This window comes from Candidatus Omnitrophota bacterium (assembly GCA_030695905.1).
GTDB lineage: Bacteria > Omnitrophota > Gorgyraeia > 2-01-FULL-45-10 > 2-01-FULL-45-10 > CAZHPY01.
In genome coordinates this window covers 1-40,527 of sequence record JAUYOL010000035.1, presented here as the reverse complement: position 1 = coordinate 40,527, position 40,527 = coordinate 1, and the positions used below count along the sequence as shown (strand labels likewise).

The 40,527-nt window shown below is 44.8% G+C and carries 43 protein-coding genes, 1 tRNA gene and 1 pseudogene; 8 read left to right on the top strand and 37 right to left on the bottom strand.

Annotation, left to right across the window (positions count from 1 at the left end; all coding sequences use genetic code 11):
* A partial coding sequence (locus tag Q8R38_05380) for a hypothetical protein (GenBank protein ID MDP3791452.1) occupies nt 1-252 on the top strand: 252 nt, incomplete at its 5' end.
* On the opposite strand, the gene Q8R38_05375 is transcribed toward Q8R38_05380, so the two are convergent.
* Both Q8R38_05375 and Q8R38_05370 read right to left on the bottom strand, forming a co-directional pair.
* Nucleotides 225-300: transfer RNA gene (locus tag Q8R38_05375), tRNA-Asn, on the bottom strand. The genes Q8R38_05380 and Q8R38_05375 overlap by 28 nt on opposite strands.
* Before the next feature lie 5 nt (nt 301-305).
* On the bottom strand, nt 306-545 hold the full coding sequence (locus tag Q8R38_05370) for a GIY-YIG nuclease family protein (GenBank protein ID MDP3791451.1): 240 nt from the start codon (nt 543-545) through the stop codon (nt 306-308).
* 319 nt (nt 546-864) lie between these two features.
* On the opposite strand from Q8R38_05370, the gene Q8R38_05365 reads away from it, so the two are divergent.
* The 6 genes from Q8R38_05365 to Q8R38_05340 all read left to right on the top strand — a co-directional run bounded on the left by Q8R38_05365 (nt 865) and on the right by Q8R38_05340 (nt 6,403).
* Nucleotides 865-1,338: a peptidylprolyl isomerase gene (locus tag Q8R38_05365; GenBank protein MDP3791450.1), complete on the top strand. Its 474-nt coding sequence runs from the start codon at nt 865-867 to the stop codon at nt 1,336-1,338.
* An 86-nt stretch (nt 1,339-1,424) separates the two neighbouring features.
* Nucleotides 1,425-3,194 (top strand): phosphoenolpyruvate carboxykinase (GTP), encoded by a 1,770-nt coding sequence (locus Q8R38_05360; GenBank protein MDP3791449.1) that lies wholly within the window; start codon nt 1,425-1,427, stop codon nt 3,192-3,194.
* A gap of 78 nt (nt 3,195-3,272) precedes the next feature.
* A complete protein-coding gene (locus Q8R38_05355) occupies nt 3,273-3,791 on the top strand; it encodes a peptidoglycan-binding domain-containing protein (protein ID MDP3791448.1) in 519 nt (172 codons plus the stop codon).
* 77 nt (nt 3,792-3,868) lie between these two features.
* Nucleotides 3,869-4,354, top strand: coding sequence for an Lrp/AsnC family transcriptional regulator (locus Q8R38_05350; GenBank protein ID MDP3791447.1), 486 nt, complete (start codon nt 3,869-3,871; stop codon nt 4,352-4,354).
* A complete protein-coding gene (locus Q8R38_05345) occupies nt 4,355-5,503 on the top strand; it encodes an aminotransferase class I/II-fold pyridoxal phosphate-dependent enzyme (protein MDP3791446.1) in 1,149 nt (382 codons plus the stop codon).
* Nucleotides 5,504-5,509: 6 nt separating this feature from the next.
* A complete protein-coding gene (locus tag Q8R38_05340) occupies nt 5,510-6,403 on the top strand; it encodes a vitamin B12 dependent-methionine synthase activation domain-containing protein (protein ID MDP3791445.1) in 894 nt (297 codons plus the stop codon).
* On the opposite strand, the gene Q8R38_05335 is transcribed toward Q8R38_05340, so the two are convergent.
* From Q8R38_05335 to Q8R38_05205, 27 genes are all read right to left on the bottom strand, one after another.
* Nucleotides 6,400-7,329 (bottom strand): thiamine pyrophosphate-dependent enzyme, encoded by a 930-nt coding sequence (locus tag Q8R38_05335; protein ID MDP3791444.1) that lies wholly within the window; start codon nt 7,327-7,329, stop codon nt 6,400-6,402. The genes Q8R38_05340 and Q8R38_05335 overlap by 4 nt on opposite strands.
* On the bottom strand, nt 7,326-8,504 hold the full coding sequence (locus Q8R38_05330) for a transketolase C-terminal domain-containing protein (protein MDP3791443.1): 1,179 nt from the start codon (nt 8,502-8,504) through the stop codon (nt 7,326-7,328). The genes Q8R38_05335 and Q8R38_05330 overlap by 4 nt, the downstream gene beginning before the upstream one ends.
* Nucleotides 8,492-8,818, bottom strand: coding sequence for a 4Fe-4S binding protein (locus Q8R38_05325; protein ID MDP3791442.1), 327 nt, complete (start codon nt 8,816-8,818; stop codon nt 8,492-8,494). The genes Q8R38_05330 and Q8R38_05325 overlap by 13 nt, the downstream gene beginning before the upstream one ends.
* Before the next feature lies 1 nt (nt 8,819).
* Nucleotides 8,820-9,398 carry a 2-oxoacid:acceptor oxidoreductase family protein gene (locus Q8R38_05320; protein MDP3791441.1) on the bottom strand — a complete coding sequence of 193 codons (579 nt, stop codon included), beginning with the start codon at nt 9,396-9,398 and terminating at the stop codon, nt 8,820-8,822.
* A gap of 26 nt (nt 9,399-9,424) precedes the next feature.
* The gene (locus Q8R38_05315; protein ID MDP3791440.1) at nt 9,425-10,246 is read right to left on the bottom strand and encodes a hypothetical protein; all 822 of its coding nucleotides are present in this window, start codon (nt 10,244-10,246) and stop codon (nt 9,425-9,427) included.
* Nucleotides 10,247-10,301: 55 nt separating this feature from the next.
* Entirely contained in the window at nt 10,302-10,910 is a 609-nt protein-coding gene (recR, locus tag Q8R38_05310; protein ID MDP3791439.1) for a recombination mediator RecR, read from the bottom strand.
* Nucleotides 10,910-12,580, bottom strand: a complete 1,671-nt coding sequence (dnaX, locus tag Q8R38_05305; GenBank protein ID MDP3791438.1) for a DNA polymerase III subunit gamma/tau — start codon at nt 12,578-12,580, stop codon at nt 10,910-10,912. Before dnaX ends, recR begins: the two co-directional genes overlap by 1 nt.
* A gap of 10 nt (nt 12,581-12,590) precedes the next feature.
* Nucleotides 12,591-12,998 (bottom strand): hypothetical protein, encoded by a 408-nt coding sequence (locus tag Q8R38_05300; protein ID MDP3791437.1) that lies wholly within the window; start codon nt 12,996-12,998, stop codon nt 12,591-12,593.
* A gap of 18 nt (nt 12,999-13,016) precedes the next feature.
* Nucleotides 13,017-13,568 carry a type 4a pilus biogenesis protein PilO gene (gene pilO / locus Q8R38_05295; protein MDP3791436.1) on the bottom strand — a complete coding sequence of 184 codons (552 nt, stop codon included), beginning with the start codon at nt 13,566-13,568 and terminating at the stop codon, nt 13,017-13,019.
* Complete coding sequence (gene pilM, locus Q8R38_05290; protein MDP3791435.1) at nt 13,558-15,159, bottom strand: type IV pilus assembly protein PilM; 1,602 nt, start codon at nt 15,157-15,159, stop codon at nt 13,558-13,560. Before pilM ends, pilO begins: the two co-directional genes overlap by 11 nt.
* 38 nt (nt 15,160-15,197) lie before the next feature.
* The gene (locus Q8R38_05285) at nt 15,198-16,667 is read right to left on the bottom strand and encodes a type II secretion system protein GspK (GenBank protein MDP3791434.1); all 1,470 of its coding nucleotides are present in this window, start codon (nt 16,665-16,667) and stop codon (nt 15,198-15,200) included.
* Complete coding sequence (locus Q8R38_05280; GenBank protein ID MDP3791433.1) at nt 16,664-17,173, bottom strand: prepilin-type N-terminal cleavage/methylation domain-containing protein; 510 nt, start codon at nt 17,171-17,173, stop codon at nt 16,664-16,666. The genes Q8R38_05285 and Q8R38_05280 overlap by 4 nt, the downstream gene beginning before the upstream one ends.
* Nucleotides 17,157-17,519 carry a prepilin-type N-terminal cleavage/methylation domain-containing protein gene (locus tag Q8R38_05275; GenBank protein ID MDP3791432.1) on the bottom strand — a complete coding sequence of 121 codons (363 nt, stop codon included), beginning with the start codon at nt 17,517-17,519 and terminating at the stop codon, nt 17,157-17,159. The genes Q8R38_05280 and Q8R38_05275 overlap by 17 nt, the downstream gene beginning before the upstream one ends.
* 16 nt (nt 17,520-17,535) lie before the next feature.
* Nucleotides 17,536-17,970: a type II secretion system protein gene (locus Q8R38_05270; GenBank protein MDP3791431.1), complete on the bottom strand. Its 435-nt coding sequence runs from the start codon at nt 17,968-17,970 to the stop codon at nt 17,536-17,538.
* A gap of 39 nt (nt 17,971-18,009) precedes the next feature.
* Entirely contained in the window at nt 18,010-19,224 is a 1,215-nt protein-coding gene (locus tag Q8R38_05265; GenBank protein ID MDP3791430.1) for a type II secretion system F family protein, read from the bottom strand.
* Nucleotides 19,225-19,228: 4 nt separating this feature from the next.
* Complete coding sequence (locus tag Q8R38_05260; GenBank protein MDP3791429.1) at nt 19,229-20,491, bottom strand: GAF domain-containing sensor histidine kinase; 1,263 nt, start codon at nt 20,489-20,491, stop codon at nt 19,229-19,231.
* Nucleotides 20,492-20,494: 3 nt separating this feature from the next.
* Nucleotides 20,495-22,186: a type II secretion system ATPase GspE gene (gspE, locus tag Q8R38_05255; GenBank protein ID MDP3791428.1), complete on the bottom strand. Its 1,692-nt coding sequence runs from the start codon at nt 22,184-22,186 to the stop codon at nt 20,495-20,497.
* A 32-nt stretch (nt 22,187-22,218) separates the two neighbouring features.
* A complete protein-coding gene (locus Q8R38_05250; protein ID MDP3791427.1) occupies nt 22,219-22,587 on the bottom strand; it encodes a response regulator in 369 nt (122 codons plus the stop codon).
* Between the two features lie 12 nt (nt 22,588-22,599).
* Entirely contained in the window at nt 22,600-22,989 is a 390-nt protein-coding gene (locus Q8R38_05245) for a response regulator (protein ID MDP3791426.1), read from the bottom strand.
* 9 nt (nt 22,990-22,998) lie between these two features.
* Nucleotides 22,999-25,464, bottom strand: coding sequence for an ATP-binding protein (locus Q8R38_05240; protein ID MDP3791425.1), 2,466 nt, complete (start codon nt 25,462-25,464; stop codon nt 22,999-23,001).
* A gap of 12 nt (nt 25,465-25,476) precedes the next feature.
* Nucleotides 25,477-26,010, bottom strand: a complete 534-nt coding sequence (locus tag Q8R38_05235; protein ID MDP3791424.1) for a PAS domain-containing protein — start codon at nt 26,008-26,010, stop codon at nt 25,477-25,479.
* Between the two features lie 54 nt (nt 26,011-26,064).
* Nucleotides 26,065-26,418 carry a DUF1667 domain-containing protein gene (locus tag Q8R38_05230; protein MDP3791423.1) on the bottom strand — a complete coding sequence of 118 codons (354 nt, stop codon included), beginning with the start codon at nt 26,416-26,418 and terminating at the stop codon, nt 26,065-26,067.
* Nucleotides 26,415-27,368: an FAD-dependent oxidoreductase gene (locus tag Q8R38_05225; protein ID MDP3791422.1), complete on the bottom strand. Its 954-nt coding sequence runs from the start codon at nt 27,366-27,368 to the stop codon at nt 26,415-26,417. Before Q8R38_05225 ends, Q8R38_05230 begins: the two co-directional genes overlap by 4 nt.
* The gene (locus Q8R38_05220; GenBank protein MDP3791421.1) at nt 27,361-28,797 is read right to left on the bottom strand and encodes an NAD(P)/FAD-dependent oxidoreductase; all 1,437 of its coding nucleotides are present in this window, start codon (nt 28,795-28,797) and stop codon (nt 27,361-27,363) included. Before Q8R38_05220 ends, Q8R38_05225 begins: the two co-directional genes overlap by 8 nt.
* 72 nt (nt 28,798-28,869) lie before the next feature.
* The gene (glpK, locus tag Q8R38_05215) at nt 28,870-30,348 is read right to left on the bottom strand and encodes a glycerol kinase GlpK (protein ID MDP3791420.1); all 1,479 of its coding nucleotides are present in this window, start codon (nt 30,346-30,348) and stop codon (nt 28,870-28,872) included.
* On the bottom strand, nt 30,349-31,116 hold the full coding sequence (locus Q8R38_05210; protein ID MDP3791419.1) for an alpha/beta fold hydrolase: 768 nt from the start codon (nt 31,114-31,116) through the stop codon (nt 30,349-30,351).
* Nucleotides 31,117-31,133: 17 nt separating this feature from the next.
* On the bottom strand, nt 31,134-31,610 hold the full coding sequence (locus Q8R38_05205; GenBank protein ID MDP3791418.1) for a ferritin family protein: 477 nt from the start codon (nt 31,608-31,610) through the stop codon (nt 31,134-31,136).
* A gap of 183 nt (nt 31,611-31,793) precedes the next feature.
* Here Q8R38_05205 and Q8R38_05200 point away from each other — a divergent pair, with 183 nt between their 5' ends.
* The gene (locus Q8R38_05200) at nt 31,794-32,273 is read left to right on the top strand and encodes a transposase (protein ID MDP3791417.1); all 480 of its coding nucleotides are present in this window, start codon (nt 31,794-31,796) and stop codon (nt 32,271-32,273) included.
* 90 nt (nt 32,274-32,363) lie between these two features.
* On the opposite strand, the gene Q8R38_05195 is transcribed toward Q8R38_05200, so the two are convergent.
* The 8 genes and pseudogenes from Q8R38_05195 to galT form a co-directional block, all read right to left on the bottom strand.
* Entirely contained in the window at nt 32,364-32,888 is a 525-nt protein-coding gene (locus Q8R38_05195; protein MDP3791416.1) for a hypothetical protein, read from the bottom strand.
* 118 nt (nt 32,889-33,006) lie between these two features.
* Nucleotides 33,007-34,137 carry an ABC transporter permease gene (locus Q8R38_05190; protein MDP3791415.1) on the bottom strand — a complete coding sequence of 377 codons (1,131 nt, stop codon included), beginning with the start codon at nt 34,135-34,137 and terminating at the stop codon, nt 33,007-33,009.
* A gap of 4 nt (nt 34,138-34,141) precedes the next feature.
* Nucleotides 34,142-35,272: an ABC transporter permease gene (locus Q8R38_05185; GenBank protein ID MDP3791414.1), complete on the bottom strand. Its 1,131-nt coding sequence runs from the start codon at nt 35,270-35,272 to the stop codon at nt 34,142-34,144.
* Nucleotides 35,273-36,214 (bottom strand): ABC transporter ATP-binding protein, encoded by a 942-nt coding sequence (locus Q8R38_05180; protein MDP3791413.1) that lies wholly within the window; start codon nt 36,212-36,214, stop codon nt 35,273-35,275. It lies immediately after the preceding gene.
* 61 nt (nt 36,215-36,275) lie between these two features.
* Nucleotides 36,276-36,941 (bottom strand): annotated as a pseudogene (locus Q8R38_05175) (ABC transporter ATP-binding protein).
* Between the two features lies 1 nt (nt 36,942).
* Complete coding sequence (locus Q8R38_05170; GenBank protein MDP3791412.1) at nt 36,943-37,776, bottom strand: efflux RND transporter periplasmic adaptor subunit; 834 nt, start codon at nt 37,774-37,776, stop codon at nt 36,943-36,945.
* Entirely contained in the window at nt 37,760-39,178 is a 1,419-nt protein-coding gene (locus tag Q8R38_05165; protein ID MDP3791411.1) for a TolC family protein, read from the bottom strand. The genes Q8R38_05170 and Q8R38_05165 overlap by 17 nt, the downstream gene beginning before the upstream one ends.
* Nucleotides 39,179-39,195: 17 nt before the next feature.
* Nucleotides 39,196-40,266 carry a galactose-1-phosphate uridylyltransferase gene (galT, locus tag Q8R38_05160; protein MDP3791410.1) on the bottom strand — a complete coding sequence of 357 codons (1,071 nt, stop codon included), beginning with the start codon at nt 40,264-40,266 and terminating at the stop codon, nt 39,196-39,198.
* Nucleotides 40,267-40,527: the final 261 nt, after the last annotated feature.

Here is a 40,527-nt window from a genome sequence, read left to right as displayed (position 1 = left end):
GCACGTTTGCCGTTTGACCTTCAAGCCCTCAAGGAATTTGCCACGGATTTGACTCAACTCCTCAAGGACGGCACGATCATGGAGCAAAAGGCCGTCTTAAGAACCTTCGTAAAGCGAATTATCATAACCCCGCCCGACGTAACCCTCGAATACACCGCCCCATTGCTCGAAGAAAAAGAAATAGGCAGAACCACTGAGACAGCAGTTCTGCCTATGTTACAAATTGGCTCCCCCGCTAGGACTCGAACCTAGGACACTGTGGTTAACAGCCACATGCTCTACCAGCTGAGCTACAGGGGAACGATTTATATAAAAGAGCTCTTGAGTTTCTTCTTACCCCACGCGGTTTTGAGGCAGCGTTCTTGCCAGCGCGCCTCAGATTTCGTGGGAAATGTTTCAAAATGCAGCACAATAAATGGTTTTCTTGCTGCTGTTGATCTTACCCTACCACTGTTATGCTCAGATAGCCTTCTCTCTATGTTATCAGTATGCCCCGTATATAACTTGCCGTCTTTTTCACTTTTTAAAACATATACATAATACATTCTAATAGAAAACCTTTCACATGCTCTACCCTCCGGGCCTACTCTCCGAGCCTACGGCTCTGTAGAGCCGGAGGCGGCCCGTAGGGCCGGAGGCCAGCTGAGCTACAGGGGAGTGAAAAATTTTAAAGAACGACTATTGCAGGTAAGATGATAGCATATCGACAGGGCTTTTTCAAATAGTTTTATCTTGCACACACGTTTCGTTTAAGATACAATGGCAAAAAAGGAAAAAACTATTATGAGCCTAAAAATACTGATTTTAAGCGCTTGTTTGATCGTTTTACTGACTGGTATAAACATTAACGGAGGATTATTCGCGATGGATGAAAAAATAGTCGTTTTAGAAACAAACCAGGGCGAGATAGAGATTAAACTCATGCCTGATATAGCGCCAAAAGCGTGTGAAAATTTCGTGAAACTGGCCGAAAAAGGATATTACAATGGATTAATATTTCACAGGGTCATAAAGGAATTTATGATCCAGGGCGGAGATCCCACAGGAACAGGCATGGGCGGATCATCGGTATGGGGCAAGTCTTTCGCGGATGAATTTAATAAAAATGTTGGTTTTGACTCACCCGGTATTCTGGCAATGGCAAATGCAGGCCCCAATACCAATGGCAGCCAGTTCTTTATCACAACGGCGGCTACACCATGGCTGAATATGCATCACACCATATTCGGCAAGGTGATATCAGGCTACGATGTTGTAGAAAAAATAGAAAATACGGCTACAGGCCCCTCGGATAAGCCTATTTCAGAGCAAAAAATAATCAAGGCTTACGTAAAATAGGGAAGAAAACTTTTATAGAGAACTCCCTCTTTTGTGGTATAATACCACGCCAAATACGGACTTACACATAAAACATTAGGAAGAATATGGCAACACCGCTCGAAAAATGGGTTGAGGAACAGGCAAAGCTGACAAAGCCGGATAAGATTTATTGGTGTGACGGTTCTGACGCTGAGGCCCGGAAACTCATTGAGATAGGTATGCGGGAAGAAAAGATAAACGGTCAGCCCGTATTCACCGAATTGAATCAGAAAAGCTGGCCCAACGCTTATTTGCATAGAAGCCACCCTACCGACGTTGCCCGCACAGAGCATCTCACTTTCGTATGCTACCCCGACAGGGCCACCGCCGGGCCAAATAATAATTGGATGGATCCTAAAGAAGCTAAGGCTAAAATGCGAAAGCTATCCGAAGGATGCATGAAGGGCAGGACGATGTATGTACTGCCATATATGATGGGCCACCCCGACTCACCCTACGCCAAGGCATGTATACAGCTTACCGACACTTCTTATGTCGCTATAAGCATGAGAATAATGACGAGAATGGGAAAGGCTGCGATAGCGAGGATAGGAAATAAAAGCGACTTCGTCAGAGGCCTTCATTCAATAGGAAATCTCGACCCCGACAAAAGACTTATTGTGCACTTCCCTCTCGAACATTTCGTATGGAGCATAGGCTCAGGCTACGGCGGGAATGCCTTGTTAGGCAAAAAGTGCTTTTCTTTAAGGATAGCTTCGTGGCTGGGCCTACAGGAAGGCTGGCTGGCGGAGCACATGGTAATACTTGGGATTCAAGCTCCAAGCGGCGAGATTACATATGTTACGGCGGCGCTGCCCTCCGCCTGTGGCAAGACAAATTTAGCTATGATGGAATCAGCTCTGCCGGGTTACAAAATATGGACACTGGGTGATGATATAGCATGGATGAATGTAGGGCCCGACGGAAGGCTCTGGGCGATAAATCCGGAAGCGGGATTTTTCGGAGTCGCTCCCGGGACTTCGATGAAGACAAATCCTAATATGATCAGGACGCTTAAGAGCAGTAACTTTTATCCTACCATATTTACCAATACGGCATTGAATACCGATACAGGCGAACCATGGTGGGAAGGCATTGATGGGAACGCGCCTAAAAATCTTCTGGATTGGCAGGGCAATCCATGGGACGCTTCTTCAGGCACAAAAGCGGCGCATCCTAACTCAAGGTTTACGGTATCCATGTATAATGCTCCAACGCTATCCAAGGAAGTGGATACCCCAAAAGGCGTACCGATATCGGCAATAATATTCGGCGGAAAACGCTCCCATCTTATACCGCTTGTCTATGAGAGTTTGGATTGGCAAAACGGCGTATTCTTAGCGGCCCGCATGGGCTCGGAGACAACCGCCGCGACGACGCAAAAAGAAGGTGTCTTAAGACGTGATCCGATGGCCATGCTTCCTTTTTGCGGCTACAATATGGGAGACTATTTTAACCATTGGCTGAATATAGGCAAGAAGATGGATAACCCGCCAAAGATATTCTTCGTCAACTGGTTCCGTCAGGATGAGGAAGGCAAATATCTATGGCCCGGGTTCGGAGAAAATATAAGAGTGTTAAAATGGATGATAGACCGTGTTAATAACAGGGTAGGCGCGAAACCCAATCCAATAGGCCTTATACCGAAATTGGAAGATATGGATCTTAGCGGTTTGGATATTCCTAAAGAACGCATGGAAAAGCTATTTGAGATAAATTTATCCGACTGGAAAACGGAACTGGATGGAGTAAAGACCTTTTTAAGGCAGTTTGACGACCGGCTTCCCAATGAAATATGGGAAGAGTTCAAAAAGCTGGAAAACAAGACAAGATAAAAACAAATAAGTATTGATTTTTTTTACGCATTGGCATATAATCCTAACTTAAAGATAAATTTGAAAGGAGCACGTATCATGAATAAAATTGGTTTTTTACTCATTGCACTAATACTATGTGCCTCATTGACTGTTTCCGGATGCAGTTCAGCCCAGAAAAAACTATCCGAAGAAGTAAAGGGCATAAAGACGAAGGTCGATACGCTTGAGACCAGGGTCGAAGGCGTAGAATCCAAACAGTCCGAAACTGAACGCATCGCGATGGAGCAGGCCGCGAAAGTCGAGGAGATGAAGGCCGAGAAAATGGCTCGTTCATCTTCGAGATCAAACGTTGGAATAAAGCATAAGAGAAGCGCGCAGGACAAAGAGCGCGTAAAAGAGATACAGACATGCCTTAAGAACGCCGGTTTTTATAAAGGCGAGGTAGACGGTGTAAAAGGAAGAAAGACCAGATCCGCCATAAGAAAATTCCAGACGGAAAATGGCCTTGCCGCTGACGGTGTGGTCGGAAACAGAACCTGGGAAGCTTTGAGCAAATATTCATCCGGCTCGTCTTCCGCCGCCAGCCCTGTCGAGGAGGAGGCGTCCACTAAGTAGGTTTTTTGACAAACAGATTCGCAACTTAAAGGGCTGGCCTCATAACAAAGGCTAGCCCTTTTAATTAGGAGGATAAAATGAACGAAATATTAGAGATACTGGAAAAAGACGCGCGCACCACGCCGGAAGAGATTGCCAAGATGACCGGCATGAAAGTGCAGGCCGTGAAGAGTGCGATAAAGAAATTTGAGAAAGATGGCGTGATACTTAAATATAAGGCCGTTATAAATAAAGAGCTCGTCAGGGATGAATATTCTGATGTGCGCGCCCTTATAGAGGTCAAGATAGCGCCGAAGAAGGACCTGGGATTCGACTATCTGGCGGAAAGGATATATCAATTCCCCGAAGTGAGCGCATGCTACCTTATGTCCGGGACTTACGACCTTCTTGTGGTAGTTGAAGGTAAAAATATACATACTATTTCCGATTTTGTATCGTCAAAATTGGCATGCATGGAGAATGTGCGCAGCACAGTCACTCATTTCATCCTGAAAAAATATAAAGAGGATGGGGACATTTTAAGACAGGCAAAAAGAGACAAGAGAGAGGCAATATCACTATAAATGAAGACATCTAAATTAGTAGAACAGATACCGTCGTCAGGCATAAGGGTCTTCTTCGACCTCGTGCTCGGCATGAAAGACGTTATCTCCCTTGGCGTCGGGGAACCGGACTTTGTAACACCATGGAACATCAGAGAGTCCGCTATATATTCTCTCGAGCAGGGACATACCTCTTATACTTCGAATAAGGGAACTCAAGAACTCCGGCAGGATATATCGCGCTACCTAAAACGCAAGTATTCTCTGGAGTATGATCCAACCGATGAAATACTGATAACCGTGGGTGTAAGCGAAGCATTTGATCTGGCAATGAGAGCGATCATGAATAAGGGCGATAAGATACTCATCCCCGAGCCTTACTATGTATCCTATGGCCCGCTGGTTACCCTTGCGGGGGGAGAACCAGTTTTTATAAAGACGGATCCGGATAAAGAGTTTAAGATAACCGCGAAAGATATATTGAAACATTGTGATAGTAAGACCAAGGGTATAATATTAAATTATCCTAATAATCCTACGGGAGCTTCGTATACAAAGGCGGAATTAAAGGATATATCCAGGGCAATATTAAAACGTAATCTCATAATGATAAGCGATGAGATATACGGTGACCTCACATATGACTTTGATCACACTCCATTCCCGACATTGCCCCATATGAAAGAGCGCACCATATATTTGAACGGATTTTCAAAATCCTACGCGATGACCGGTTGGCGCATAGGCTACGTATGCGCGCCGGAAAAGATGGTATCGCTCATGACAAAGATACATCAGTACACGATGCTCTGCGCTTCTATAATGTCACAGATGGCCGCCAGGGAAGCCCTCAAAAATGGCGAGAGATCCGTTCTTGAAATGAAGCGCGAATATAGAAGAAGACGTGAGCTTGTCATATCTGGCTTAAATGAGATAGGGCTGTCCTGCCACAAACCGGAGGGCGCTTTTTACGCGTTTCCTTCGATAAAAAGCTCCAGACTGTCGTCCATGGAGTTCGCTAAGGGGCTTTTAGAAAAAGAACGGGTGGCTTTGGTGCCGGGAACCGCTTTCGGCTCTTCGGGTGAAGGCTATGTGCGCATATCTTATGCTTCCAGTCTTCAGAACATAAGAGAAGCCCTGGTAAGAATAAAAAGATTCCTTGGCAGATAAAAACTAATGTTCATAAAACTTATAGCGGTTCTTATTATCCTTATAGGGATTGCCGGGCTTATCCTTCCTATAATACCCGGCATCCTTATGATAACCTTGGGCATTCTTCTTCTATATAGAGAGCGTCATGAGGAGATGAGCCGTGTTATTAATGAAAAAGCGCCCACTCCTTTCGCCAATTTTTATAATGACTTCCTGCATAAGATAATATTGCCTCCTCATTATGTAGGCATAGACTGGGATTTTGTCAAAAAAGAAGTTCATAGGTCGGAACACATAGATATATCGGATAAGAGTGAGCGCGCGGTCAATATAAGGGCCGCGCTTAGCGTCTGCATAAGAAAAGCGAGATCGCTTGCCGACGCAAAATACTTCTTTATAGAAAAAAAGATACTACAAATAGGTGATGATTTCATAGAGATAGAGGGCCCTGTCAGGTTCTCTACGAGAAAGATCCCTCCATTTATAAAAGGCGCCGAAAGCCTGGCGCTGTTTGTAGTGACCATCGGAAATGGTATTGAAAAAGAGGCGAGCCTATTCACGTCCGGCAGCGACCCATTGGGAGGATATCTATTGGACAGGATAGGATCATTCGCCGTAGAATCGCTTGCGGAAAGACTCGAAAACAGGCTGCGCAGAAATTATTCGCTTCTAAAGAAGAGTGTTTCAAGCAGATTTTCGCCGGGATACTGTGATTGGCCCACAGAAGAACAGTTTAAGCTGGCAAAAGTACTGGATTTTTCTAAAGCTGGCGTGGAGTTAACCGAAGGCTGCATGATGGTTCCGAAAAAATCTATATCCGCTATGGTAGCTATCGCCAATGAGGGTATCTTTAAAAAATTTATTTCAAGCTGCGATATCTGTGAAAAAGGGGATTGTGAATTTCGGAGGAATCACTAAGCTGTTGCGGCTTCTTTCTTCAATAAATCATTCCACAACTTATCTACCTGGGCCTGTATATCATCAAGAAGCGCTTTATTCTCGGGCTTTGTCAGGTGCCGGAATCTGCCCTGTAACTTTACCCATTCCACAATACTCTTCTTCTCTTTGGGCTTGTAGGTAATCTTATATTGGCCGTTTACAACTTCATAGAGCGGCCACATACAGGCATCCGCTGCCATACGTCCAAGTTCACAGGTTAGCTCCGGCTTATACGCCCAGCCGAGCCTGCAAGGCTGAAATACGTTTATAAATTTCGGGCCTTCTATCGAAAGAGCTTTTTCGACTTTTGCCGTAAGGTCGCGCCAATTCCCCACAACCGCCTGGGCGACATACGGAATACCATGGGCGACCATTATCTCTGTAAGATTTTTTCTATATTGCTCTTTACCTTTTTTGATTTTTCCCACGGGAGCTGTTGAGGTATCCGCTCCTTTTGGCGTAGCGCCTGAACGCTGCACGCCGGTATTCATATAGGCTTCGTTGTTGTAGCAAACGTATAGAATATTGTGGCCTCTCTCCATGGCTCCGGACAAAGCCTGAAGCCCTATATCGTAAGTTCCGCCGTCTCCACCGAACGCTATGAAGTTTAGCTTCTTATTATATTTACCCTGCCTGGTCCACGACTTATATAACGCCTCCACTCCGCTTATCGTGGCGGCGGCATTCTCAAACGCGCTGTGAACAAAAGGCACATTCCAGGCGGTGTAAGGAAATATCGTGGATACGACCTCCAAGCAGCCTGTGGCATTTGTAACCACAGTATTGGGGCCCGCTACGGCAAGGACCTGCCTTGCCACTATCGCCGCGCCGCAGCCCGCGCACGCGCGATGCCCGCCCGTGAACAATTCCTTCTGTTTCGATAATTCTTTTAGATTAGCCATTATTCTCTCACGCCCAGATATGTAACCATATCTTTTGCGTTACCTTTGAATGCTTCGGCAAGATCTTTATATACGCTCTCTATATCATCAAGCTTTATCTCGCGGCCTCCAAGGCCATATATGTAGTTTAAAACTATCTTCTTCATATTATTATCGAAAAGCGCCGCTTTAACCTCAACGCACAGGGGCCCTTCATTTCCATTGATAGAATCTGACCTGTCAAGAACCGCTATCGCTTTTACGCCTTTAACCGCGTCCGCTATCTCGTTCTTTGGAAACGGCCTGAAGACTCTGGGCTTTAAAAGGCCTGCCTTTATGCCTTTTTCACGCAATCTATCCACCACGGCTTTGGTCGTGCCTGCGGTAGAGCCCATAGCGATAATGGCATATTCTGCGTCATCGAGCTTATAAGCTTCAAATAATTCGTAAGAACGGCCAAACTTATTTTTAAAATCCTTCGCGACGTCCAGTATAACATCTTTGGAGTCTTTCATCGCCTCGGCAAGCTGACGCCTGTGTTCAAAATAGTAATCCTGAAGATCCAGCGCGCCGACAGTTATGGGCTTTTCTAAATTTAACAGATAATGCTCCGGATTTCTGGTTCCGACAAAACTCTTCACTTCTTTGTCGTCGATTATTTCAACTCTCTCCATGCCGTGGCTTATTATAAAACCGTCCGTTGTAACTATTACCGGCAAGGACGCTTTTTCGGCTATTTTGACAGCCTGTATCATGTTGTCGTAGGCTTCCTGCGCGTTTTCGGAGAATATCTGTATCCAACCGGCGTCTCTTACCATCATGGTGTCGGAATGATCGCAATGTATATTTATCGGACTCGATAAGGCTCTATTAACATCCGCAAGCACTATCGGCAGCCTCAACCCCGACGCTATATAAAGCATTTCGGCCATCAACGCGAGCCCCTGGCTGGATGTGCCCGTCATCGTCCTGCCGCCCGCAACGCTTGCGCCTATACAGGCCGACATAGCGGAATGTTCGCTTTCTACGGGAACAAATTCTGTATCCACAAGGCCATCGGCAACATAAGTGGCGAATATCTGGACTATTTCTGTAGCGGGGGTTATAGGATATGCCGCGACTACGTCAGGATTTATCTGGCGCATCGCCTCTGCCATAGCCTCGTTGCCGGTTCTCGCTACTATATTTACTTTTGACATATCTTCTGCTCTTTTTTGGCTTCTTTTTCGGAAATCATCTTTATGGCTTTGCCTTTAACCGGGCACTCGTGCATACAGATGCCGCAGCCTTTGCAATAATCGTAATCGAACCCGACTACCTTGCCGTCCTTTACTATAACGGCGGAATCGGGACAATATATCCAGCAGGCCATGCAATGGATGCATTTCTCCGGAATATGCACGGGCCTTTCGCTTCTCCAGTCGCCTGTCTTAAATTGCTTGGCTGTGCCGCCGCCTTCTATCACAGCGCCTTTTGTGAGTTCCTTCCAGCCTTTTTTCTTTTCGATAGCCATATTAACTTCTTACCTCGTTGTAGGCGCGTTCTATTGCCTTTAAATTCCCTTCTATAACTTCCGGCTTGGACTTAAACTTCTTTTCAAGCTTGCCCTTTGTATCCGTGAGCATCTCTTTAAAATCTAACAGCCCGGTTGCTTTTATCAAAGCTCCAAGCATGGGCGTATTCGGTATATCTCTTCCTATGGTCTCGGTAGATATCTTAGAAGCGTCTACCGTAAATACCTTTATCTGCCCTTTTATCTTACAGTCATTCTTTACATCCAGAGGAGATCTCTCCGTATTTACGATCAGCACCCCGCTTTCAGGCATACCTTCGGTAACGTCGATAGATTCTATCAGTGTAGGGTCAAGCACAACAACAACATCTGGATTCGTCACGCCTGAATGTATAAAGATAGGTTTTGAGGAAACGCGGTTAAATGAAGCGACCGGAGCGCCCATTCTCTCCGGGCCATACTCCGGGAATGCCTGGATATACTTGCCTGAGGCTAAAGCGGCGTCGCCAAACAAAAGGGCGGCTGTCTTTGCTCCCTGGCCGCCTCTGCCATGCCAGCGAATCTCTATTAAATCTTTCATCTCTTCGCCTGAATCTACCCTATATATTATGCGGCAGCTTTTTCTTTTCCGGATAAAGCAAAATAATAAGCCATGAATGCCGCCATCATAACTACGCCAAAATATCCGTTAAACAAACTGTTAACAATGCCTATAATTACCTGGCCTGCCTTTGCGGGCATAGCCACTGTCAAAAGTCCTGTTACTATACCTATCAGAACTCCTATGCCTATCGCTATCAATACTAACGATATCAGCAACAAAAGTACTTTCCAGAATGATTTGCGTACGACAGACATACTCTTCTTCATCGCCGCTATCACACCGGTATCGTCACATACCAAAGAATACGGAGCCATTACCAATAAGATCACAAAATATATGCCTACCAGGCCTATAGCTATGGCTATTATAGCGGCTACTACTGTCGCTACAACGTTATTTAAAGGAGCCGTCGCCGCAATTATTAAGGTGGCTATCAAAGCCACTATCACCACAAGCAATAATATCAAAATTCCTAAACCAAGAAGACGCAAATAATATTTAAGCCCATATGAAGCAAAACCGCCCAGCTTCATCTTGCCTTCCTTAATATAGTCCTTAACTAACCCCAAAGACCCGCCCTGCATAAATATGCTGGCCAGTATAAATACCATGCTGGCAATCAGGCTGATAATAGCGGCTTCCGGAGGAATAGCCAGAGGTGTTGTGGCAGCAGGTGCCGCGCCGGGGGTAGATATAGCGCCGGCAGGCATAAGAGCTATATTAACCATGTTCCATATAAGATTGAATACGAATAATACCGAAATCAGCAATAAATTCTTGCTCGCAACGCCGAAACCCTTCTTTATTGCATCCACTACGCCCATATAGTATCCTCCTTTTTGGAACAGGGTTATAATATATCAAATGCTTAAATGCCTGTCAAGCCCTTTGAAGATCCCGCCTGCCCTCGAATGCTTTTAATATAGTGGCCTGGTCCGCGTATTCTATATCACTGCCTACGGGTATGCCATAGGCTACCCTTGTCAGCCTGGCGCCTGAATCTTTAAGCTGTTTAGTTAAATAAAGCGCCGTCGCCTCACCTTCTGTATTAAAATCTGTGGCTATGATTATCTCGTTAAACTTCTCTTTCTTCACTCTTTCCAACAGCTCTTTTATCTTCAGGTCCGATGGCCCAATGCCGTCCAGAGGCGATAAAGATCCTAACAGCACATGATAAATGCCTTTATATTCCTTCGCGCGCTCTATCGCTATTATGTCATTTGGCTCTTCGACTACACAAAGAAGAGACCTATCGCGCGTTTTGCTTTTACAAATATCGCAAACTTCCTCATCGCTTAGGTTATTACAAGCCTTGCAAAATCTCACCGATTCCTTAACCTTGCCGATAGCCTTGGATAGAGCGTCCGCGTCTGATTTCGGCGCCCGCAGTATATAAAATGCCAGGCGCTGCGCGCTTTTGGGCCCTATGCCGGGCATCTTGGCAAATTCCTCTATAAGGGCTTTCATCGAAACCGGAAATCCGCTCACTAGACCCGCCTCCCGCCATTTTTACCGTTCCCATTCTCTATCTCTCCGCCGAATATTTCGAGCGCGTCGTTTATTATCGGCTCGTCGATATCCCCCTGGGAATTCCTGTCTTTTTGGGAGACGCCGCCCAAAGATTCCTCAAAAACATCCCTCGTGGCGTTACTGTTCATATCATCGGATTCGGATATTGTAAGTTTTATCTTAATATCCAGGCCCGATATATCTTTTATCGCTTTCAATATTAAAGATTTGCAATCGGGTGATTCGAGCATCTCTTTATGGAATTTTGAAGATTTTGGAAATTCTATGGAAAGCGTATTCGTTTCGAAGTTTAAAGGCATCCCTTCTTTAAGATACATCGCTATAGATATCTTACGGTCCTTTATGCAATTCAATACCGCCGGCCATACGGTTATCAACTCATCCAGCGCTGCGCTTTTCTGGGTTGTGGGTTTTTGGTTCTGGATTTGGGGTTCGGAGCTGGTCTCTTTCGGGCTTACACTCACACCTTTAACGCTGCCGTCCTTCAGTCCCTTCTCCAGCCTTTCAAGCCTCTCCACTATCTCGCCGGAGGGTATTATCGCGCCTCTTCTCGTCAGTTTAATCATAGCGACTTCGAATGGGACTCTCGCTATTGTAGATTTTCTGACAAAGTCTATTGTATTGGAAAGCGTATATATGATGTAGAGTATCTCCTCCTGTGTAAATTTTCGGGCTTGCTCGTCATAAAGCTTTATCTTTTCGGCAGAAGCGTCTATAAGGCTTGCGGGGTCCTTGCTTACCTTTATTACAGACAGATTTCTGAAATGCTCTATCATATACAATATTACCTGTACTATATCCTTGCCCTCATTCGCCAGGCTGTCTATTATCTTGAGCGCTCCAACCACGTCCTGCTGTTTTATCGAGTCCGCAAGGCCAAAAAGAATGTCGTCGCTTACCGCGCCAAGTATCTTAGAAGCGTCTTCTATATTAATTTTTCCTTCGGTAAATGACGATATCTGATCCATCACAACCTGGGCATCTCTCATGCTACCGTCCGAATGCTTTGCTATCAATATAAGGACATCATCATCAACTTTTACGCCTTCCTTCTTGGCTATGCTTTTAAGGCTATCGACGATATCTTTTATTGAGATGCGCCTGAAATCGAACCTCTGGCACCTGGAAAGTATTGTAGATGGGACTTTATGCGCCTGCGTTGTGGCGAATATGAACTTTACGTGCGCGGGCGGCTCTTCGAGAGTCTTAAGCAGGGCGTTAAAGGCTTCCGCGGTAAGCATATGGACTTCATCTATTATATATACCTTGAATCTTCCCTTTGACGGAGAAAATTTTACATTCTCGCGAAGATTGCGTATCTCATCTATGCCCCTATTCGACGCGCCGTCTATCTCGAGAATATCAAGGCTTATGCCCTGCGTAATCTCATTGCATGAGACACACTTATTACACGGATTGTCTGTAGGGCCTTTTTCACAGTTTAGCGCCTTGGCGAGAATCCTGGCGGTAGTTGTCTTGCCTACGCCGCGTGGTCCGGCGAATATGTAAGCATGGGCAACTCTGTTTTGCGCGATCGCGTTCTTAAGTGTGGTTGTTATGTGGGACTGGCCAACTACTTCATCAAACGCCTGCGGGCGATATTTACGTGCAAATACTATATAACTCAAAGCGCACTGCTCACTTCTCTATCTTTAGTTCAAAATCCTTCGTTCCATCGTTCAATATGACTTTGCCGGGTTTTATCTCCACTACGGTGCTGCCTTCTATCACTGACCCCTTGGTAACTATGCGGTCACCTATCATGGCTTTGGGCCTATCTTTGTTCCATATTATACCACTTAAAACGAGATTCGAGGAAGTGGATGTGCCGGTGGCTACAAACGGGCTCCTCTTCCATGAGGTAAATTTGCTTCTCTTGGCGCGTCTTTCCACGGAGATATCGTCCTGCGGCGGCATCAGTCCTTTAGTTGCGGTTATACCCTGCCCGGCAATCCTCGATTTTGGCTTAGCCGTTATACCGTATATGAGGCTTATAACCGCGAAGATTGATAGCACCACCAGAATTATAACTTTTTTATTGTCCATATAATACCTATGCCCGCCTTAAGAGAGATCTTCTCTGGCCGATAAATAAACATATATCGTCATCTTTACAAGAAGCCGCGCATTATTGCTTTCGTCGGGCGTTATATCCATACTGTTTACGGTAACTATAGCCTTCTTAAGCTCGTCTATCGACCCTAAAAAATCCACGAACTGCTTATCGTCGGCCTCTAATTCCAATTCTATCGGCATTATTTTATATACCATGCCCTCTTTCGATATGGTATTTTGCGGTTTAACCGCGATAAACTCTATGCCCCGCTCTTTGGCATGCTCTGTAAATTCATCTATGCCGGTAGCCGCTTCTTTTTCGGATATCAATATCCTGCCGCCATATGGCTTACCCATAGTCTTGGCATAATCTATTATTTTGCGCGCGTTGGTTACATCATTTTCCAGGCGCCTGCATTCCACATATTTTATCTTCATCTCATTCATCATCGGTATAAATACAATTGCGTAAATGATAAACGCCGCGATAGCAATAACAGCGGCCAGCGCTACTACAGGGTTGTCCTTTACTAATTTTACAACTTCATTTTTAACGTTCATAGTCTACCCAGCAGGCTATCTCAAACTCAATGCCTGATTTATCAGGTAAATTTCTACTCTCCACAAGCTTTACATCGCTGAATAGTCCATCTTCAAGCTCTATCACAAAGTCGGATAGCATCTGTTGTCCGTCGGAAGACGCTATTATGCCCTTCATATAAAGATGGTCCCCCTGCATTCTTACATGCTTTATAACCGCTTCGCCTGGAATTATAGATCCTAACTCCCTAAACACATCTTCCCAATAAGGCTCATTCTTAAGCACCATCTCTGCCAGTCTCATCCCTCCCGCCTTTTTAATTTCCGGCTGAAGGCTTGTCAATTGAAGTTTTGCGGCTGATATCCTCTTATCAAAATTGCCTATCTTTATCCTGGTACCTACAAAAGTGAGTATTGACGCTATAATAACGGCTGTAATTATCGCCGCTATCGTCCCGCGCTTAACCGTCCTTTGCATCTGATCCTTTATTTCCGAAGGAAGAATATTCAGGCCCCTGGCTTGCGTAAGAGCGGCGCCTATGGCCAGATCCATGCGATGTGACACCTTTTCCATGTCATGTATTACCGTTTTTGCGTCGGTCTTTAGGCCCTCCAGCGCGTCTCCAAGCTTTACTTCCATCCCCAGCCCTTGAGAGAGAAATTTAGTGAGCCCGCTTAATGAAGCGCCCCCGCCAAATATAGTTACAGAATTTATCCTGCCGGAGCCCGACTCCTCATGATAAAAGTTAAAACACCTGTCTATTTCATTCACAAGATGCTCGGCGTGAGTCCGCAGCATTGCCAGGACTTGAGCGGCGGGTATCTTATTATCTATCACTCTGGAGTCCGATTCACCGGGCATGCCTACATCTTTTTTAATCTTTTCGGCCTCTTCGGCCGATAATTGAATTTTACCTTTATCGGTTACGACCGCACTTGTCAAAGCCCTGGTAAAATCATTGCCGCATACAGGGATCTTGCGGCTAAATGCGAGTAAGCCGTCTTTGCATATCACTAATTCGGTCTGAAGACTGCCTATATCAACATAGCATTGTACCCCTTCCACGTTACGGGATAAGTTTAAAGCCAATTTATGCAGTGAATGCGACGACAAAACGAATGACGCTGGCCTTATACCGGCCTTTTGGACTAAAGACAGATATTTATTTATGGTGTCTGATGGGCAGACTCCTACCATTACCTCGTATTTCCTTATGCCTTTATCAACCACATCACCCACTATCTCAAAATCCAGCGCCGATTTATCTATCTGAAACGGGAAATAATTCTTTGAGGCGAGCATTATACCTTCCCGCAGCTCCGATTTCGGCATATACGGGAAGGTGATCTTTTTTATCGCGGTACAGGAGCAATTTATATTTATAATAACCTTTGATTTTTTTAGGTCAACGCCTCTTATAAGGTAATGCAGCGCCAAAATAAGATCTTTTTCATATGATTCGGAGTCTTTGGAAATACCGACATCTTTTAACTCCGCCTTTAAAAGATAAAGGCCGCCCTCTCTGACGGCAAATTGCGCTATCTTTACCGAATAAGAGCCTATATCTATACCAACAACATAGTCTTTTTTAAATAAATTTTTCAAATCCATAATTTGATATTATACCTTAAAGCCCGCAACTTACAACTCTATTCAAAATTTTCCTTACGCCAACCTGAAAGGACGGTGTCGCCTGCATGAGTGGAGAATACATGGGCTCCGTCATTTCCGCGCAATGTTTTTACGCGCAGCTTGCGATTATTATACTTTGCCAGACTGTCTATCATGAATGAATATCCTGCGTAACATAATTCTGTAGTAAGGCAATTTTGTCCGCCAAACCCGGAAACCGGCACTAAAGATGAGGCGTCGCAATTATCCACTACCCTGTTCCTTTCAGCGTTACTAAGATAGGCACGGGCATCCACAAAATCAAAAAAATCCGTTGTAACGGCCGCATTGGAAGAATAAAAACAAGTAAAAGGCGTGGAACCTCTGAATGTTATTATGTCATTCGCCAGGCTTATAGGGTCGCTGGCGCCCAAGTTCAATGAATCGAATATAGCCTTAAGGACCTCGAAAGAAGCTGTGTTTATATTCACGGGAGCACGCGGACCCGTAGGCCTGAAGACATTGGAATTTACAAATGAGTAAACTGTAACGTAGTCTTTTATGGCTGCGTAGTCCGCCGCGGTGATACCCGTCACCTGCTGCAGTTCCTCGACGCTATCGAATGGATTTGTCAACCCAACGCCGCGATAACTGACAATATTTGTCGCTTTTGTAGGCGCACTGGCTATGGAAAGATTAGTCAAAAGGTTACTTAAAAGCGCCTGCGAAGCGTAATTTAAATGGACCTTACTTGCCTCATCTGTAACGGTGACGGATTCTATCGTTCCACCGCTCAAAGAGACAGGAAAAGACGCATAACTTCCAGTAGCCCAGTCTTCCGCGGGTGTGTCAATTCCATAAGTAACCCGCAAGAACATAGATTCAAGATTTACGCTGCTATTGCCTTCCACGCGCATTGTTCGAAGACGAAAATTCGAACCCATCAGAATCGACCATGATGCCAGGACGGGAACCGTCACGTAGTAATCAAGAACCGTGGTTGTAAGGGCCCGGGTAATAACCGGCGTATAGCTGACGCCGTCTGTTGTATAGGCGGCCTGGATCGTCGCTGCGCCCGACGCGCTTCCATCCCTGTCCGCCCTGACATGTATCTGCACCGATATTATCCTCGTATTCATGTAGCTTGAGTCAAAGGTCCTGAGAATGGCCTGGTCGGAGTTACTGTTTATACCTGATGTTGCGCTGTCGATATATCTCATATTGTTAGGATTACCTACACTGACGGATAGCGATGTATCACCACCTCTTAAGTCTGCCGCGCCGGTTGATGTAGTATTGATATAATCATCTCTTATCGCGCGATGAGCCCTCTCTATCCCGGCATCGGCCAGGCCTTCCATATTAACATCGTCGGACTGCGGCGCTATATTTCTCATATCGGAGGCCGTCATATATATCAGGGCGCCGGTAATCACCGTGAGCACGGTCATAAAGATAAATGTCAAAAGAAGTATAAAACCTCTTTTATCTGTTATTATATTTTTCATATAGTCTGCAGATAAATGCTTGTGCGCAGATGGAACGTTTCATCTGCCTTTACAGCGGTTCCATCCACGGCAACCAGGCGTACATTGGATAAAGTTACCGGTATTGAAAGCAAGGCATTGTTTGTATTGTAGTAAGAAAATGCGAGACTCTGAACGGAGCGCACCATAGCCGTGGTCGTGGCGCCGACTACCCTATTCAAGGGCGCGCCAACTGTACCCGCCCAAGTATATTGTATCGTTTCGCTTACCCCGTCGCTATTAGTATCCGCGGTAAACGTAATCGACGTCGCCGTAGCAGCTGTTATAGCCGTCGCCTGATGAAGCTCGCTCGTCATAGTTGTGTATGCCAGCGACATCTGATCCTTTATATCATACCGTGATACCTGGCTATAGAATACGTTAAAGCCCGCGCTATATATCAGCCATACGGCACCCAGCATCACAGATATAAGCAGGATAGAGATTAACAGTTCTATCAGTGTCAGGCCTTTAGATGTCCGAAACATAGGTCACCATATTTGTGCTCGTCTCTGCGTTTCTCGCGGACCAATAGGCCGTAACACTAACCTGTTTAAGTCCTGTTTGAGGGGGCGTCACGTCTACCTGGCGATTAAATGCGGGAAATCCTGAAACCACGGCTTTTTCTTCGGAAACCACGGAAGAAAATAAAGCATTTCTTGACTCTTCTATCTTCTCTTGGACAAGATTCGCGGCTATTATCATATCTTCGTTTTGGCCGCCCACAAATAATCCCGCATTCACCACCTGCAGGAGAGCGACAAGACCTGTGCCTAAAAGGAGGATGGCCAGCAACACTTCGAGCAGGCTAAATCCTCCTTTTCTATTTCGCACAGAAACAAATGAAAAATTACGGAGTTGTATCAACTGGCCCGCCATTGGTCACGTAAACACAGCTTGAGCCATTCACCTCGGTAACCGTTCCAGCGGCATTTATTGTAGCCGCACCGTTAAGACTGGGCCCTACGGAATACAGGACAAAGAATGTTGTACCTTGATTATATCCGTAGGCTGCGCCGCCAAACGGATCTGTGGGCAATACGGTTGGCGCAATCTGCGGCACTGCCGTAGTTAATGCCGCGGTCGTTGCCGGCAAAGTGCTATTGTTATGTATGTAGTAGCTCTCTACCGCTGTCTGCAGCATCCTTAACTCGCCCTTGGCCTTCGCGATATTGCCTTCATCCTGCATTCCTCTAAACCTCGGCAGGGCGATGCCTACCAGTATCGCTATAACCGCTATTACTATCAATAACTCCAAAATTGTAAAACCTTTTCTTGAAAACATTTTTCTTTGTCTCCTTTCTCTTTTTGTTTATTATTTTCTTTAATGCCGTAACGTCTTGACCATGTCAAATATAGGCATCAGCATCGAAGCCATAATAACTCCTACCATACATCCTAAAATAAGCAGGAATATCGGTTCTATCACTGTGGTCAACTTCTTTATCGCGTAGTTTACCGTCATGTCATAGAAGTCGGCAATTTTATTAAGCATGCCGTCCAGATTGCCCGATTCCTCTCCCACGGAGATCATCTGCACCACATCCGTCGGAAATTCATTGCTTACCTTTAATGGTTCGGCAAGATGTTCGCCTTTTTCGACATAATGGCGGGCATCGGATACTACCTGTTCAAGGATCTTATTCTCTACAACTTCCCTGGTTATATCAAGAGATTGAAGTATGGGGACGCCGGCGCCCAAAAGAGTGCCGAGCGTCCTTGCAAATCTGGATATTGCCACTTTTTTGTATAGCGGCCCGACGATAGGAAGACGCAGTTTCATAGTATCTATAAGAATGGCCCCCCTGCTTGTCCTGGAGTATAGCTTCATCAGAAGTATAGCCGCTATCGCAATAGCGAACCCTGCATACCAGTAATGTTTTATAAACAGCCCAAACTTATAAACCACCAATGTTGGTATCGGTAATCGCACGCCTGCCTTCATATATATCTGGGCAAACTGCGGAATTACGAAAGTTACTATAAAAAGCACAACGATAATACCAAAAGTTAGAAGTATCACAGGATAAAATAGAGCGCTCTTAACTTTTTCCTTTATATCTTCCTGGTGCTCAAAAAACATCGCGTATCTCATCAATACGGCATCGAGAGTACCGCTTGCCTCTCCGGCCTTCACCATATTAATAAATAATCTGGAAAAAATATTAGGGTGGGCGGCGAGCGCTTCCGAAAGCGTTGAACCCCCTTCTATCTGCCTGCCCACTTCTCCAACAGAATCCCTCAAGGCCTTATTATCTATCTGCTTCGATAGGGTTGACAGCGACATCAGTATGGTAAGCCCGGAATTTATCATATTTGAAAACTGTATATAAAACATCAGCATGTCGTCGGACTTCGCCCTTTTAAACCTGTCCAGGATGCTGCCGAGCTCCATGCCGGGTCTAATCTCAAATACCTTAGTGGGCATATAACCCATCTTGTGGAGTTTATCAATAAGCTGGGCCTTGTCAGGAGCTTCCATCTTCCCCTTCACGGCCCTTCCGGTAGTGTCACGCGCTTTATAAATAAAGGTGGGCATATATTTACCTCAATGTCCTTAAGTCTTTTGGTAATGTAACTGTAAATTTTGTCCCATGATCGCTTTCGGACTCAACCGCAATATTCCCCTTGTGCATATTTACTATATTCTTCACTATGGATAGGCCCAGCCCCGAGCCCGCAACATCTTTTCTTTCTGCGCTGTTAATGCGGTAATATCTGTCAAATATTTTTCCTATATCCTCCTTGGATATCCCCATACCGGTATCCCGCACAGATATAGTAACGGATCTTTCATCTTCTTCCAGCGAAACGTCTACGCGGCCTTCGGGCCTGTTATATTTAATGGCATTCTCCACAAGGTTACTTATAACTTCATTAAGCTTGTCGGGGTCACCCCATATCTCTATTCTTTTATCGGGAATATAACCCCCTAACTTGATACCCTTCTTTTTGGCGATTATCCCAAGCGAGTCGATAATGCCCTTCGCGGTATCTGTGACATTAAATAGATTCCTGTTTAGACTCTGCCGGCTGCATAGCGTATCATCCGACAATAGTATATCGTCTACCATATGGACCATTCGCTCGACATTCTCCGCGGAAATATCCAGATATTTTTTTTGCTTTTCATTGATCTGTCCGCTGACGCCTTCGAGCATCAGCAGTATGGCCTCTTTTATAGTGGCAAGTGGGGTCTTGAGATCATGGGCTACATTTGAAACAAGTTCGCGGTGGTCTTTATTGCTTTTTGAAATCTGCTCTTCCAGCTTTATGACTTCTATCGCGATGGCGGCAAAATCCGCTATCGCGTTTAGTAGATCGAGGTCTGATTCTCTGAATACATCTTTCGACGCCTTGTTATTGACATTAACAACTCCGATTATCCTGCCGCGCATCTTAAGCGGCACGCTTAGTAAAGAATTATTATAATATTTCCCGCTGGCCTTGAGCGCAAATCTCGGATCCTTGGTTATATCTTTTATCAAAAGCGACTGGCCCGTCTTTCCTACCCAGCCGGAAACACCTTTTCCTATCTCAATACTCGCGTCATTGACTATCTTTTCGTCGAGGCCTTTAGCTATCTTCACAACCAGCCGTTTTTTATCATTATCGGTAAGCATTATCGAAACTATCTCTACCGACATATAAGACGCTATCCTATTCACTAATATCTTTAAAGCGTCTTCGAGATCCAGCGCGGATAAAAGCTCCACAGCTATAGAATACGACGCTTTTAATTTATAATAACGCCTTACGGGAGAATTAATAAGTCTTCCGCGTATATTCTCCACGATCCTGTTCATCTTTTAACCTTCTTCAGTTACTCTTAAGACTTCCGCTACTGTGGTCAGGCCCGCCATTATCTTTTGTATCCCATCATCTTTAAGACCCATCATCCCGGCATTATGCGCCAATTTACTTATCTCGTCCGTGGAGGCCTTCGCCATTATAGCGTTGCGTATCTGGTCATCGGGAATCATAAGCTCATATATTCCGATCCTGCCCTTATAGCCGGTATTCATGCATTTGGCGCAGCCTTTGCCGCGATAAAATTCTGATTTATCGGGTTGCGCCACTCCTATATCTTTTAATTCCTCTTTTGTAGGCGTATATTTTTCTTTACACTCCGTACATATGGTACGCACCAATCTTTGCGCGAGCACTCCGATCACAGAAGATGACACCAAAAATGGCTCCATACCCATATCTATCATCCTTGTAACCGCTCCGGGCGCGTCATTTGTATGAAGAGTTGAAAATACCAGATGTCCTGTAAGCGCGGCCTGTATAGCTATCTCGGCAGTTTCGCGGTCTCTCATTTCGCCTACCATTATTATATTCGGGTCCTGTCTTAAGATAGACCTCAACCCATTCGCGAATGTTAGACCCACTTTTGTATTTATCTGTATCTGCCTTACCCCTTCGAGCTTATATTCGACGGGGTCCTCTATCGTTATTATATTCTTCTCTTCGGTGTTTATCTTATTTAAGGACGCGTAAAGCGTTGTGGTCTTGCCGCTCCCCGTAGGCCCTGTCACAAGTATTATCCCGTGAGGCCTGCGGATAATCTTATCGAATTTAGTAAGAATATCCTTTGAAAATCTCAGATCCTCGAGATTCATAACGGCGCTTGATGAATCAAGAAGGCGGAGCACAACATTTTCTCCGTATATTGTAGGGACACATGAGACGCGCATGTCTATCTCTTTGCCGCCCATCTTTATAGTAAACCGGCCATCCTGCGGAACGCGCCTTTCGGCTATATCGAGGTCCGCCATTATCTTTATCCTGGAAATTATCGCCGACTGCAGATGTTTGGGCGGAGAGCTTATTTCGTGCAGCATGCCGTCAACTCTTAAGCGCGTCTTTAAAGTCTCTTCTTCCGGCTCCACGTGTATATCGCTCGCCCTTTCTTCTATGGCCTTCATTATTATCATATTCACGAGTTTTATCACCACGGGCTCTTCCACAATACCCTGAAGTTTTTTTACATCTATATCTTTTCCGTCCGCGACGCCGAGCTTTTCTTCATCTATCGACTTTATCAGGTCCTCCATGCTGCCCTTCGCGCCATAATATTCATTAAGCGCCTTTTTTATCTCTCCTTCAGTAGAAACGGCAGGCTCGATAATAAGACCCGTTTTTGACCTTATATCGTCTAACGCAAATACGTTCCATGGATCTATCATGACACAAGTAAGACGATTGCCTATTTTTAGCACCGGTATCAATTCATATTTTCTCGCCAGGGCTTCCGGAACAAGCTCTACAATCTTAGGGTCTATCAAATAATTATTCAGCTCTATCCTGGGCACGTTCAATTTATTGCTTAAGAACATCACGAGGTCATCCTCGGCGATAAAACCAAGGCGCACGAGCGCTTTAACCAGCCTCTCGCCCTTACGGGCCTCTTCTTCCTGAGCTTTTTTTAATTGTCCCGCAGTTATTATGCCTTCTTCGACAAGGCTCTCGCCAAGCGACTTCTTTTCTCTCGCCATAAATAGCTCCTTAAACTATGCGCTGCGTGTCTTTAAGCGCCTATTAATTCCTGTATCTTGCCAAGTAGTAACTTCGGATCAAAGGGCTTGGTTATATATGCTTCAGCGCCCATCTCTTTACCCAGCGCTATATCTTCTTCCTGTGCCCGCGCCGTAAACATTATAATAGGTATCTTGGCGTATCTTGAGTCATTTTTTAACAAGCCGCACACTTTGTATCCGTCCATCTTCGGAAGCATCAGATCCAGTATTATAAGATCCGGCTTCTCTTTCTTTGCCTTCTCAAGGGCCTCCTGCCCGTCATACGCGCAAACAACTCCATAGCCCGTGGCTTCCAGGCGCATCTTAAGCATCTCCACCAACTGCACCTCATCATCCACAACCAGAATCTTCTTGCTCATAAATTTTGCCTTTTACTCTTTTTTCCCATGATATCTTTGGGCCATATCAAGGACGCTGTTAATGCTCTTTATCTGCTTGCCAAGATCGTCGGTCTTTACAATAAAACCTGACGCTCCAAATTTATTAGCGACTTTAAAACGCTCTTCCGTTGAAAAAGCCGTTATTATATAAACGGGTAAGTTCTCATCCATTTTCCTTATTCTTCTTAGAACTTCGAGGCCGTCTATGCCCGGCATAAGTATATCCAATAGAACTGCGTCCGGTTTTTCATCCTTCAATTTTTTAAGCGCGTCTTCGCCGTTACCGGCCGTTACAACATTATAGCCGTTTGCTTCCAGCCTTATTTTTATAACTTCTAAGAAATCGACTTCATCATCTACAACAAGTATCTTTCTTGCCATTGTTCCTCCTTATGCCTTAGCGGATTTCGCCGCGGAATTGCCCAAACGTGCCTTAGCTATCAAGTCCCTACCCACCTTGCCGTCGTCCGGAAATGTGGCGCATCCATATTTTATATCCAGCTTATCTCTTACCTTCTTTTCCCCCAGGCACTTATCTAAAATCTGCTCCAGCCTTTGGCGGACAAGTATAGAATGTTCCTTGTTGCAGTCGGCAAGTACCACCATCATATCTCCTTCGTTACTCACAAGTTCATCGCCCTGCCGGCGTAATGTATTTTTTATAAGCCTCGCGCAGTCATTGATGGCGTTGTGAAAACCTTTTTTCCATGACGCGTCGGACGATTCACCTTTTGATGTCACACAGACGAGTGCTATAGACACTTTGGACCTGTTTTTCGCGGCGGCTTTTATGGCCTTCTCGGCATACTCGTCGAAAAGAGACTCTTCCGTATACTTATGCAGCGTAAAGATAAAACGCGACCCCATACCAGGCTCGCTTTCGACAGAAATGGCACCGCTGTGCATATCTATAATACCCTTCGCTATCGAAAGGCCGAGGCCCGTGCCTTTTTCACCCGCGCCGGCGAGCCTGCCAAACTGCTGAAACTTATCGAATAACTTTGGGATATCGCTTTTTGATATCCCCGGGCCGGTATCTTTAATAGAACACGTGATAACATCATCCTTATCCTTGCAGGCGACTTCTATATATCCGGAAGATGTAAACTTTATAGCGTTATTTATCAGATTGATGAGCACCTGCGCTATCCTGTCGGGATCCGCGTATACACTGCCGATATCCTTATCGACGTCCAGCTTAAACTCAAGGCCCTTGTCCTTTATCTTCAACTCAAAAGAGCTCGCCACCTCTCTTACTATGTCTGATATATTTACCAGGTTTCTCTTAAGCTCGACTTTCCCCGCTTCTATTTTTGATATATCCAGAAGACTGTCTATGATACGCGCCAACCTGTCTATATTAAACTTCGATATATCGAGTATCTTTACCTGCTTTTCATTTACTTCGCCGGGCACCCTGTCAAGGACAAGACTCACGCCTTCTTTTATTATCGACAGAGGTGTCCTAAGCTCATGAGACACGGTGGATACGAAGTCTGATTTTAGCTGATCTAATTGCTTAAGCTCTTTATTCGATTTTTCAAGGGTAGCCTTTGCCTCCTCCAGGTCCTCCAATATATTCAAAGTAGCTTCCTGCGTTTCGGCAAGCTCCTTTGTCCTCTCTTTGACCTTTTCTTCGAGGCCTCGTGAAAAAATTTCCAGCTTTGTCTGCTTATCCTTTATATCCGCGATCATATTTTTGAAAACTTTCGCGAAGCCTTCTATCTCATCTCCGGTATGCACCTCTATTTTATAATCCCAGTCCCCGGACAAGACTTTCTCTGTGGCTATATGCAATTGGTTTATAGGTTTGGCGATTACTCCTCCGAAAAACGCGCCTATGGGAATGGTGATTATGATAAGTATTATGGCTATCAATACAAGCTGGCCTATGAATTTATATAAAGGGGCGAACGTTTCTGCCTGATCCTGGACTATAAAAACCACCCACTCTATGCCTCTTTCCGAAAGAAATGGCGGCTTAACCAGAGAATACGCGATAAATGAATTTCCGTCATGCACAGCCACCTTATCTGTAACAAAAAAATTCTCTTTTCCGGATAATAACTTCTTCATTTCTCCTGTGTTGAAAAATTTCATACTCATGGGTCTTAGACCCTGACGGTATATAATATTACCTTTGGCGTCTACTAAAACCGCGTGGCCGGTTTTACCCGATTTAAATACTTCCAGGACGCTAAATAGTCTTTGTATATCTATATTGTCCTTGCATATGCCTATTACTTCGCCTTTTTCGCCAATAACGGGAGACGCTATGATTATGCCCCAGCGCAATGAGGATTTATCAAATTCTATATCGCCGACATATAGCTTTCCCTTGCCATTATTGTACGCTTCCTGCCACCATTTCTCGCCCGCGTAATAAAAGTTGGTGGTCTTCATAGACGACGCTACAAGGCCGCCATGTTTGTCTGTCATGGAAATCTCGGACACAGTCTCTCTAAGGGCCGCTATATCTCTCATGGCTACGCTGACTCTATTCTCTAAATACCCCCAAAAAATAGGATCTCCTTTTGGTGCCGAGGACCACCTCTTGTCCATGTCCTCAAGATAAGATTTTATCTCTCCGGCGCCCATATTCTTATATTTTAAGTTACTGTCCTGGATAACATCGACCCACAATGGCAGCGTAGTATAGGCTTTGGCATCCTCTATCTCCGCCAGGAGATTCTTCACAACATAATCTCCCAACAACTGGGATGTCTGCGTATACTGCCGTCCTATGACATTGTGCAATATATTGTGGCCAAAGGTATATGACAATACGGCTCCGATAAAAATTATCAGTAACGTAGCAGAGCATATTATGGTTGTTATTTTTTGTTTTATCGTCATCAACATGATTTTTTACTGCTCCCGATACCTTCTGTCGAGCGTCTTCGCTTCAAGCTCCGCTATCCTCGCCTTCAGCTCTTTCATCTTAAGTTCTCTGCCTACTGTAATCTTCTGGAACCGCTCCAGATCCTCTATCTTCTTTTTCAAATCTTCTTCCATTTTTTTCCGCTGGGCTTGGACCTTCTTGACAAGAGATATATCTTTTGATATATGCGCCACGCCTATCATCTCTCCTGAAGGACTAAAAATAGGCGAGGTCGTGATGAGAAGCGGTACTCCTATACCCGGATCATTCACTTCTTCAACATGGACTTTTTTATCCTTCTTGCTCTTTTCGAATGGACATCCGGGCCATGGGGTATTTGTCTTATGGACTAACTCATAACATTTTTTTCCTACTATATCCTCAACCTTCATATTCAATAATTCCGCAAAAGCCGTATTTGCCTTTATAATAGTGTTCCTCTCATCCGCGATAAAAATGCCGTCGCCTATCGAATTGAATATCACGTCCCAGTCCATGTATTGGTTGTTATTGCCTTCCATCAGTATTGTCCTTGTAATATCATGTCAATAGTATAATTATAAGCTATCTGCCTGTCAAGCCTCTCTTGAGGCGACCAAATTTACCCCAAGCCCCAGAAAATTGGCCTCAATTATATCCCCCGGACGAACTCGTTTTTTCAACCTAATCTTTTTGATTTCGCCCATTGCTGCGGCAAGCTTGGGCTTAGGAATAGGCTTATCCGTCCTTACAGGGACCATCTTTAAAGGCAGTCCTTCCGTAAGCACGCTGGCGGTCAATACTCTGACGGGATTTTCAATCTCGGACCTGGCGTATTTTTCGCCTTTAGGGCACTCATTGCCGCTCACCTTTACTACGCGGCAATTTTCCATATCAACCGATAAGGTGCAGCCTTTGGGGCATTCAATGCATGTTAGCTTCTTTATCATTCTAACCCTTTAATATACTCCGCCGCCATTTTGCCGGCGGCATGGCTGTCTTTAGACACCCGGTCTACGAGATCATAAACCTTAAAAGAATTCCCACAGGCAAATATGCCCTGCACAGAAGTCTTATTTACTTCATCCGTTAAGCTTGCTCCGGCCATCTCTATCAGTTCGTTCTCCGAAATCAGCCCGACGGAAACAAGAATCGTATCGCAGTCAATCTCGAACCCTGAGCCGATTATTTCATTATAACTGTCATCGACTTTTATTACTTCTGCTTTCTCGACCCTGTCTTTGCCGTAGACTCTGGATATCTTATGCTTGAAATAAATGGGAATGTCAAAATCTTCCACGCACTGAACTACGTTGCGGGTCAGCCCGCGCGTTTTTTTCTGTATTTCGATTATTGCTTTTACTTTTGCGCCTTCCAATATAAGGCGCCTGGCCATTATCAGGCCTATGTCTCCGGAACCTACTATCACAACCTCTTTACCCGGCAATAGCCCTTCTATATTTACAAGTTTCTGGGCAAGCCCCGCTGAAAATATACCTGAAGGCCTTGTACCGGCGATATGGATCATCTCTCTGGTCTTTTCACGGCATCCTGTTGCCATGATAACCGCGCCGCCCGCTATCTCTTCCATCAGGCCGGGTTTTATATATGTAAGCGTCTTGTCTTTTTCTAATCTGACAACGAAAGATCTTAAGCTAACCTCCACTTCGGGGATTTTTCGGATTTTCTCTATGAACCTGTACGCGTATTCCGGGCCCGTCAGGACCTCTTTAAAGTACTCTATTCCAAACCCGGTGTGTATACATTGATTCAATATACCGCCCAGATACTGGTCTCTTTCCAGAAGAAGAATATCTTTTACGCCGTTTTCATACGCGGATATAGCCGCTGCCATACCGGCCGGGCCGCCGCCGACTATAACAAGATCTCTTTTAACCATCAGACCTATCCTCTTTCACCATTTCCGAGCCTGCGCCGCGCTTTGTCAATTCTGTCATCTTCTTATTTGTTTTTTCAGCCAGTATCTTCATCAGCCTTGTGGTGCAAAAACTGCCATGGCACCTTCCTGCCTGGGCGCGCGTCCTGAATTTTATTCCGTCAAGCGTGGTAGCCCCCCTACCGATAGCGTCCTGGATCTCTTTAGCCGAAACCATTTCACATCTGCATACAATATCGCCGTAGCTCGGATCCTCTTTTATAAGAGCCTTTGTTTTTTTCAAAGGAATATTAAATAGATGTATCTCTTTTTGGCGATGTTTGTGAAAAAATATCTTTCTTTTTAGCCGCAGTCCGTTATTTTTCAAAATATCGCTCACCATCAACGCTATCGCCGGAGCGGCGGTTAAGCCCGGAGACTGGATTCCGGCGACATTTACAAACCCCGGCACGCTCTCCTCGTGCCTTATTATAAAGTCGCTGCCGCAGGCCGGCCTTAAACCCGCGAAATACGCTATCACATCATTACCGTTTATAGATGGCACGAGCTTTTGGACACTCGCCAGGACTTTCTTAAACCCCTCGTCCGAGGTTGACAAGTCGTCTTTATCTTCTACCTCTTGAGCCGTCGGCCCTATCATAGGGTTACCGTCGGAAGTCTTTATCACAAGCACGCCTTTCGAATCTTTCGACGGCAGCGGGAATATTAGATGGTTTGTAATATTTTCTTTCTTCTTATCCAGGAGAAATTCTTCGCCTTTGCGCGGATGGATGGTAAAATCATTTATGCCGGCCATTTTTGAGACGTCGTCCGCGAAAAGACCCGCGGCGTTTATTACAAATCTTGTCTTAAAAATACCTTTGGGTGTTTGAATTCCGAAATTTTTATCCCCCTCTATATTTATATTTTCGACCTTTGTAAGCGTGTGAATTTCAACACCATTATTCAGGGCGTTCTCGCCTAAGTCGTAAACCCATCTATACGGACTTATTATCCCCGCGGTGGGCGCGTAGAGCGCGGCTATGACCTGCTTTGATAAATTCGGTTCATGCCTATCCAGCCAGGTCCTGTCGACGATCATGAGCCTTGGCACGCCCAGGGCTTCAGCCTCTTTTTTTAATTGAACGAGCCTTAACCTCTCATCCTCGTTAAAGGCGACTATCAACTCTCCGACTTCTTTAAAATCTATCCCTAACTCTTTAGACATTCTCCGGGTCAGCTTATTGCCTAATACGCAAAGCCTTCCTTTAAGCGAATTGACCGAGTTTTGTGTTCCGGGATGGATTATTCCGCTGTTCGATTTTGAGACGCCAAAGGCAAGCTCTTCTTCTTTTTCCAACAGGGCAATGTTTAATTTATATTTCGACAGTTCGCGCGCTATCGATGTGCCGATAACGCCTCCGCCGATAATCACCGCATCATACACCTGCATATCCCCTCAATCTTGGAGACGCTTTCCAACTCAATCGGGAGACGCTTTCCGAGCCAATCGGGAAAGTGCCCCTTACCGCTCCAGGGTTCTCTCAACCGTTTTAATCCACCCGTTATAAAATTTTTCGCTACTTTTTCTACCCATCTTTGGTTTAAACACTCTGTCCACCTTCCAACACCTCTTAATCTCGTCCGAATTTTTCCAATAACCTATCGCAAGGCCGGCCAGATACGCTGCGCCTAAAGAAGTTATCTCTATGGTGCTGGGCCTCACAACATTTACGCGTAATATATCCGATTGAAATTGACATAATAAATTATTTGATATCGCACCGCCGTCCACTTTTAGATTTTTTATCTTCACACCGGCGTCCTTTTCCATCGCAAGCATCACATCCTTTGCCTGGTAGCATATCGCTTCTATAGCCGCCCTTACTATATGCGCTCTCTTTGTGCCTCTCGTTATTCCCGATATAAGACCGCGCGCGTGACTGTCCCAATATGGCGCTCCCAGACCGACGAGCGCCGGGACAAAATATACACCGCCGTTATCTTTTACCGAGCAGGCCAACTTTTCAGATTCAGACGCCTTCTTCAGTATCTTTAGCCCATCCCTTAGCCACTGTATTACCGCCCCGGAAATAAATACCGCTCCTTCGAGCGCGTAGACAGGTTCTCCTTTTCTCCCGCAGGCCAGTGTTGTGATCAGGCCGTATTTTGAAACGGGCCTTCTCGAACCGGTGTTGAGTAAAATAAATGAGCCTGTGCCATATGTATTTTTTACTTCGCCGGGATCAAAACATACCTGTCCGAATAACGCGGCCTGCTGATCGCCCGCTATGCCGGATATTGGTATCCCCGCCGGTAAAGCCCCTGTCTTGGCGGTCTTCGCGAAGATCCCGGAAGAGATCTTTACTTCGGGCAATATTTTTGCCGGTATGCCGAACTTTTTCAATATCGCCCTATCCCAACTCTTCTTTTCTATATTGAATAACATCGTGCGGGAAGCGTTTGTGTAATCGGTAGCGTGAACCTGTCCGCCGGTCAACTTCCATAATATCCACGAATCTGTAGTGCCGAAGATAACCTTTCCGGTTCGCGCCTTGGATAAAGCGCCGGGCACATTCTTTAATATCCATTCTATTTTCGTCGCGGAAAAATACGCGTCTATAGGCAGACCCGTCCTTTTTCTGAAAAAGGACGCCTCTTTTTTCTCCTTTAACTCGTCGCACCTGGCCGCGGTGCGCCTGCACTGCCACACTATGGCGTTGTATATGGGCTTTCCGGTGTATTTGTCCCACAACACGGTAGTTTCGCGCTGATTCGTAATGCCTATGGCCGCGATTTTATTCGCCGGCACCTTCTTAAGCACTTTCTGTATCGAGTCATAAACGCTTATCCATATGTCGCGCGGATTATGTTCTACCCATCCAGGCTTCGGAAAGTGCTGGGGAAATTCCCGATAAGCGCTCGCTTTCTTTGCCCCGTTCCTATCATATACTACGACCCTGGAGCCGGTCGTGCCCTGATCTATCGCCAGTATATATTCCACCTAAATTCTCCTCGTCATCCAGTTTAATATATCCGCAAAGACTTTTTCCCTGCCCGTATCTATAGAAAGCGAGTGGTACATGCCCGGATATTCTATGATGTTCTTATCCTTGGCGCTGATTTTTTTAAATACTTTTATACTCGCGTCGCTATATACAAGTTTGTCGTCGCCGGCGACCAGAAATAAAATCGGGACGCCTATTTTCATCCCGAATATTCTCATCGATATCTGTGCGATAAAAATATCGAAAAGCACTCTGGATGTCGAGAGAACGTCCTTATCATAAGTCGTTTCTATCATCTTTAAATAAGCCGGATCGCGTGTACACATATCCGATGTAACCGGCAATCTATACTTTTTTTCGGGATTATACAGAAGCGGCAGGAAAATTTTAACATAATCAAATGGTTTTAGCGGCGCCCTGCTGTTAAATGCCGGACTGATACACGCAAGGCCGTCGAACACAGCTTTGTCTTTGAGGGCCATGGCCAGTATTATTAGCGAGCCCATGCTCTCACCTACCGCGAATATTTTTTTGCCGGGATTATCTTTTTTGATTATCGCAAGAAGTTCATTTATCAAGAGGAAGAACTCTTTGAATGATGTGTGGCGCCTTAGATCTATAGCGTATGAGGAGATGTTATTTTTGAGAAGGAATTGCGCGAACTCTTCCCACCATGAGCTATTCGCGCCCAATCCATGAATAAGAAACGCGATACACTGGGGTGACGAATGGGCCCACGTCTTATAAGAAATAGGGCTGGCCAATTATATCGATCCTGTTATTACTCGTATTTCTTCCTCAATTCCGACAAATAAATAAGATGTTTTTTCTCTTCCCCTACAAGCTCTTCTATCTTTTCCTTGTCGGGGGCCATCATATATTTCAGAAGCTCCGAAAAGAAGAGTATCGCGTCCTTTTCAAACCCAATTCCGTACTTTATCGCCTCAAGCGGCTGTCTTACGTTTTTAGAAAACCACTGGGCGGTAATCTGATCATACAACATATCGTCTACCATATACTTCATGTATGCCAAAAGTTCATCTTTATAAGATTCGCCTGCCTCGTAAGTCTGCGTAGAATTCCGGATGACGGTAAATTTTTTAATATGCTCTTCTTCCCAATCGCGCAGGCGCGAGAATAACTCTTTCATGTCTTTCTCTTTGAATTTATCGGCGGTATAAGCATAAAAATCCCTTCTCTTCTTCTCTTTTTCGATGCCCATATCTATTATCTCTGCCGCAGTAAATACGTTCGCCATGATATCATCTCCCTCTATGACAAAATTATACCATATGATGGAGACGCTTTCCAAGTTATTCGGGAAGGTGCCCCCTTAATCCGAGTGGGAAACAATACAGAGTTGTTAGGAATTAAAATATTTTGAAATAATTTGCAACAATTTTGGCACTTTTTACGTCTTATATAATAGGAGGTGGCTATTATGCCTAAAGGACCTAGGATAGTACTGGATAATGTATTGTACCACATTATGACAAGGGGTAATCAAAAGCAAAAAGTATTTATCGAAGAAAGTGACTTTGGTGAATATCTGGATAGGGTTAGACGCTATAAGCGAAAATACAAATTCAGACTCTACGGTTTTTGTCTCATGCCTAATCACATACACTTAATTGGAGCAGTCGAGGATAAAGAAAATCTGGCCAAGTTTATGCACGGGATTAACAGGTCTTACACATCTTATTTTAATGAAAAATATCACAAAGTCGGCCACCTGTGGCAAGGAAGGTTTAATAGTAAAATAATCACTATGGATCCGTATGCTATAGACTGTATGAATTATGTCGAATTAAACCCTGTACGGGCAGAAATGGTTAGAATGCCTTCCGAATATAGATGGTCCAGTTATAGGGAAAGAAATTTAGGCGGAAACAATGATCTTCTAGACAGTTTGGAATTATAAATTTATAAGCATTCCTAACATAGGGGGCACCTTCCCGATTAACCCGGAAGACGTCTCCCGATTGAGTTGGAAAGCGTCTCCAGATTTAGGCTAGGAACTGGAGTCGGTCGAACGGGTAGAATATGTCCTATGTGGTTTGATTTTGCAGTCGGACAAAATCTCGTTTAGTGAAGGCAACACTTGAAAAGTTACGGCCGGATTCTGAATATTTCCCTCATAAAGAATGGGAGCGGAATGTTGATACCGCTTTTCTTCGGTCAAAAAGATCCTCATTATAAAATCTTTTCCATATATTGAAAATGGATAATATCTGGTCCAGCCTTTCTTGTCCATATCCACATTATTCATATCGAATTTTATTAAACCATTTCCACCCCCGGCGTGGAAAACGGCCGCAAGTCTCTCTTTAGTATATTTTTCCATAACGTCAAGTTTGTATATGGATAGGCCGATACAGGCTGATTCGTATATTTTTTTGAAGAATTTATCGCTGGACACGGAATCTACTTTAATTTGAGTCAGTGGAAAGTTAGTATCGGATAAAACTTCGGAGAGGATTGCGAACTGCATAAGAAACAACACTATCAGGAATATTAGCCATCTTTTATCAGTCAATAGCACTCCTTGACTTGATATAAGTAAGTCTACCACAGAATCCGGATTTTACAAGCTGCGAGGGGGCACTTTCCCGATTAGGTTGGAAGACGTCTCCCGATGGATTTGGAAAGCGTCTCTATCCGAGGTTCTTTCTGAACCTTAAAGAGCTGGCGACGATTACTACCGCTCCCATAACTAAAAGGACTAACATCTCGTTCCAAAGCACAGATACACCGACGCCTTTTAAGAATATGCTCCTTAATATTACAAGGTAATATTTTAGCGGATTCAAAGTTGTTATTACCTGAACCCATTGGGGCATGTTTGCAACCGGATACGCAAATCCCGAAAGAAGTATCGCGGGAAAATAGAAGAGAAATATAGACATCATCGCCTCCTGTTGCGTCGCGGAAATTGTGGATATAAATAATCCTATGCCAAGACTCGTTAATAAATATATAAGAGTACAGCCAAATAAAAGCGGGATACTCCCCCTTAAAGGGATATTAAACCAAAGCACTCCGACGGTAGCTATCATGACCATCTGCACGATAGCTATTATGCCAAACGGCGTTATCTTCCCCAATATCAGCTCTATAGGCCTTATAGGGCTTACTATCAACTGCTCCATAGTGCCTATCTCTTTTTCTCTGACTATGGCCATAGATGTTAGTATAAGCGACATCAATGTCACTATCATCGCTATAACGCCCGGAAGATAAAAATTTTTCGAATACAGGTTTTCATTAAACCACTCCCTGTCTCTTAAATCCACAACCGGGTATATATCCTTGCGCTTTAAATATATCTGGGCCCTCTCCTGCAGCATCTTACCGTTGTAGTTACTTATAATGGAACCGGCGTAATTCAATATTATCTGGGCCGCGTTGGAGTCGGTGCCATCTACAAGTATCTGCATCTGCGCGCTGCGGTTCGATGTAAGGTCCTGCGCAAACCCGCGGTTAAATCTTATGACCGCCTTTATCCTCGCGCGGTCCATAACATATTTTACGTCGCTTTCTTTTGAAAGATATTTCTGTATGTCAAAATATTTCGAGTAACTGAAGAGCCTTATGATATCACGGCTCTGTTTTGTATTATCCAGATCGTATATCGCGACAGGGACATTCGTTATATCCATCGTCGCCGCGTACCCAAATATCATTATCTGGACTACCGGAGATACGAATATGACAAACTTCATGCGCGGATCGCGGAATACCTGCAGAAATTCCTTCACAATCAACGAGAATATCCTCGTAAACATCGTCTTAAGCCACTTTCTTTTTAAACTTCATTATGGCAAGCCTCACCGCTATTAGAGAAAATATGCTCAGCGCCAATATATTTATCCAGAGCGCTTCTATGCCTACGCCTTTCAGATATATGCCGCGCAGTATTACTATAAAATAACGAGCCGGGACGAGATACGTAATATTCTGCACCCAATCCGGCATATTAAAAATCTCATATGTAAAGCCCGAGAGCATGAATGTGGGCAGAAATGACGTAAGTATCGCCATCTGACTTGCCATAAGCTGGCTCTTGGCCACGACGGATATATATATACCGAGCATCAGCGCGCCGGTCAAAAATATTCCGCTGCATACGAAGAGAAGTACTACATTTCCTCTTAATGGAACGTTGAACAATAATATGCCCATTATTACGGATATTATAAGATCGATAAGTCCTATGACAAAATAGGGCGTGAATTTCCCTATGATAAGCTCTATGCCTCTTACCGGGGTAGAGATGAGCTGCTCCATCGTACCGCGTTCCCACTCTCTGGCTATGGTAAGTGATGTAAGAAGCGCGGCTATTATCATCATTATGATAGCTATAAGGCCGGGAACTATGAAGAGCTTGGAGTCCAGGTCCTGGTTAAACCATATTCTCGAGCGCATATCCACGGGGTCGGAATTTTCTATCGATTGGGCCGCAAGCGCGTTCTTGACGTAGCCCATGTTATAGTTATATACGACGCTGCCTACATAACCAAGCGCTGTCTGGGCTGTATTCGAGTCGCTGCCGTCTATAATTACCTGCAGCGGCGCTATGCCGTTGGACTGGATATATTTTGAAAAATCTTTGGGAATTACCATCGCCATCATGGCATCGCCCCTATCAAGAAGATATTCCATGGCGGGATAGTTGTCATAGTATCCGATGATCTTGAAATATTTGGAGTTTTTAAAGTTCAGCAGGAATTCTCTGGCAGTAACAGAACCGTCCTGGTTCCAGACCGCCATCGGTATGTGGTCTATATCCAAAGATAGCGCGTATCCGAACAAAACAAGAAGAAGTATCGGAATGGCGAACGCGAGCGCGAGGGATCTGGGATCGCGCCAGATCTGTATAAACTCTTTTTTAAATACCGCCTTCGTCCTTCTGAAATTCATTTAGGCGTGATCCTTGTCGTAGTTTTCTATCAGGGAAACGAATACGTCTTCCAAAGTCGCTTTTATCTTGTTTATTTTGCAGTCCTTACAGCCTTCTTTATTAAGCATATCTTTTATTAAAGGCGCCGCTTTTTTAGCGTCCGGCGTAACCGCGTGTATGGCGCTTCCGAACAGGGCCGCCTCCTTAATACCCTGTAACAACGCTATCTTATCTATCCACTCCTCGGCGCCGGGAGCTATTATCTGGATAACGTCGTTCTTCATGAACTTCGTCTTCATCTCTTCGGGCGTGCCCATGGCTATAATAGTGCCTTTATAGATAAGCGTCATACGGTTGCAATTTTCCGCCTCGTCCATATAGTGAGTGGTAACAAATACGGTAACGCCTTTTTTAGCGAGGCCTTTTATAATATCCCAAAAGTTGCTTCTTGTTATAGGATCAACGCCTGAGGTCGGTTCATCCAGGAATATGAAATTTGGCTTATGAATCAGGGCGCATCCCAGCGCAAGGCGCTGTTTCCATCCGCCGGACAGGGTTTTTGTAAGAGAATGGCGAAGCGGCGCTATATCGGCCAGTTTTATTATGTCCTCTTTTCTTTCGGCAAGATCTTTTTTTGAGAGTTTGTATATACCACCGTAAAAATTTATATTCTCTTCCACCGTAAGATCGTCGTAGAGCGAAAATTTCTGCGACATGTAACCTATATTCTGCTTTATCTTCTCCTGCTCTTTATTTATATCAAAGCCTCCCACTTTCCCTGTGCCGGAAGTAGGAGTTATTATACCGCAAAGCATCCTTATCGTAGTGGACTTGCCCGCGCCATTTGGCCCTAAAAATCCGAATATCTCGCCGCTTTTGACCTCAAAATTTATCTTATTTACGGCCGTAAAATTGCCGAACTTTTTTTCCAGATTCTGGACGCTTACGGCAATATCATCCATGGCCCGATTCCTTTATTATCTCTATGAAAGCCTCTTCCAAAGTCTTCGCCTTCTTTTCCGCCTTGATAGCGTCGGGCGTATCGCAGCGCAATAATTTGCCCTTATGGATCAGGCCGACTCTCTTACAACGCTCGGCCTCGTCAAGATACGACGTAGAAAAAAGTATCGACACTTTTTCTTTCAATAACTGGTAGAGTATCTGCCAAAAGTCTCTGCGCGAAACCGGATCGACCCCGTTGGTGGGCTCGTCAAGAAATAATACCTTAGGAGTGTGGATAAGCGCGCAGGCTAACCCTGCCTTCTGCTTCATGCCGCCGGAAAGTTTTCCCGCGAGCCTGCCCTTGAAGGGAGTGAGTCCTGAAAAACCGAGCAGCTTTTCTATTCTTTTGTCCCTTTCACTGCCGGGGGGTACACAATATATATCTGCATAAAAATTTATATTCTCCATCACGGTAAGATCTTCATAGAGGCCGAACCGCTGTGACATATACGCTATATTGTCTTTCAATGTTTCCGCGTCTTTTACGGTATGCTTGTTATAAACCCATGCCTCTCCGAGCGTGGGATCCAAAATGCCTGTCAACAGGCGCATCGTTGTAGTCTTGCCGGCGCCGTCAGGGCCGACAAGCCCGAATATCTCTCCTTCCGGAATTTCTATATTGAGATTATCTACAGCGGTAAGATCGCCGAATTTTCTTGTCAAATTTATGGTCTTTATGGCAGGCATTTTATTCCGTTATGTACGCGTCCGCCGGCATCCCCGGCTTTAACTCAAGGCTCGAGTTATCGGCACGCACCTTTATCCTGTAGACAAGCTTTACTCTCTCGGTCGTGGTTTGGATATATTTTGGCGTAAATTCTTCCTGCTGCGATATAAATGAGACCCATCCCTTATAGCTTTTATTCGGGAAGGTATCTATCTTGATCATTGCGCGCTGATTCAATTTTACCTTGCCGATATCTGTCTCGTTTATATACGCGGTGACCCAGACATTGTTAAGATCGACCGCAGTAAATACAGGAGCTCCCACCAGAACATTCTCTCCCTGCTCGGCGCTTTTAACGAGTATGTACCCATTTAGAGGCGAAGCAAGCTCGGCCCATCCCAGCCGGGTATTGGCAAGTTCAAGTGAAGCGTTTAAGCGCTTTACGTTGGCCCAATCGGAATCTGCCTGCGTCTTTACCTGGTCGCGCCTCTGCTGCGAAACCGCGCCGGCTTTATACAGATTGTCGAATCTTATGTAATCATCTTTCGACAATTTTGCCTGAAATTCCACGGCCCTTAGCTGCGCTTCGGCTTCTTTCTGGATCTTCGTTAACTCGTCGGTATTCAGCCTGGCCACTATCTGCCCCATTTTAAGATTTGATCCCTCATCGGCAAGCAGGTCCTGGATCTGTCCAGCCACCCTGAATGATATCCGCACATCATTGCCCTCGATATTACCGGAGACTTTTATCTGTTTATGGTTATGAAACAGCTCTTTGGCAATAAATATGCCGGCAAGGGTCAACGCGATCAAAATTATCGCGCCAATAATTATCATCCTACTCTTTTTTATCATTTGTCTTCTCCCCCTTTGAGATGCTTGCGAAGTATTCACGGCCCATGGTCCTGTCAAGATACGCCTGGGCCATAAGATAGTCATACATACCCGAGGCGAGATTCTCCTCAACCTGCCCCAGCGAAGTCTGTGAATCTATGACATCGAGATTTATACCGACTCCGTTGTCATAACTTACATAGGATATCTTCAATGCCTCTTTTGCCTCTTCAATATTATCTTTTTGCGAATTAATTATCTGCGCCGACTCTCTCAAATCAAGGCATCCCTGTTTTATGTCACGCGCTATCTGCTCTATGACATTTTCCTGGCTAAGAACGGCCTGCGCGTAACGGGCCTGCGCCTCTTTTACTTTTGACAGTGTCGACATGCCGTCGAATATCGAGACCGTGCCGGTAGCCCCGACGCTAAAGTTCATATGCCTGTTATTAAACATATTTCTTAAATTATCGGACCTGTACAGGTAGTCCATATTGGCGTTTATATTCGGATACCATCCGCTCTTCGCGTATTCTATAGACCACTTTTCAAGATCTATACCGAGCGCTTTTAATTTCATCTGCGGATTGTTCGAATATGCCTCGCTTAAGAACGCGAATTCCCTAATCTCCACAGATGAATAAGAGAGCTGCCCCATGGCCTCGATCTTATCCTGCATGTTCAGATATAACAATTTTTTAATGTCGGCCGCTATCAACTCTATCGAATTCTCGGCTCTAATAAGCTGCGGCATGAATAACGAGACCTGAACTTTCGATTGCAATACGTCAAATTTCGAAGCGGTGCCCTGCTCAAATTTTGCCTTCACATTTTCATAGTGCGCAGTGGCTTGTTCTACGAGACCTTTTGTTATGCGCATAGTCTCGTACGCGAGAAGCAGCCCATTATAGAGCCTCTTTGCCTCAAACTCTATCTCCAGGATCCTCGAGCGCAGCGTTTCTTCCTGTATTTTAAGGCTAACTCGCGCTTTTTTAAGGTTGGCTATGCTCGCGCCGCCATCATAGACCATCTGGCTGCCTGTAATATTAACTTGGTTGTCATTTTTATAGCCTAAGAAAAGACCGACATCTTTTTTTGAAGATGGTACGCTTAATGAGGTCTTCGGTAATGCGGCATCGTAGTAAGTGTAGCTGTAGCCGATTCCTAAAGCGGGGAAGAAATTGCTCTGCGCTGACATTATATTGGCGCGGGCAAAAGCGATCTCCTGCTCCTGGATCTGTATATCTTTATTATTCTTTAAGGCGAGACCTATAGTGTCTTTCAGGGAAAGCACATGTTTATTCTCGGGTATTATATCGTGAGTTTTATCTTCTTCGCAGGAGGCTTGAGCGGTTAAAAAAATAAGAGACAGAAATAGCGCTGAAAGTACACACGCCTTCTTATTGAAAATTTCTCTCATCATGTCTCTTCTTAAAAAAATTATTGCGTCTTCACTTGCCTTAAGAATTCAGCGCTCTCTTCCGGCACGGAAGAGTTAATAAATATACCGCTGCCCACCTCAAAACCCGCAGGCTGTGATATCCTGGGAACTATCGTAAGATACCAGTGAAAATAATCTTTTCCATCTTCTTTAACCGGTATCGAGCGGATAGTATAATTAAAATCGGGATTGTTCAAACCGTAATAAAGTTTTGCGAGGGTCAGCTTCAGGATAGACGCCATGTCTCTTATTTCAATATCATTAATATTGCCAAACGACGACATATGCCTTTTTGGAAATATCCATGTAACAAAAGGCGCCGCGCCGGCATAGGGGATGAATGAAACGAAAGATTCGTTCTCTGCCACAACTCTCTTCTTCGCGGCCAATTCCTGCTCAAGAGTATCGCAGAACATACATTTGCCTATGGTGTCAAAAAAACTTACGGCGCTTTCCATCCTATTCCTGATCTGCGGAGGAACTATGGGTGTAGCGATAAGCTGCGAATGCGGATGCTCGAGGCTTGTTCCCGCGCCCGGGCCATGATTTCTGAATATTACTATAGCCTCGATACCTTCGCGATTCTGCAGGGCAAGATATCTGCTCTTATACGTCTTTATTACATCTTCAACCTGCACATCGGGCATTGTGACTATGCAAAGATTGTGTTTTGGACTTTCTATAATGACTTCAGCGACTCCATAGCCTGAAATAGAGTGATATATGCCGTCATTTTTACGCACTAATTTTTCTTTGGGCGAAAGCGCGGGAAATTTGTTGTATATGGACCGGACCTTCCACATATCTTTACCTTCGATGCGGAAAGTCTCGTCGGAAAGATCGCCTTCGCTGCCGGGACAGAATGGGCAATCCTGTCTGTGTTCAGGTATGGATTTTATCTCTTTTTGCGGTTTCTTAAAATCGAGCGGCCGCTTCGCTCTCTCTGTGGCTATGACAACCCATTCTCTGTTTATGATATTATATCTTAATTCGGACACAATTTCCCCCGCGCGTCCTGTCAATACGCTTATTATAAACAAATTATACCCTATATATATATATTTTGCCATTAATTCACACGCCAACCATCCAAACCTAAGCCTGCGGTTATGGGAAGCACAATAAAAATGTTAGGTCTTTTGTGATGACGAAAAACGGTTAAAAAGGGCCGAGGATGTCTGAGGCCCCGCTTAGGGGCCGAGTTCCGCAGGCCCCCGTTTTTCGACAGAACAAAAGACCGACCTCACCGTAGCATCTGGTCTACTACATAGTTGATTGCGAAGGCGGGGGAACATTTTTCCTGCCACCTATACATGACTATCTTACATACT

Coding starts and splice junctions, on each gene's coding strand:
- Q8R38_05370 (MDP3791451.1), bottom strand. CDS start 545: ATGTATTATGTATATGTTTTAAAAAGTGAAAAAGACGGCAAGTTATAT.
- Q8R38_05365 (MDP3791450.1), top strand. CDS start 865: ATGGATGAAAAAATAGTCGTTTTAGAAACAAACCAGGGCGAGATAGAG.
- Q8R38_05360 (MDP3791449.1), top strand. CDS start 1,425: ATGGCAACACCGCTCGAAAAATGGGTTGAGGAACAGGCAAAGCTGACA.
- Q8R38_05355 (MDP3791448.1), top strand. CDS start 3,273: ATGAATAAAATTGGTTTTTTACTCATTGCACTAATACTATGTGCCTCA.
- Q8R38_05350 (MDP3791447.1), top strand. CDS start 3,869: ATGAACGAAATATTAGAGATACTGGAAAAAGACGCGCGCACCACGCCG.
- Q8R38_05345 (MDP3791446.1), top strand. CDS start 4,355: ATGAAGACATCTAAATTAGTAGAACAGATACCGTCGTCAGGCATAAGG.
- Q8R38_05340 (MDP3791445.1), top strand. CDS start 5,510: ATGTTCATAAAACTTATAGCGGTTCTTATTATCCTTATAGGGATTGCC.
- Q8R38_05330 (MDP3791443.1), bottom strand. CDS start 8,504: ATGTCAAAAGTAAATATAGTAGCGAGAACCGGCAACGAGGCTATGGCA.
- Q8R38_05325 (MDP3791442.1), bottom strand. CDS start 8,818: ATGGCTATCGAAAAGAAAAAAGGCTGGAAGGAACTCACAAAAGGCGCT.
- Q8R38_05320 (MDP3791441.1), bottom strand. CDS start 9,398: ATGAAAGATTTAATAGAGATTCGCTGGCATGGCAGAGGCGGCCAGGGA.
- Q8R38_05315 (MDP3791440.1), bottom strand. CDS start 10,246: ATGGGCGTAGTGGATGCAATAAAGAAGGGTTTCGGCGTTGCGAGCAAG.
- Q8R38_05300 (MDP3791437.1), bottom strand. CDS start 12,998: ATGGACAATAAAAAAGTTATAATTCTGGTGGTGCTATCAATCTTCGCG.
- pilO (MDP3791436.1), bottom strand. CDS start 13,568: ATGAACGTTAAAAATGAAGTTGTAAAATTAGTAAAGGACAACCCTGTA.
- pilM (MDP3791435.1), bottom strand. CDS start 15,159: ATGGATTTGAAAAATTTATTTAAAAAAGACTATGTTGTTGGTATAGAT.
- Q8R38_05285 (MDP3791434.1), bottom strand. CDS start 16,667: ATGAAAAATATAATAACAGATAAAAGAGGTTTTATACTTCTTTTGACA.
- Q8R38_05280 (MDP3791433.1), bottom strand. CDS start 17,173: ATGTTTCGGACATCTAAAGGCCTGACACTGATAGAACTGTTAATCTCT.
- Q8R38_05270 (MDP3791431.1), bottom strand. CDS start 17,970: ATGTTTTCAAGAAAAGGTTTTACAATTTTGGAGTTATTGATAGTAATA.
- Q8R38_05265 (MDP3791430.1), bottom strand. CDS start 19,224: ATGCCCACCTTTATTTATAAAGCGCGTGACACTACCGGAAGGGCCGTG.
- Q8R38_05260 (MDP3791429.1), bottom strand. CDS start 20,491: ATGAACAGGATCGTGGAGAATATACGCGGAAGACTTATTAATTCTCCC.
- gspE (MDP3791428.1), bottom strand. CDS start 22,186: ATGGCGAGAGAAAAGAAGTCGCTTGGCGAGAGCCTTGTCGAAGAAGGC.
- Q8R38_05250 (MDP3791427.1), bottom strand. CDS start 22,587: ATGAGCAAGAAGATTCTGGTTGTGGATGATGAGGTGCAGTTGGTGGAG.
- Q8R38_05245 (MDP3791426.1), bottom strand. CDS start 22,989: ATGGCAAGAAAGATACTTGTTGTAGATGATGAAGTCGATTTCTTAGAA.
- Q8R38_05240 (MDP3791425.1), bottom strand. CDS start 25,464: ATGACGATAAAACAAAAAATAACAACCATAATATGCTCTGCTACGTTA.
- Q8R38_05235 (MDP3791424.1), bottom strand. CDS start 26,010: ATGGAAGGCAATAACAACCAATACATGGACTGGGACGTGATATTCAAT.
- Q8R38_05230 (MDP3791423.1), bottom strand. CDS start 26,418: ATGATAAAGAAGCTAACATGCATTGAATGCCCCAAAGGCTGCACCTTA.
- Q8R38_05225 (MDP3791422.1), bottom strand. CDS start 27,368: ATGGTTAAAAGAGATCTTGTTATAGTCGGCGGCGGCCCGGCCGGTATG.
- Q8R38_05220 (MDP3791421.1), bottom strand. CDS start 28,797: ATGCAGGTGTATGATGCGGTGATTATCGGCGGAGGCGTTATCGGCACA.
- Q8R38_05205 (MDP3791418.1), bottom strand. CDS start 31,610: ATGGCGAACGTATTTACTGCGGCAGAGATAATAGATATGGGCATCGAA.
- Q8R38_05200 (MDP3791417.1), top strand. CDS start 31,794: ATGCCTAAAGGACCTAGGATAGTACTGGATAATGTATTGTACCACATT.
- Q8R38_05190 (MDP3791415.1), bottom strand. CDS start 34,137: ATGTTTACGAGGATATTCTCGTTGATTGTGAAGGAATTTCTGCAGGTA.
- Q8R38_05185 (MDP3791414.1), bottom strand. CDS start 35,272: ATGAATTTCAGAAGGACGAAGGCGGTATTTAAAAAAGAGTTTATACAG.
- Q8R38_05180 (MDP3791413.1), bottom strand. CDS start 36,214: ATGGATGATATTGCCGTAAGCGTCCAGAATCTGGAAAAAAAGTTCGGC.
- Q8R38_05170 (MDP3791412.1), bottom strand. CDS start 37,776: ATGATAAAAAAGAGTAGGATGATAATTATTGGCGCGATAATTTTGATC.
- Q8R38_05165 (MDP3791411.1), bottom strand. CDS start 39,178: ATGATGAGAGAAATTTTCAATAAGAAGGCGTGTGTACTTTCAGCGCTA.
- galT (MDP3791410.1), bottom strand. CDS start 40,266: ATGGCAAAATATATATATATAGGGTATAATTTGTTTATAATAAGCGTA.